Annotated in this window: 53 protein-coding genes (2 of these 53 running past the window's edge); 17 read left to right on the top strand and 36 right to left on the bottom strand. The window is 65.6% G+C overall.

Features of this window, described 5'->3' with window-relative positions; translation table 11 throughout:
* The 8 genes from AC1Z3O_RS31355 to fliL form a co-directional block, all read right to left on the bottom strand.
* Positions 1-447: the 5' end (the start) of a hypothetical protein gene (locus AC1Z3O_RS31355; protein ID WP_483520661.1), read on the bottom strand. The gene continues 1,206 nt to the left of window position 1, outside the view; only the first 447 of its 1,653 coding nucleotides appear in the window; it begins with the start codon at positions 445-447; the stop codon falls past the left edge of the window.
* Between the two features lie 109 nt (positions 448-556).
* Positions 557-1,342: a flagellar biosynthetic protein FliR gene (gene fliR / locus AC1Z3O_RS31350; RefSeq protein ID WP_483520659.1), complete on the bottom strand. Its 786-nt coding sequence runs from the start codon at positions 1,340-1,342 to the stop codon at positions 557-559.
* Between the two features lie 9 nt (positions 1,343-1,351).
* Positions 1,352-1,621, bottom strand: a complete 270-nt coding sequence (gene fliQ / locus AC1Z3O_RS31345) for a flagellar biosynthesis protein FliQ (RefSeq protein ID WP_483520657.1) — start codon at positions 1,619-1,621, stop codon at positions 1,352-1,354.
* 39 nt (positions 1,622-1,660) lie between these two features.
* Positions 1,661-2,455, bottom strand: coding sequence for a flagellar type III secretion system pore protein FliP (gene fliP, locus AC1Z3O_RS31340; RefSeq protein ID WP_483520655.1), 795 nt, complete (start codon positions 2,453-2,455; stop codon positions 1,661-1,663).
* Positions 2,452-2,922 (bottom strand): flagellar biosynthetic protein FliO, encoded by a 471-nt coding sequence (gene fliO, locus AC1Z3O_RS31335; RefSeq protein ID WP_483520653.1) that lies wholly within the window; start codon positions 2,920-2,922, stop codon positions 2,452-2,454. Before fliO ends, fliP begins: the two co-directional genes overlap by 4 nt.
* Complete coding sequence (gene fliN / locus AC1Z3O_RS31330; RefSeq protein ID WP_483520652.1) at positions 2,919-3,353, bottom strand: flagellar motor switch protein FliN; 435 nt, start codon at positions 3,351-3,353, stop codon at positions 2,919-2,921. The genes fliO and fliN overlap by 4 nt, the downstream gene beginning before the upstream one ends.
* The gene (gene fliM / locus AC1Z3O_RS31325) at positions 3,346-4,356 is read right to left on the bottom strand and encodes a flagellar motor switch protein FliM (RefSeq protein WP_483520650.1); all 1,011 of its coding nucleotides are present in this window, start codon (positions 4,354-4,356) and stop codon (positions 3,346-3,348) included. Before fliM ends, fliN begins: the two co-directional genes overlap by 8 nt.
* Before the next feature lie 146 nt (positions 4,357-4,502).
* Complete coding sequence (fliL, locus tag AC1Z3O_RS31320) at positions 4,503-4,985, bottom strand: flagellar basal body-associated protein FliL (protein WP_483520648.1); 483 nt, start codon at positions 4,983-4,985, stop codon at positions 4,503-4,505.
* A 440-nt stretch (positions 4,986-5,425) separates the two neighbouring features.
* Between fliL and acnB the strand changes: the two genes are divergently transcribed.
* Both acnB and AC1Z3O_RS31310 read left to right on the top strand, forming a co-directional pair.
* On the top strand, positions 5,426-8,017 hold the full coding sequence (acnB, locus tag AC1Z3O_RS31315) for a bifunctional aconitate hydratase 2/2-methylisocitrate dehydratase (protein ID WP_483520646.1): 2,592 nt from the start codon (positions 5,426-5,428) through the stop codon (positions 8,015-8,017).
* A gap of 234 nt (positions 8,018-8,251) precedes the next feature.
* A complete protein-coding gene (locus AC1Z3O_RS31310; protein WP_483520644.1) occupies positions 8,252-9,718 on the top strand; it encodes an amino acid permease in 1,467 nt (488 codons plus the stop codon).
* A 6-nt stretch (positions 9,719-9,724) separates the two neighbouring features.
* On the opposite strand, the gene alkB is transcribed toward AC1Z3O_RS31310, so the two are convergent.
* The 7 genes from alkB to fliF all read right to left on the bottom strand — a co-directional run bounded on the left by alkB (position 9,725) and on the right by fliF (position 17,291).
* The gene (alkB, locus tag AC1Z3O_RS31305) at positions 9,725-10,378 is read right to left on the bottom strand and encodes a DNA oxidative demethylase AlkB (protein WP_483520643.1); all 654 of its coding nucleotides are present in this window, start codon (positions 10,376-10,378) and stop codon (positions 9,725-9,727) included.
* 126 nt (positions 10,379-10,504) lie between these two features.
* Positions 10,505-11,872 (bottom strand): flagellar hook-length control protein FliK, encoded by a 1,368-nt coding sequence (locus tag AC1Z3O_RS31300; RefSeq protein ID WP_483520641.1) that lies wholly within the window; start codon positions 11,870-11,872, stop codon positions 10,505-10,507.
* A 29-nt stretch (positions 11,873-11,901) separates the two neighbouring features.
* A complete protein-coding gene (gene fliJ / locus AC1Z3O_RS31295; RefSeq protein ID WP_483520639.1) occupies positions 11,902-12,354 on the bottom strand; it encodes a flagellar export protein FliJ in 453 nt (150 codons plus the stop codon).
* Positions 12,355-12,362: 8 nt separating this feature from the next.
* Positions 12,363-13,805: a flagellar protein export ATPase FliI gene (gene fliI, locus AC1Z3O_RS31290; protein ID WP_483520637.1), complete on the bottom strand. Its 1,443-nt coding sequence runs from the start codon at positions 13,803-13,805 to the stop codon at positions 12,363-12,365.
* Complete coding sequence (gene fliH / locus AC1Z3O_RS31285; protein ID WP_483520635.1) at positions 13,798-14,640, bottom strand: flagellar assembly protein FliH; 843 nt, start codon at positions 14,638-14,640, stop codon at positions 13,798-13,800. Before fliH ends, fliI begins: the two co-directional genes overlap by 8 nt.
* Positions 14,627-15,622 carry a flagellar motor switch protein FliG gene (fliG, locus tag AC1Z3O_RS31280; RefSeq protein WP_483520634.1) on the bottom strand — a complete coding sequence of 332 codons (996 nt, stop codon included), beginning with the start codon at positions 15,620-15,622 and terminating at the stop codon, positions 14,627-14,629. The genes fliH and fliG overlap by 14 nt, the downstream gene beginning before the upstream one ends.
* The gene (gene fliF, locus AC1Z3O_RS31275; protein ID WP_483520632.1) at positions 15,609-17,291 is read right to left on the bottom strand and encodes a flagellar basal-body MS-ring/collar protein FliF; all 1,683 of its coding nucleotides are present in this window, start codon (positions 17,289-17,291) and stop codon (positions 15,609-15,611) included. Before fliF ends, fliG begins: the two co-directional genes overlap by 14 nt.
* 366 nt (positions 17,292-17,657) lie before the next feature.
* Between fliF and fliE the strand changes: the two genes are divergently transcribed.
* From fliE to AC1Z3O_RS31235, 8 genes are all read left to right on the top strand, one after another.
* Entirely contained in the window at positions 17,658-17,984 is a 327-nt protein-coding gene (gene fliE, locus AC1Z3O_RS31270; RefSeq protein ID WP_483520630.1) for a flagellar hook-basal body complex protein FliE, read from the top strand.
* A gap of 78 nt (positions 17,985-18,062) precedes the next feature.
* Entirely contained in the window at positions 18,063-20,294 is a 2,232-nt protein-coding gene (locus AC1Z3O_RS31265; RefSeq protein ID WP_483520628.1) for an O-linked N-acetylglucosamine transferase, SPINDLY family protein, read from the top strand.
* Entirely contained in the window at positions 20,291-21,061 is a 771-nt protein-coding gene (gene rfbF, locus AC1Z3O_RS31260) for a glucose-1-phosphate cytidylyltransferase (RefSeq protein WP_483520626.1), read from the top strand. Before AC1Z3O_RS31265 ends, rfbF begins: the two co-directional genes overlap by 4 nt.
* Positions 21,043-22,137, top strand: a complete 1,095-nt coding sequence (rfbG, locus tag AC1Z3O_RS31255; protein WP_483520624.1) for a CDP-glucose 4,6-dehydratase — start codon at positions 21,043-21,045, stop codon at positions 22,135-22,137. Before rfbF ends, rfbG begins: the two co-directional genes overlap by 19 nt.
* Positions 22,134-22,685, top strand: coding sequence for a dTDP-4-dehydrorhamnose 3,5-epimerase family protein (locus tag AC1Z3O_RS31250; RefSeq protein WP_483520622.1), 552 nt, complete (start codon positions 22,134-22,136; stop codon positions 22,683-22,685). Before rfbG ends, AC1Z3O_RS31250 begins: the two co-directional genes overlap by 4 nt.
* Positions 22,682-23,905, top strand: coding sequence for a class I SAM-dependent methyltransferase (locus AC1Z3O_RS31245; RefSeq protein WP_483520620.1), 1,224 nt, complete (start codon positions 22,682-22,684; stop codon positions 23,903-23,905). Before AC1Z3O_RS31250 ends, AC1Z3O_RS31245 begins: the two co-directional genes overlap by 4 nt.
* Entirely contained in the window at positions 23,902-25,041 is a 1,140-nt protein-coding gene (locus tag AC1Z3O_RS31240) for a DegT/DnrJ/EryC1/StrS family aminotransferase (protein WP_483520618.1), read from the top strand. Before AC1Z3O_RS31245 ends, AC1Z3O_RS31240 begins: the two co-directional genes overlap by 4 nt.
* Positions 25,038-25,697 carry a NeuD/PglB/VioB family sugar acetyltransferase gene (locus AC1Z3O_RS31235; RefSeq protein WP_483520616.1) on the top strand — a complete coding sequence of 220 codons (660 nt, stop codon included), beginning with the start codon at positions 25,038-25,040 and terminating at the stop codon, positions 25,695-25,697. The genes AC1Z3O_RS31240 and AC1Z3O_RS31235 overlap by 4 nt, the downstream gene beginning before the upstream one ends.
* A 25-nt stretch (positions 25,698-25,722) precedes the next feature.
* On the opposite strand, the gene AC1Z3O_RS31230 is transcribed toward AC1Z3O_RS31235, so the two are convergent.
* The 8 genes from AC1Z3O_RS31230 to AC1Z3O_RS31195 all read right to left on the bottom strand — a co-directional run bounded on the left by AC1Z3O_RS31230 (position 25,723) and on the right by AC1Z3O_RS31195 (position 32,009).
* Positions 25,723-26,028, bottom strand: coding sequence for an EscU/YscU/HrcU family type III secretion system export apparatus switch protein (locus AC1Z3O_RS31230; RefSeq protein WP_483522098.1), 306 nt, complete (start codon positions 26,026-26,028; stop codon positions 25,723-25,725).
* 23 nt (positions 26,029-26,051) lie between these two features.
* On the bottom strand, positions 26,052-27,383 hold the full coding sequence (fliK, locus tag AC1Z3O_RS31225) for a flagellar hook-length control protein FliK (RefSeq protein WP_483520615.1): 1,332 nt from the start codon (positions 27,381-27,383) through the stop codon (positions 26,052-26,054).
* A gap of 120 nt (positions 27,384-27,503) precedes the next feature.
* A complete protein-coding gene (locus AC1Z3O_RS31220) occupies positions 27,504-27,836 on the bottom strand; it encodes a flagellar protein FliT (protein WP_483520613.1) in 333 nt (110 codons plus the stop codon).
* A gap of 1 nt (position 27,837) precedes the next feature.
* On the bottom strand, positions 27,838-28,266 hold the full coding sequence (gene fliS / locus AC1Z3O_RS31215; protein ID WP_483520611.1) for a flagellar export chaperone FliS: 429 nt from the start codon (positions 28,264-28,266) through the stop codon (positions 27,838-27,840).
* 17 nt (positions 28,267-28,283) lie between these two features.
* A complete protein-coding gene (fliD, locus tag AC1Z3O_RS31210; protein ID WP_483520609.1) occupies positions 28,284-29,777 on the bottom strand; it encodes a flagellar filament capping protein FliD in 1,494 nt (497 codons plus the stop codon).
* 49 nt (positions 29,778-29,826) lie between these two features.
* A complete protein-coding gene (locus AC1Z3O_RS31205) occupies positions 29,827-30,186 on the bottom strand; it encodes a flagellar protein FlaG (RefSeq protein ID WP_483520607.1) in 360 nt (119 codons plus the stop codon).
* A gap of 111 nt (positions 30,187-30,297) precedes the next feature.
* A complete protein-coding gene (locus AC1Z3O_RS31200) occupies positions 30,298-31,530 on the bottom strand; it encodes a FliC/FljB family flagellin (protein ID WP_483520605.1) in 1,233 nt (410 codons plus the stop codon).
* Positions 31,531-31,691: 161 nt separating this feature from the next.
* Positions 31,692-32,009 (bottom strand): RNA chaperone Hfq, encoded by a 318-nt coding sequence (locus AC1Z3O_RS31195; RefSeq protein ID WP_483520603.1) that lies wholly within the window; start codon positions 32,007-32,009, stop codon positions 31,692-31,694.
* Between the two features lie 899 nt (positions 32,010-32,908).
* On the opposite strand from AC1Z3O_RS31195, the gene AC1Z3O_RS31190 reads away from it, so the two are divergent.
* Complete coding sequence (locus tag AC1Z3O_RS31190) at positions 32,909-34,885, top strand: methyl-accepting chemotaxis protein (protein ID WP_483520602.1); 1,977 nt, start codon at positions 32,909-32,911, stop codon at positions 34,883-34,885.
* 174 nt (positions 34,886-35,059) lie between these two features.
* A complete protein-coding gene (locus AC1Z3O_RS31185; RefSeq protein ID WP_483520601.1) occupies positions 35,060-36,622 on the top strand; it encodes an MDR family MFS transporter in 1,563 nt (520 codons plus the stop codon).
* A gap of 43 nt (positions 36,623-36,665) precedes the next feature.
* Here AC1Z3O_RS31185 and AC1Z3O_RS31180 read toward each other — a convergent pair whose 3' ends face one another.
* The 5 genes from AC1Z3O_RS31180 to AC1Z3O_RS31160 form a co-directional block, all read right to left on the bottom strand.
* Positions 36,666-37,616 carry an oxygenase MpaB family protein gene (locus tag AC1Z3O_RS31180; RefSeq protein ID WP_483520600.1) on the bottom strand — a complete coding sequence of 317 codons (951 nt, stop codon included), beginning with the start codon at positions 37,614-37,616 and terminating at the stop codon, positions 36,666-36,668.
* A 52-nt stretch (positions 37,617-37,668) separates the two neighbouring features.
* Complete coding sequence (locus AC1Z3O_RS31175; RefSeq protein ID WP_483520599.1) at positions 37,669-38,691, bottom strand: cytochrome d ubiquinol oxidase subunit II; 1,023 nt, start codon at positions 38,689-38,691, stop codon at positions 37,669-37,671.
* Positions 38,688-40,055, bottom strand: coding sequence for a cytochrome ubiquinol oxidase subunit I (locus tag AC1Z3O_RS31170; RefSeq protein WP_483520597.1), 1,368 nt, complete (start codon positions 40,053-40,055; stop codon positions 38,688-38,690). The genes AC1Z3O_RS31175 and AC1Z3O_RS31170 overlap by 4 nt, the downstream gene beginning before the upstream one ends.
* Positions 40,056-40,067: 12 nt before the next feature.
* Positions 40,068-40,679 (bottom strand): GbsR/MarR family transcriptional regulator, encoded by a 612-nt coding sequence (locus AC1Z3O_RS31165; protein WP_483520596.1) that lies wholly within the window; start codon positions 40,677-40,679, stop codon positions 40,068-40,070.
* A 695-nt stretch (positions 40,680-41,374) separates the two neighbouring features.
* On the bottom strand, positions 41,375-41,998 hold the full coding sequence (locus tag AC1Z3O_RS31160) for a TetR/AcrR family transcriptional regulator (protein WP_483520594.1): 624 nt from the start codon (positions 41,996-41,998) through the stop codon (positions 41,375-41,377).
* Between the two features lie 117 nt (positions 41,999-42,115).
* On the opposite strand from AC1Z3O_RS31160, the gene AC1Z3O_RS31155 reads away from it, so the two are divergent.
* A complete protein-coding gene (locus AC1Z3O_RS31155) occupies positions 42,116-42,868 on the top strand; it encodes an SDR family NAD(P)-dependent oxidoreductase (protein ID WP_483520593.1) in 753 nt (250 codons plus the stop codon).
* 157 nt (positions 42,869-43,025) lie between these two features.
* Here the strand turns inward: AC1Z3O_RS31155 and AC1Z3O_RS31150 are convergent, their stop codons facing one another.
* The 8 genes from AC1Z3O_RS31150 to AC1Z3O_RS31115 form a co-directional block, all read right to left on the bottom strand.
* On the bottom strand, positions 43,026-44,270 hold the full coding sequence (locus AC1Z3O_RS31150) for an MFS transporter (protein ID WP_483520591.1): 1,245 nt from the start codon (positions 44,268-44,270) through the stop codon (positions 43,026-43,028).
* A 123-nt stretch (positions 44,271-44,393) separates the two neighbouring features.
* Positions 44,394-45,599 carry a 3-sulfinopropanoyl-CoA desulfinase gene (gene acdA, locus AC1Z3O_RS31145; protein WP_483520589.1) on the bottom strand — a complete coding sequence of 402 codons (1,206 nt, stop codon included), beginning with the start codon at positions 45,597-45,599 and terminating at the stop codon, positions 44,394-44,396.
* 8 nt (positions 45,600-45,607) lie between these two features.
* Positions 45,608-46,807, bottom strand: a complete 1,200-nt coding sequence (locus AC1Z3O_RS31140) for a CaiB/BaiF CoA transferase family protein (RefSeq protein WP_483520587.1) — start codon at positions 46,805-46,807, stop codon at positions 45,608-45,610.
* Between the two features lie 28 nt (positions 46,808-46,835).
* Positions 46,836-47,177: a carboxymuconolactone decarboxylase family protein gene (locus AC1Z3O_RS31135; RefSeq protein ID WP_483520585.1), complete on the bottom strand. Its 342-nt coding sequence runs from the start codon at positions 47,175-47,177 to the stop codon at positions 46,836-46,838.
* Between the two features lie 63 nt (positions 47,178-47,240).
* Positions 47,241-47,582 carry a carboxymuconolactone decarboxylase family protein gene (locus AC1Z3O_RS31130; RefSeq protein ID WP_483520583.1) on the bottom strand — a complete coding sequence of 114 codons (342 nt, stop codon included), beginning with the start codon at positions 47,580-47,582 and terminating at the stop codon, positions 47,241-47,243.
* Positions 47,583-47,633: 51 nt separating this feature from the next.
* Entirely contained in the window at positions 47,634-48,860 is a 1,227-nt protein-coding gene (locus AC1Z3O_RS31125; protein ID WP_483520581.1) for a MalY/PatB family protein, read from the bottom strand.
* Positions 48,861-48,911: 51 nt separating this feature from the next.
* Positions 48,912-50,201 carry an aromatic amino acid transport family protein gene (locus AC1Z3O_RS31120; RefSeq protein ID WP_483520579.1) on the bottom strand — a complete coding sequence of 430 codons (1,290 nt, stop codon included), beginning with the start codon at positions 50,199-50,201 and terminating at the stop codon, positions 48,912-48,914.
* Between the two features lie 154 nt (positions 50,202-50,355).
* On the bottom strand, positions 50,356-50,829 hold the full coding sequence (locus AC1Z3O_RS31115; protein ID WP_483520578.1) for a PaaI family thioesterase: 474 nt from the start codon (positions 50,827-50,829) through the stop codon (positions 50,356-50,358).
* 296 nt (positions 50,830-51,125) lie between these two features.
* Here AC1Z3O_RS31115 and AC1Z3O_RS31110 point away from each other — a divergent pair, with 296 nt between their 5' ends.
* From AC1Z3O_RS31110 to AC1Z3O_RS31095, 4 genes are all read left to right on the top strand, one after another.
* Positions 51,126-52,046 (top strand): LysR family transcriptional regulator, encoded by a 921-nt coding sequence (locus tag AC1Z3O_RS31110; protein ID WP_483520576.1) that lies wholly within the window; start codon positions 51,126-51,128, stop codon positions 52,044-52,046.
* A gap of 175 nt (positions 52,047-52,221) precedes the next feature.
* The gene (locus AC1Z3O_RS31105) at positions 52,222-52,800 is read left to right on the top strand and encodes a cysteine dioxygenase family protein (protein ID WP_483520574.1); all 579 of its coding nucleotides are present in this window, start codon (positions 52,222-52,224) and stop codon (positions 52,798-52,800) included.
* A 63-nt stretch (positions 52,801-52,863) separates the two neighbouring features.
* Positions 52,864-54,063 (top strand): MFS transporter, encoded by a 1,200-nt coding sequence (locus tag AC1Z3O_RS31100; protein WP_483520572.1) that lies wholly within the window; start codon positions 52,864-52,866, stop codon positions 54,061-54,063.
* A gap of 1,036 nt (positions 54,064-55,099) precedes the next feature.
* Positions 55,100-55,804, top strand: partial view of an acetyl-CoA C-acetyltransferase gene (locus tag AC1Z3O_RS31095; protein ID WP_483520570.1) — the 5' portion only. 534 nt of this gene lie beyond the right edge of the window; only the first 705 of its 1,239 coding nucleotides appear in the window; its start codon is at positions 55,100-55,102; the stop codon falls past the right edge of the window.

The raw sequence follows: 55,804 nt of genomic DNA, 5'->3' as shown, positions 1-55,804 counted from the left end.
CTGCTCCGGCGGCGAGCCGGGGCCGGGCGCGTCCTCCTGCGGCCGGGTCGGCGCCAGCGCGAGAAAGCGCGCCAACCCAACGCGCCCGGCGCGCTTGCCGTCCAGCACGAAGGCGAGGCGGCGGGCAGCGCCCGGGGCCAGCCAGAAGGGGCCTTGGCTGCGCCGCGCCGGATCCAGCCGCTGCGGCGCCACGCCCCGTTCGATGCCCCAGCCGACCGGCACCTGCCAGCGGCGGAAATCGGCGAAGGCGCGCGAAACCAGCATGCGGATGTCGGCCGCACGCGGGAAGCGGGCCCGCACCGTAGCGGCCGTCACGCCATCCTCGCCCGCAAGCAGGGCGTAGCGCAGGCGTGCCAGCAGCCACACCGACTGGTGGCGGGCGGGCATGCCGTCCACGCGGTACGGTGGCGACAGGTCGACGATCAGCGGTGGCTGGGGTGGGGACATCGGGCGGCAGGGCGGTGTCTCGGCGCGGCACGGGCGACATGCCGCAGGTGCCGGGAGCCCCGCATATTACGGCATCGTGGCAGCCGGGCCGGCACACCGCGCAGCGGCGTCAGCGCCCCAATTGCGCCAGTACAGCATTCAGCGATGCCAACGCGGTCTCGATCAGGTGGACCATGTAGGTGCCCATCTGGGGCATGACCAGCGACATCACCAGCAAGCCGCCGGCCAGCGTGACCGGGAAGCCCACGGCGAAGATCGAGAGCTGGGGCGAGGCGCGGTTGAGGATGCCCATTGCCAGGTTCAGCGTCAGCAGCGCGGCGATCAGCGGCAGTGCCAGCAGCAGTCCGGAGGAGAAGATCGTGCCGCCGGCGCGTGCCACCGTCATCCAGCCATGGCCCGACATCGGCGTGGCGCCGATCGGCAGGCTGTTGAAGCTGTCCACCAAGGTGGCCAGCATCACCAGGTGCCCGTCCATGGTCAGGAACATCAGCATCGCGACCACGTTCAGGAAGCGGCCCAGCACCATGGTCTGTCCGCCGGCGCTGCGGTCGAAGAAGGACGCGAAGGACAGGCCCATCTGCAGGCCGATGACCTCGCCGGCTGCTTGCACCGCGGAGAAGACCATGCGCATGGTGAAGCCGGTGGCCACGCCGATGCCGACCTCGTTGAGGATGATCAGCAGGCCGTCATAGGAGTAGACCGGCACCACCGGCACTTCGCCGATGGCCGGTGCGATCACGGCGGCCAGCACGGCCGCCAGCCCGACCTTCACGCGGCGGGGGATGGCGGCCTCGCTGAACAGCGGGGCAGTGCCGAAGAGGCCCAGCAGGCGGAACAGGGGCCACAGGAAGGTCGCGATCCAGTCGTAGAGCTGGACCGTGGTAACGCTCAGCACCGGGCAGCGTCAGTGTGCCAGGGCCGGAATGCCCTGGAAGACCTGGCGCATGTAGTCGACGAAGGTATTGATCATCCAGGGGCCGGCCAGCACCATCATGCCGAACAGGGCCACCAGCTTGGGAATGAACGACAGGGTCATTTCGTTGATCTGCGTGGCAGCCTGGAACAGGCTGACCACGAGCCCTGCGGCCAGCGCGACCAGCAGCAGCGGGGCGGCCAGCAGCAGCGTCATCTTCATCGCCTGGGTGGCGATGGTCATCACGGTTTCGGGTGTCATCTCGGAAACGGGGGGCGCGCGAGGGCGGGGCCGCTCAGGTCAGTTCAGGAAGCTCTGCGCCAGCGAGCCGAGCAGCAGTTGCCAGCCATCGACCAGCACGAAGAGCATCAGCTTGAACGGCAGCGAGATCGTGGCCGGCGGGACCATCATCATGCCCATGGCCATCAGCACGCTGGCGACCACCAGGTCGATGATCAGGAAGGGGATGAAGATCGTGAAGCCGATCTGGAACGCCGTCTTCAGCTCGCTGGTGACGAAGGCCGGCACGAGGATGGAGATCGGCACCTCCTCGGGGCCCTGCATCTCGGGCGTCTTGGCCATCTGCGCGAACAGTGCCAGGTCCTTTTCGCGCGTCTGCTTGAGCATGAAGCTCTTGAGGGGGGCGGCCGCCTTGGACGCCGCGTCCTCCAGGCTCATCTTGTTTTCGGACAGCGGCTTGTAGGCATCGCTATAGATGCGGTCGAAGACCGGCGACATCACGAAGAAGGTCAGGAACAGCGCCAGGCCAACCAGGACCTGGTTGGGCGGCGAGCTGGCCGTGCCCAGCGCATTGCGCAGCAGGCCCAGCACGATGATGATGCGGGTGAAGCCCGTCATCATCAGCATGCCTGCCGGCAGGAAGGACAGCGAGGTCAGCAGGACCAGCGTCTGCACCGACAGCGACCAGATCTGGCCGCCGCCCGGCGCCGGCTTGCTGGTCAGGCCGGGCAGTGCCTGGGCGCCGGCCAGTTCGGGAACGAGCACCGCCGTGGCCGCCGCCACGCACAGCAGTGCGGGCAGCAGACGGTGGGCGGACCGGTGGCAAGGGTGGGCCGGGGCTTGTGAAAGGCTCATGACTTGAGGTTTTCCTGCATCTGTCGCAGCAGCTTCTCGGCAAAACCGCTGGCCGAGGTCGACTCGGGGCGCGCCGCGGCGGCGCGTGCTGCCGGCAGCGTATGGAGCGTGCGGATCTCGCCGGGGCTGACACCCAGCACCAGCCAGGTGTCGCCGACCTCGACCAGCACCAGCCGCTGGCGCGCGCCGAGCATCACGCTGCCGATGGTACGCATCACGCCGGGCGTGCCCTGGCGCATCAGGCCCGTGCGCCGGGCGAACCACGCCAGCGCCAGGATGAGGGCGATGACGCAGAACAGGCCGAAGCCGAGCTGGGCCAGGCTGGCCGCAGCGCCGGGGCCGGCCCCGACGCCGACTTCGGAGGCGGCCGCATGGGCGGCCGGCGACAGGCCGGCTGCGGCGGCGGCTATCGCCGGCCATGCCAGCCTCGCCGTGCCGAAGCGCCGCCGGCGCGTGCTTGCGCTCATTTGTTCAGCTTCCGGATCCGTTCGGATGGCGTGATGATGTCGGTCAGACGGATGCCGAACTTGTCATTGACCACCACCACCTCGCCCTGTGCGATCAGGTAGCCGTTGACCAGCACGTCCATCGGCTCGCCTGCCAGGCCATCCAGCTCCACCACGGAGCCCTGCGCCAGTTGCAGCAGGTTCTTGATGGGCACCTTGGTGCGGCCCAGTTCTACCGTCAGTTGCACCGGGATATCGAGGATCATCTCGATATCGTTGTGGAAGCCGGACGGCGCCTCCTTGGCCAGCGGAGGGAAGACGGTGGCCGCGGCGGGCGCAGCCACCGGCGCGCTCGCCTCGGCGGCGGCTGCGGTGGCGCTGGTCTGCTCTGCCAGGGCGCTGGCCCAGTCGTCCATCGGATCGGCCGGCTTGTCCTCTTTGCCGTCAGTCATGATCGGTGTCCTTATTGGAATCGCTTTCTTGGTGATTGAGCATCCGTTCCACGCGCAGCGCGTATTGGCCGTTCATGGTGCCGAAGCCGCATTGCATTACGGGCACGCCGTCGACCTTGCCGAACACCAGTTCGGGTAGCTCGATGGGCAGCACGTCGCCGGCGCGCAGCGCCAGCACGTCGCCCACGGTGCTCTGCACATGGGTGAACTCGGCGACCACTTCCACTTCGGCCGCGCGCAGTTGCTGGGATAGCTGGTGCAGCCAGCGCTTGTCGACCTCCACCTCGTCCTGCAGCGGGTTCATCAGCAGGTCGCGCACCGGCTCGATCATCGAGTACGGGAAGCAGATGTGCATCTGCCCGCCGACCGCGCCCAGTTCGATATGGAAGGCGGTCGTGACCACCACCTCGCTGGGGATGGCGATGTTGGCGAACTTGGTATGCATCTCCGAGCGGACGTACTCGAACTCGATCGGGTGCACGGTGCGCCAGGCGTGGCCGTAGCTTTCCAGCGTCAGGTCGAGCATGCGCCGGATGATGCGCTGCTCGGTCTGGGTGAAATCGCGGCCTTCCACGCGCGTGTGGAAACGGCCGTCGCCGCCGAACAGGTTGTCGACGACGAGGAAGACCAGGTTGGGGTCCAGCACGAACAGCGCGGTGCCGCGCAGTGGCTTCATGTGGACCAGGTTCAGGTTGGTCGGCACCGGCAGGTTGCGCACGAAATCGCCGTACTTCTCGATGCGCACCGAGCCGACGGAGATGTCCGCGCCGCGGCGGATGAAGTTGAACAGCGCGGTGCGCAGTTGCCGCGCGAAACGCTCGTTGATGATCTCGAGCGTGTGCATCCGGCCGCGGACGATGCGTTCCTGCGTGGCGAGGTTGTACGGCCGCACCCCATCCTCGGTGCCCTGCGCGCCGGTGTCTTCAGGCGTGTCCGTTTCCCCGGTCACGCCTTTCAGTAGTTCGTCTACCTCGTCCTGCGAGAGGAACTTGTCGTAGGCCATCTAGTGTCCTGCCCCATGAGCGGCTGATTGATTGAAGCGCTTCGTGTCCGGCTCAGCCCGCCCGCTGCCGGCGGGCAGGCCGGCGGACCGGCGACGAGGCGATTGGCGGCTTCATGTCGGGTTGGCTCGCGGGGCAGGGCATGGGCTTACTGCACCACGAAGGAAGTAAACAGAACATCCACGATCTTCTGCGGCGGCAGTCCCTTGGTGAAGGGCTCCGAAAGCACCTGCCCGATGTCCTGCGCCAGTTGCCGCTTGCCCTCGACCGTCGCCAGGTCTTCCGGGCGCTTGGCCGACAGCAGCAGCAGGATGCGGCTGCGCACCTCCGGCAGGTAGTCGGACAGGCGCGCACGGGAATCCGCGTCGGCGATCTTCAGCGACAAGGCCGTGTGCAGGAAGCGCTCCCCGTCCTCGCTCTTGAGGTTGACGGTGAAGGCGTCCAGGGGCATGAAGATGGGCGGCGGGATGACTGGCGCGGCCGGCGCGGCTGGCTGCCGGTTGCTGAGCAAGCTGCCGAGGAAAAAGCCTCCAGCGCCCAGGACTGCGACCAGCACGGCGCCGATCAGCAGCAGCCGGCCGCGCTTGTTCGTGTTGCTGCCGGCCTGGGAGGGGGAAAGCGTGTTCGCCATGAGAAGCCTGTCTTGGAATGCCTTGCCATTCTTGAGGGAATCGGCGGCAGGCAAAGGGTCGAAAAAAAGGGCGAAACCGGGTCAGATCGGCCGTTTGAGCCGGACGGACCGGGTCATGCGCCTGGATTGGATGCACTTAAGAGGTTAACGAATGGCGCTAGCGGAACTTGAGCAGGGCCGGGCGCCAGCCCCGCCGCCACGCGCCATACGGTCGGTTGGCGTGTCAGGCGCGGGGTCGCACCATCGCGTGTTCCGGGGCCGGTGTCCGGCGCGAATCCCTTTTGGATAAGGGGAGTACGGGTATGTGAGCGCTCTCTCTTTGGCTGGAGGGCGCTGTTTCACTCTTATATAAGATATAAGACATTTGACCGCGGGCGCACTTCGCTCTACAATCGCGTAGCACCGTGAATTTTTGCAACCCTATTACACCGCAGGTTCCCATGCTTGATACCTATCGCGCCCATGTCGCCGAACGCGCCGCGCTCGGCATTCCTCCGCTGCCGCTGACCGCAAAGCAGACCGCCGACCTGATCGAACTGCTGAAGAATCCGCCGGCTGGCGAAGAGCAGGTCCTGGTCGACCTGATCACGCACCGGGTGCCGGCGGGCGTGGACGATGCCGCCAAGGTCAAGGCGTCCTACCTGGCCGCTGTGGCCCTGGGCAAGGAAAGCTGCAAGCTGATCAGCCGCGCCAAGGCGACCGAGCTGCTGGGCACCATGCTGGGTGGCTACAACATCGCCCCGCTGATCGAACTGCTGGACGACGCCGAAGTGGGTGGGGTTGCCGCCGACGCGCTGAAGAAGACCCTGCTGATGTTCGACGCCTTCCATGACGTCAAGGAAAAGGCAGACAAGGGCAACGCCAACGCGAAGGCCGTGCTGCAGAGCTGGGCCGACGCCGAGTGGTTCACCAGCCGTCCGGAAGTGCCGCAGAGCCTGACCATGACCGTGTTCAAGGTGCCGGGCGAGACCAACACCGACGACCTGTCGCCGGCCCCGGACGCCACCACCCGCCCGGACATCCCGATGCACGCGCTGGCCATGCTGAAGAACAAGCGCGAAGGCGCTGCGTTCCAGCCTGAGGAAGACGGCAAGCGCGGTCCGGTCAAGTTCATCGAGTCGCTGAAGGACAAGGGCCACCTGGTCGCCTATGTGGGCGACGTGGTCGGCACCGGCTCCTCGCGCAAGTCGGCCACCAACTCGGTGCTGTGGTTCACCGGCGAAGACATCCCCTTCGTGCCGAACAAGCGCTTCGGCGGCGTGTGCCTGGGCGGCAAGATCGCCCCGATCTTCTACAACACCATGGAAGACGCCGGCGCGCTGCCGATCGAGCTCGACGTGTCCAACATGGAAATGGGCGACGTCGTCGAGCTGCGCCCCTATGAAGGCAAGGCACTGAAGAACGGCGCAGTGATCGCCGAGTTCAAGGTCAAGTCCGACGTGCTGTTCGACGAAGTGCGCGCCGGCGGCCGCATTCCGCTGATCGTTGGCCGTGGCCTGACCGCCAAGGCGCGTGAAGCGCTGGGCCTGGCCCCGTCGACGCTGTTCCGCCTGCCGCAGAACCCGGCCGACTCCGGCAAGGGCTTCTCGCTGGCGCAGAAGATGGTCGGCCGTGCCTGCGGCCTGGCGGAAGGCCAGGGCATCCGCCCGGGCACCTACTGCGAACCGAAGATGACCTCGGTCGGCTCGCAGGACACCACCGGCCCGATGACCCGCGACGAGCTGAAGGACCTGGCCTGCCTGGGCTTCTCGGCAGACCTGGTGATGCAGTCCTTCTGCCACACCGCGGCCTATCCGAAGCCCGTGGACGTCAAGACCCACCACACCCTGCCGCAGTTCATCAGCACCCGCGGCGGCATCTCGCTGCGCCCGGGCGACGGCGTGATTCACTCCTGGCTGAACCGCATGCTGCTGCCCGACACCGTGGGCACCGGCGGCGACTCGCACACCCGCTTCCCGATCGGCATCAGCTTCCCGGCCGGCTCGGGCCTGGTGGCTTTCGCCGCCGCCACCGGCGTGATGCCGCTGGACATGCCGGAATCGGTGCTGGTGCGCTTCAAGGGCAAGATGCAGCCCGGCGTGACCCTGCGTGACCTGGTCAACGCGATCCCGCTGTACGCGATCAAGCAAGGCCTGCTGACCGTGGCCAAGCAAGGCAAGCAGAACATCTTCTCCGGCCGCATCCTGGAAATCGAAGGCCTGCCCGACCTGAAGGTCGAGCAAGCGTTCGAACTGTCCGACGCCTCCGCCGAGCGTTCGGCCGCCGGTTGCTCGGTGCGCCTGAACAAGGAACCGATCATCGAATACATCAACAGCAACATCACGCTGCTGAAGTGGATGATCGCCGAAGGCTACCAGGACCCGCGCAGCCTGCAGCGCCGCATCAAGGCCATGGAAGCCTGGCTGGCCGATCCGAAGCTGCTGGAGCCGGACGCCGACGCCGAGTACGCCGCCGTGATCGAGATCGACCTGGCCGACGTGCATGAGCCCATCGTGGCCTGCCCGAACGACCCGGACGACGTCAAGACCCTGTCGGACGTGGCCGGCGCCAAGATCGACGAAGTCTTCATCGGCTCGTGCATGACCAACATCGGCCACTTCCGCGCGGCTTCCAAGCTGCTCGAGGGCAAGCGCGACATCCCCGTCAAGCTGTGGGTGGCGCCGCCGACCAAGATGGACCAGAAGCAGCTGACCGAAGAAGGCCACTACGGCGTGTTCGGCACGGCCGGTGCCCGCACCGAAATGCCGGGCTGCTCGCTGTGCATGGGTAACCAGGCACAGGTCCGCGAAGGTGCGACGGTGATGTCGACCAGCACGCGTAACTTCCCCAACCGTCTCGGCAAGAACACCAATGTGTACCTGGGTTCGGCCGAGCTGGCGGCGATCTGCTCGCGCCTGGGCCGCATCCCGAGCAAGGAAGAGTACATGGCCGACATCGGCGTGATCAACGCCAATGGCGACAAGATCTACAAGTACATGAACTTCGACCAGATCGAGGACTTCAAGGAAGTGGCGGATACCGTGTCGGTGTAAGACACGGCCCGCTTCAAGCCGCGCAGCAATGCAAGCGGCCCCGCGCGAAGGCGCGGGGCCGCTTTTTTTCGCGCGGAGATCGCGGCGCCTTGCCGCAGCGGATTCGTCCTAGACTGGATAAATTGGTTCGTTCCGCCAACGCAGGGGATCGGTCGCCGGAAATGCGTCGCCGCCGGCTTGCGCAGCGGGGAGGGCCATCTTGTATCCAGCCCAATCTGATCGGGATGAAACATCATGGCCGCTGCGGATCTGATGGCACGGAAGTCCGTTGCCGACATCGTGGGTGGTGCCGAAGGCGAGCACCGGCAATTGACGAGGTCGCTGGGTGCGTTGAGCATCACCGCGATGGGGGTCGGGGCCATCATCGGGGCGGGCATCTTCGTGCTGACGGGCACTGCGGCGGCGCAGTATGCGGGGCCGAGCATCATCCTGTCCTTCGTCCTGGGCGGGATCGCCTGTGCCTTCGTCGGGCTGTGCTATTCGGAGCTGGCGGCGATGCTGCCGGTCTGCGGCAGTACCTATACCTATACCTACGCCACGCTGGGTGAACTGGTCGCCTGGATCATCGGCTGGGACCTGATTCTCGAATACGCGATGGGCGCCGCCACGGTCGCGGTCGGCTGGTCGGGCTATATCGTCAGCCTGCTCAAGAACGTGGGCATCGTGGTCCCGCCGGAGCTGGCGGCGGCGCCCGGTGTCATGGTCAAGCTGGCGGACGGCAGCACGGTGCCTGGCGTCATCAACCTGCCGGCCATCGTCATCGTTGCCGCGCTGACCATCATGCTGGTGCTGGGCACGAAGGAATCGGCGCGGCTGAACAACATCATGGTCGCCATCAAGCTGTGCGTGGTGCTGGCCTTCATCGCGATCGGCGCCTTCTACGTGCACGAAGCCAACTGGCACCCCTTCATCCCGAAGAACACCGGCGAGTTCGGCAGCTTCGGCGCGAGCGGGATCCTGCGCGGCTCGGCGGTCGTCTTCTTCGCCTTCATCGGCTTCGACGCCGTATCGACGGCCGCGCAGGAGGCGAGACGGCCGCAGCGCGACATGCCGATCGGCATCCTGGGCTCGCTGATCATCTGCACCCTGCTCTACATCGCGGTGGCCGGCGTGCTGACCGGCATCGTGCCCTATGGCGAGCTCAACGTCCCGGACCCCATCGCCAAGGGCGTCGACGCGATCGGCCTGAACTGGTTCGCCGTGATCATCAAGATCGGCGCGCTGACAGGATTGACCACCGTGATCCTGGTGCTGCTCTACGGACAAAGCCGCATCTTCTTCACGATGTCGCAGGACGGCCTGATGCCGCCCATGTTCGCGCGTGTGCACCCCGTGCTGCACACCCCGTACCTGAGCCAGACGCTGATCGGCACGCTGGTGGCACTGGTCGCGGCGTTCACGCCGATCAATGTGCTGGGAGAAATGGTCAGCATCGGCACCTTGTTCGCCTTCGTCCTGGTCTGCGCAGCGGTGATCTACCTGCGCCGCAGCGATTCCGAGGCGGCCAGGCCGTTCCGCGCGCCCGGCGTGCCGGTGGTGCCGGTGCTCGGCATCCTGTCCTGTCTGCTGCTGATGCTCGGACTGCCGCTGGTGACGTGGGCGCGGCTGGTGATCTGGCTGGCCATCGGCCTGGTGGTGTATTTCACCTACGGGCGCGGGCATTCCGTGTTGCGCCATCCAGAATTGAAGCGCGTCAGTTGAAGCGCCTCAGCGCGCGCGACGAAAGGTCAGGTTGATACGCGCGTGTCCGCACAGCGCGTGGTCGCCGTCCGCCAGCGGCGCTACGCCATGGAAGGCGAGCCGCGACGGCCCGCCCCAGACCACCACATCGCCATGTGCCAGGCGCACGCGCGCCGGGCGGTCGGCGCGGCGCAGCCCGCCGAAGAGGAAGATGGCCGGCAGTCCCAGCGAGACCGACACGATCGGCGCGCGCAGGTCGCGCTCGTCGCGGTCCTGGTGCAGCGACAGGCGGGTGCCCGGCAGGTAGCGGTTGATCAGGCAGGCATCCGGAGCGAAGCCGGGGAAGCCGGCGTCTTGCGCGGCCCGCGCCGCCAGCGCCTGGAAGGTGGCGGGCATCGGCGGCCAGGGCAGGCCGCTCTGCGGGTCGGCGGCATCGTAACGATAGCCGGTTTCATCGGAAACCCAGCCGAAGCTGCCGCAGTTGCTCATGGCCACCGACATGCGCAGGCCGCCCGGCGTGATCAGGTGGCGGAAGGGCGCGCGCGCGGTGATGCGCGCCACCTCCTCCAGCAGCGCGGGCGCCTCGTCGCGCGCGAAGCCGCGCAGGATGGTGGCGCCGGCGGCTAGCGGCTCGGCGTGCGGGGTGTCCTGGGGGAGATCGTCGAAGAGGTCGAAAGTCATGGCCGGGCGCGGCGGGCCGCCAAGTAGGCCGCCAAAAAGGGGGCCGCCGCACCGTCCATGATAACGGGGTTTGCCCGGCCGGGCAGGAGGATGAGGCGCGCGCCACGGCCAGCGCGCGCCGGGCGCTCAGACGAAGGTGTCGATCTCGCCGCGCGCCGGCACACGCGGCACCGGCGCGGCGGTGGCCGTTGTCACCGTGGCCGTATCGGCGAGGCCGGCCATCTGGCTGAAGCCGCCGCCCGAGGGCTGGCGCTGCTGTTGCGGCTGGCCGTTGCCGGCCTGCCCGGCGAAGCTGTCGGCGCCGACCGAGGTGTGGCCGAGCTGGATGCCGCTTTCGGCCAGCGAGGTGCGCAGCTGTGGCAGCGCGGCTTCCACCGCCGCACGCACGGCCTGGTGCGGCGACACGAATTGCGCCTGCGCCTGGTCGTTGACCACGTTCAGCACCACCTTCAAGGGCCCGAGGTTGGGCGGGTTCAGGTCCAGTTCCGCGGTGTGGCTGCCCTGTGTGCTGAGCCGCACCATTTGCTGTCCCAGCGCCTGCGGCCATTGCGCATCGCCGACGGGCGGCGACACCGCCAGCGGCGTGGCTGCGGGCAAGCCAGCGGATTGCGGTGTCGCCAGCGGCGCCGTCGCCGGGGCGCCTGCGGCAGCGGCAAGCGCCGCGGCGGCGTCGGTACGCGGCGTGTCGGCGCCGCTGGTGGCCGCTGGCTTCGGCTGGGCGGCCGCCGTTTCCGGGGCTAGCGGCGCAGGCTGGGCCGCAAGCTTCGTGCTATCGGCCGGCGCCTGCAGGCCGGCGCCCTGGCTATTCGCGCCGGTGTCCGCGCGCGTCTTTCCAGCCTGGCTCGCGGCCAGAGCCTGCAGCGCATCGTGCTTGCCGGCCGCGGCCGTGTCGGCCGGCGTACCGGGCTTGCCTTCCAGTGCGGTCGGCAGTGGCACGGGGCCCGCGTCATCGCTGCCGTCGGTGGTGGCCGCGGCGGCGCCGCCCTGCATTGCCGCGCGTTGCGAAGCGATCAGCGCAAGCGTGCTGGCCGCTGTATCGCCGGCCGCAGCCGCCGGCAGGGTGGCTGCATCGCCGCCGGCAACCGTGCCGGCCTGGGCTTGCCCGGCGGGCAGGGGAGTTTGCGGCGTCACCGGCACCAGTTGCGCTGCGGCGAGTGCGGCCAGTGCGCTGGCGTCGGGCGCCGTTCCCGCGCTGTCCTGGGCCGCCTGGTCGGCCGCCTTGTCCTTGTCGGTGCCGGCGGGTTTGCCGGACGCCGCTGCGGCATCCTGTGCCTTGGCGCCGTCTGCCTGCGAGGCGCCGCGGTCCGCTGGTCGCGTGCCCTTGGCGTCGTTGCCGGCGGACGCCGCCGGCTTCGCATTGGCATTGCCGTCGCGTGCACGGGCAAGTGCATCGCCAAAGCCTGTGCCGCTGTTGTCGGCCTTGGAGGTGTTCGTGGCGCTGGCAGCGTTAGCGGCCTTCGTGGCGCTGGCGGTAAGTTGGCTGATGTCGATCATGGTCTGGCGGCTGGCCGCGAGGGCGGCTCTCAGTTGTGGCGGCCCGCTGCGGCGCGGGCCAGGCGGGCGGCGTACTCGTCGTTGGCGTGCTGCTCGCGGCGGGCGGCGACCACCTGCTCGCGCGCATCGGCACGTGCCAGCAGGGTATCGAAGGAATTCTGGCGACGCTTGTTCGACTGCCAGTTGGCGCGGCCCGCCAGCAGGTCGGCCTCGGCCCTGGCCAGCGCCTCGGTCTGCTGCCGGATCGCGGTATCGAGCGAAGCCAGGAATTGGGAGAAGTCTTGCCAGCGCGTGGCGCTCATGCCTTCCTGGGCAATGGCCTGCATCCGCGCCCGGTACTCCTCGCGGTACTGCGTTAGCGCGGCGAGCTGTTGCTCGGCCTGGGTGCGCAGGCCCTGCAGGCGGCCGAGTTCGCGCGTGGCGGCATCGGTGTCGTTCTGGGCCAGCTCGGCGAGCATATTGAGCGGGGATGGCTTGGCCATGTTCACTCCTATTGGAAGAGGCTGAACAGCCGTGCGATCGAGCCGTCGTAGTCGGCCCGTTCGTGGATGTCCTGCTGCAGAAAGGCTTCCATGCGCGGATGCATCTGGATGGCCAGGTCCAGTTCGGGATCGTGGCCGGGCGCGTAGGCACCCACGCTGATCAGGTCGCGATTGCGCTGGTAGCGCGACATCAACTGCTTGAAGCGCCGTACCTGGGCGAACTGCGCCGGCTCGATCAGCGCCGTCATGGCGCGGCTGATCGAAGCCTCGACGTCGATGGCCGGGTAGTGGCCGGATTCCGCCAGGCTGCGCGACAGCACGATGTGGCCGTCGAGGATGGCGCGAGCCGAGTCGGCGATCGGGTCCTGCTGGTCGTCGCCCTCGGTCAGCACTGTGTAGAAGGCGGTGATGGAGCCGCCGCCCTCCGGGCCATTGCCGGTGCGTTCCACCAGCGTGGGCAGCTTGGCGAACACGGAGGGCGGATAGCCCTTGGTGGCGGGCGGTTCGCCGATGGCCAGCGCGATCTCGCGCTGCGCCATCGCGTAGCGCGTCAGCGAATCCATGATCAGCAGCACATGGCGGCCCTGGTCGCGGAAGTACTCGGCCAGCCGCGTCGCGTAGGCCGCGCCCTGCATGCGCAGCAGCGGTGAGGTGTCGGCCGGGGCGGCCACCACCACGGAACGGGCGCGCCCCTCGGCGCCGAGGATGTTCTCGATGAAGTCCTTCACCTCGCGGCCGCGCTCGCCGATCAGGCCGACCACGATGACCTCGGCGCTGGTGTAGCGGGCCATCATGCCCAGCAGCACGCTCTTGCCCACGCCCGAGCCGGCGAACAGGCCCATGCGCTGGCCACGCCCCACCGTCAGCATGCCGTTGATGGCACGCACGCCGGTGTCTAGCACGGTCTCGATCGGGGCGCGGTCGAGCGGATTGATCTGCATGCCGGCCAGCGGCACCTCTTGCGCGGCGGTGATCGGGCCCAGCCCGTCGAGCGGGCGGCCGGCGGCATCGAGCACGCGGCCGAGCAGGCCGTCGCCCACCGGCAGCCGCTTCGAGCCGGGCTCGCGCGGCGCGGAGTCGCCGGCAGGCAGCGGGGCGGGTTCGAGGGGGTAGACGCGCGCGCCGGGCAGCAGGCCGGCCACGTCCGATTGCGGCATCAGGTAGAGACGGTCGGCGCCGAAGCCGACGACTTCGGCCTCGGCCGTGCGTCGGCCCTGGCTGCTATGCTGGCCGGCCGGCAGCTCGATCAGGCAGTCGCTTCCCACCGGCAGGCGCAGCCCGACGGCTTCGAGGACCAGGCCGGCCGCGCGCGTCAGCCTGCCGCAGCTGCGCATGCTGTCGATCTCGGCGAGCTGGGTGCGCGCACCGTTGAGCGCATCGCGCCAGCGCTGGCCGTGCAGCACCGGCGCGGCGGGCTTGGGAGGCGTGGCCTGTTCGATGGCGTCAGGCATTCGGCGGCTCCCAGCTGTCGGTGCGGCCCAGCGCCTTGACCACACGGCTCCAGCGCGTGGCCAGCGTGGCGTCGAGCTCGCCGCTGGCGGCGCTGGCGACACAGCCGCCGCGCGCGACGCCGCTGTCGGCGCGAACGGTCCAGCCGGCGGCTTCCAGCTCGCCGCCAAGATGGGTTTCCACCAGCGCGACGTCATCCGGGTGCAGCAGCAGGCAGGGCGAGCCCGACAGGGACGGTTCGGCAGCCAGCAGCTCGCGCACCGCCGGCACCACCGTGGCCGGGTCGGCCGCTACCGTGCCGCGCACGAGCTGGCGGGCCACGTCGAGTGCGAGCCCGACCAGCGTCTGCGCGACTTCTTCGTCCATCCGGGTCAGCGCGCCGCGGAAGGTATCGGCCAGTTCCTGCAGCCGTGCCGCCTCGCTGCGCGCCGTCTCCAGTCCGCGCGCGTAGCCTTCGCGATGGCCGTCGCCATAGCCCTGGGTCTGGCCCTGGGTGTACCCCTGGGCGTAGCCTTCCTTGCGGGCGCCTTCGCGCATGGCTTCGATCGCGTCGAAGTCGATGGGCGGCGGCGCGGGCTCGAGCGGCAGCTCGGGCGCCGGCGGCGGCAGGTGATCGCGCGGATCCAGCGAGCGCATCTGCCAGCGCCGCCAGTCGCTGCGGCCACCTGCCGCGGGAGCAGACTGCGGGTCGAGCGCGGAGAAGTCGGGCACGGGAGCCGGCCTGGCCGTCGCGCCGAAGGCCGGCGCGAAACTGTCGGCCTGCGCCTTGCGGCGCGCGTCGGCCGCGGCCGGCAGGTCGTGGCCGTAGGGGCGGGCCGGACGCTCAAACGTAGGCATCTTCGCCACCGCCGATCTGGACTTCGCCGGCTTCGGCCAGGCGTCTCACCACCTGCAGGATGGCCTTCTGCTCGGCCTCGACCTGCGACACGCGCACCGGGCCCAGCGCTTCCAGGTCCTCGCGCAGCATCTCGCCGGCGCGCGTGGACATGTTGCGGATGAACTTGTCGCGCAGCTCCTGCTGCGCGCCCTTGAGCGCGACGATAAGCGATTCCGTGGCGATTTCCTTGAGCACGCGCTGGATGCCGCGGTCGTCCACCTGCAGCAGGTTCTCGAACAGGAACATCTCGTCGATGATCTTCTGCGCGAGGTCGCTGTCGTGCTGGCGCACGCCGTCGATCACCGCTTCCTCGTGGGCCGTGCTCATCAGGTTGATGATCTCGGCCGCGGTGCGTACGCCGCCCATGCGGCTGCGCTTCAGGCTCTGGCCCGCCAGCAGCTTGGTCAGCACGTCGGTCAGCTCCTGCAGCGCGCCCGGCTGCACGCCGCCGAAGGTGGCGATACGCAGGATCACGTCGTTGCGCAGGCGGTCGGTGAACATGCCCAGTACTTCGGATGACTTCTGGCGGTCCAGGTGGATCAGGATGGTGGCGATGATCTGCGGGTGTTCGTCGCGGATCAGTTCGGCCACCGAGGTGGAATCCATCCAGTTCAGGGAGTCGATGCCGCTGCCCGGATCGCGCGATTCCAGGATGTCCTCGATGATCGAGCCGGCTCGCTCCTCGCCCAGCGCCTTGTTGAGCACGCTGCGGATGAAGGCGCCGGAATCCACGTTCAGCGCCAGGTACTGCTCGGTTTCCTCGCGGAAATCGCCCAGCACCTCGGCCATCTGTTCACGCGTCACCGCGCTCAGGTCCGCCATGGCAGAGCCCAGCGTCTGCACTTCGCGCGGCGACAGGTGCTTGAACACCTCGGCCGCTGCGTCCTCGCCGATCGCCATCATCAGGATGGCGCTCTTCTGCAAGCCGTTATTTGTCGTCATTGGCAATCCAGTTCTTGATCACGCTGGCTACCAGGCGCGGATCGCGTTGCGCCGCGTCGCGCACCAGGGCCAGGTCGTTCTCGTACTTGGCCGTCAGGCGCAAGGTCTCGGGATTGGCCGTTTCCTCGGGCGGCAGCAATACCGCCTCGGTGGCTGCAGGATCCTGCGGGGCTGGCAGCGGCGGCGCGGTGTACTTGCGCAGGACCGGGCGCGCCACCTTGAACCAGAGGAACACCGCCAGCAGCGCCAGCAGCAGGTAGCCGGCGAGGGACTTGGCGAGTTCGATCATGTCGGGCTGTTTCCACAGGGGCAGTTCGGGCGTCTCGTCGCGCTGCTGCGTGAACGGGCTGTTGACCACGTTGAGCGAGTCGCCGCGATCGGCCGAGAAGCCCATGGCTTCCTTGGTCAGGTTCTCGATCTGCTTGAGCTGGGTGGCGGGCAGCGCCTCGGCCACCGTCTTGCCGTTGGCGCCGGCCTTCTGCCGGTAGTTCACCACCACCGCCACCGACAGGCGGCGCACGCCGCCCGGGGCCTGCTGCACATGGCGCACGGTGCGGTCGAGCTCGTAGTTGGTGGTGGCGTCGCGGCGGCTGCTGCTCGGGCCGGTCTGCGCGCTGGTGGTCGCGGTGCTGGCCTGTGCTGGCGGCTGGCCGGGCTGGGCAGGCTGGCCCGGACGCGGCGCTTGCGCCGTGGTGATCGGCGCGGCGGCCGGTGCGGGCGGCTGGTTCGACAGTGCGCCGGGCACACCGCCGACGGGCGGGTTGCCCTGCTGCGAGGATTCGCTGGTCTGCTGGCTGCGGATGGCCGCGTGCGTCGGATCCTGGTTCGGCTTGTACGACTCGTCGGTGTGCTCGACGATGGAGAAATCGACGTCGGCGGTGACCTGTGCGTGAACGTTGCCCTGGCCGACGATGGGCGCGAGGATGGCCTCCACGCGCTGTGCGTAGCTCTGCTCCAGCGCCTGCACATACTTGAGCTGGCTGGCGTCGAGCATGCGCTGGTTGTCGCCGCTGCCCGAGAGCAGGTTGCCGTGCTGGTCGACGATGGAGATGGCCTTGGGCGTCAGCTCAGGCACGCTGGAAGACACCAGGTGGCTGATCGCCGCGACCTGGCCCTCGTCGATGGCGCGGCCGGGGTACAGCTGCAGCACCACCGAGGCGGTGGGCTTCTGCCGCTCGCGTACGAACAGCGTGGGCTTGGGAATGGCGAGATGCACGCGGGCAGTCTGCACCGCGGAGATCGATTCGATGGAGCGCGCCAGCTCGCCTTCGAGGGCGCGCTGGTAGTTGACCTGCTCGGCGAACTGGCTGATGCCGAACTTCTGCGAATCCATCAGTTCCATGCCGGTGTTGCCGCTCTTGGGCAGGCCCTGCGAGGCCAGGCGCAGCCGGGTCTCGGGCACCTTGTCGGCCGGCACCATGAGGGCGCCGCCGCCCTCGGCGAACTTGTACGGCACGTTCATCTGCTGCAGCGAGGCGATCACGGCGCCGCCGTCGCGCTCGGACAGATTGCTGTACAGCACCCGGTATTCGGGACTGCGCGACCACAACACGCCGACGGCGATCGCAGCGGCCAGCGCCGCGCCGCCCAGCATCAGGGGCAGCCGAGGGTTGGCCTTCAGGCGCTCGATCAGTTCGGAGCGGCTTGGCAGCGTGGCGGCCGCGGTCATGCGCCGGTCCCCAGGCCGATCCCGGCTCTGCTGCAGCGCTTGCCGCCGCTGGCACAGGCCAGGGCGGCGACGGCATCGATGTGGCTCAGATCACGCTGCTGAAAAAACACGCGTACTCCCCGCGGTAGTTGATCAATGTGCCGCGCTCGTCGTGGAAGGGCGCGACAGGCTCGCGCGCCATGAGCGGCACCGTAGCGATGATCGGCCACGGGGCCGGCCGACAATCGGGCGAATAGGCAGGGTTTTCCGCTTGAGTTCGCCCAATCTTGGGGCGGGACGCGCGGGTACGCTTCGGCATCAAGTCAAGGATGCCGCCTGTGTGCATGCCTGTTGTGGGTGATGCATGCGGCACAACTATCGAGAGCCATGAGCACTGTTTCCCCCATTGACGGCATGCTGCAGCAACTGCGCGGACTGGCGCAGGCGGCCAGCGGCAACGCCAACGCATCGACGCCGGGCGCGGTCGACGCCGGCAGCTTCGCCGGGGAACTGCAGCGCTCGCTCAAGCGCATCAACGGCGTGCAGGAGCGCGCCTACGGCATGGCCGAGGCCTTCGACCTGGGCAAGCCGGGCGTGGCGCTCAACGACGTGATGATCGAAATGCAGAAGGCCAACATCTCCTTCCAGACCGGCGTGCAGGTGCGCAACCGGCTGGTGGCGGCCTACCAGGAAATGATGAATATGACGGTCTGACGGGCGGCGCCCGGCTGACACGGAAGCCCGCCGCTGGCGCCCGACGCGGCCAGCCGAAACTCCTCTATCCCGCGATTCATGTACAAGAATCAACAAGCCCCGCGCTTCGTGCGGCAACTGCACCTGGCCAAGGACTGCTTCGAGAAGCAGCGCCTGCGTGACTGCATTCGGCACGCAGAACTGGCAGAGCGAGAGAATCCGAATCACCCGGATACCTACTATTGGCGCGCAGTCGCCCATATGAACCTGGGCAACAAGGAGATCGCGCGCGATATTGCGGCAGCGGCGGTGCAGAGGTTCCCAGGCAATGAGGTCCTGAAGATCGTCGCCGCCGAGGTGATGATGGACTTCGGGCAATACGAACAAGCCCGCACCGCGCTGGAAGACGTGCTTTCTCGCGAGCAAGGAAACTGGACGGCCTGGACCAACTACTCGGCTGTCCTCTATAACCTGCAGGACTACCATGGCGCCAAGCATGCGGTGCAGCGCGCGCTGGAACTGGTGCCGGGGAACGCCGGGGTACTTTCCAACTATGCGAACGCCTTGAAGGAGACCGGCGATGTCGCCGAGGCGGTTGCGGTGCTGCGCCGTGCTATCCGGATTGCGCCGCGCGCCGAGCTGGTGCGCTTCAATATGCTGTTTACGATGTTGTTCGACGAGGGTACGGGCGGGCTGGACGTCCGCCGCGAGGCGGAGGGCTGCGCGGCCCTGCTGACGCCACCAGGCGCGCGGAGCAAGGCAGCGGCCAAGCCGAGCGATGCTGGCCGCATCCGGCTGGGCCTGATGTCGAACGACTTCCACGCGCACGCCTGCTCCTATTTCATCCTTCCATTCCTTGCCAATCTCGACCACGACAAGGTCGAGGTCTTTGTCTATGCCTTGAACACGCGGCAGGACAACATCACGCAGAAGGTTCGCCACCTCACGGATCACTTTGTCGATATCTCGGCCAAGCCGGAAGCCGAAATCGTCGCCACGGTGCGAGCCGACCGACTCGATGTGCTGATCGATCTCGGCGGGTACACGCGTAATACGCCCCTGCGCTACATGGCGCACCGGCTCGCCGAGACACAGATGACCTGGATCGGGTATCCGGGCACGACGGGCATGCGGCAGATCGACTACCGGATCACGGACGCGTACTGGGACCCGCCTGGCAACGAGGCGCATCATACGGAGGCCCTGCTGCGCGCGCCGCGGGTCGGCGCAGTGCAGTACCCGATGGTGGGGCGACCGTTGCACGTCTATGCCAGCGCCTACCGCACCCAGCCGACCCCGGCGCTGGCGAACGGCCATGTCACCTTCGGTTGCTGCATCAACCTGGCCAAGATCAGCGCCCGCAGCTTGCGCCTGTGGAGTGCCGTGCTGGCACGTTGCCCGGGCAGCAAGCTGCTTGTGGAGTGTTCCGGACTGCAGCATGACGCCGTGCGGCTGCCCTTGCTGGAGCGGATGACGCAGGCGGGCATCGACGGCGAGCGTGTCATCTGCCTGCCGCGTGAAGGACGCAACCAATACCTGACGTACCACCATATCGACATCGTCCTGGACACCACCCCCATGACGGGCGGCGCCAACGCCTGTGACGCGCTATGGATGGGCGTACCCATCGTCACGCTGACAGGATCGGCCTGCCACGAGCGACTGGCGACTTCCTACCTGAACGCGGTCGGACTTGGCAGCCTGGCCTGCGCCAGCGAGGCGGCCTATGTCGACCTGGCGGTCGCGCTGGCATCCGACCTGGAACAGCTCAATGCCATGCGGATGTCGATCCGGACCATGTTCGAGCAAAGCGCACTGGCCGATGCGGCCGGATTCTGCCGCTGGTTCGAGGGCGAGATGGCGCGCTTCGCCGGCGCCTACCGGCAACCCGAGGTGCTCGAGCGCTGCCGTGGCGAGGGCATCTACTTCCATGGGGAGTGGTATGCCCTGGGCGACATCGTCGTGGCGGTGGTGGAGGCGCTGGAAGCCGGCAACGATACGCATCTGGAGAACCTGCTGGAGAACGTCTCGGCCAAATGGCTTCGCCACTGGCTGGTCGCCTATGCCCTCTCCGAGGTGAGGCATCGCGAGGGTGACAAGGAGGGCGCGCTGGAGGTGCTGATCGAAAGCGCCATGCTGCGCAAGTACTCGCTGCCCCTGTACCGGCTGCTCAGCGCCCGCATGCAGGAGTGCGGGGTGGACCGGACGCCGCTGGATACGCTCCTGCGCGAATCGTTCGGCCTGGGCCTGGACTACCTTGACCAGCAGCCGCTACCCACGCGCTGGGAAATCGCGGGCATTGCCTCGCCTGCCGTGGAGGCCGTCGCATGAAGGCAGTGATCCTGGCCGGCGGCCTCGGCACGCGCATCTCCGAAGAGTCGCATCTGCGTCCCAAGCCGATGATTGAGATCGGCGGCAAGCCGGTGCTCTGGCACATCATGAAGATCTACTCCCACCACGGGATCAATGACTTCGTGATCTGCCTCGGCTACAAGGGCTATGTCATCAAGGAGTACTTCGCCAACTACTTCCTGCACATGTCGGACGTGACCTTCGACTTGAAGCACAATCGCATGGAAGTGCACCAGAGGCACGTCGAGCCATGGCGCGTGACGTTGGTCGACACGGGCGAACTGACGATGACAGGCGGACGCCTGAAGCGCGTGCGCGAGTACCTTGGCAACGAGCCGTTCTGTTTTACCTATGGCGACGGGCTGTCGGATGTCGATATCCGAGGCCTCGTCGACTTCCATTACCGGCACGGCAAGGCGGCGACGGTCACGGCCATCCAGCTGCCCGGCCGCTATGGTGCCCTCAGGATGGACGGGGCCGATGTGCAGGGCTTCCAGGAAAAGCCGGCGGGAGACGGTGCCTGGATCAACGGCGGCTTCTTCGTGCTCGACCCGGCGGTGATCGACCTGGTGAGTGACGACAATACGAGCTGGGAGGCCGAGCCCATGACCGAACTGGCGGCTCGCGGCGCCATGCAAGCGCATATCCACCGCGGCTTCTGGCAGGCCATGGACACCCTGCGCGACAAGAACGCGCTTGAAAAGCTCTGGGCGAGCGGGAACGCACCATGGAAGGTCTGGGCGTGAACCCCTTCGGCAATATCTACGCCGGCAGGCGGGTACTGCTGACCGGACACACCGGGTTCAAGGGGAGCTGGCTGGCGCAGTGGCTGGCGGCGCTCGGCGCCGAGCTGACCGGCTTCGCCCTGGCGCCGGCCTCCGTGCCCAACCATTGGCAGATGCTGGACCTGCCGCTGGCCGACCTGCGCGGTGACATACGCGACGCGGCAGCCGTCGGCGCGGCAGTGCGCCAGAGCCGGCCGGAGATCGTCTTTCATCTTGCCGCGCAGCCGCTGGTGCGCCAGTCCTACCGCGATCCATTGGAGAGCTGGTCCTCCAATGTCATGGGGACCGCCAATGTGCTGGAGGCCTGCCGCCTGCAGGGCGGCGTGCGTGCCATCGTGGTGGTGACCACCGACAAGGTCTACGCGAACCGCGAGTGGTCGTGGGGGTATCGCGAGAGCGACCGGCTGGGCGGCATCGATCCCTATAGCGCATCCAAGGCCGGTGCTGAGCTGGTGGCGGCAAGCTACCGCCAGGCCTTCTTCGCGACGCCGGATGCGCCGCTGCTGGCTACGGCGCGCGCCGGCAACGTGATCGGTGGCGGTGACTGGTCGGAAGACCGCTTGATTCCGGACCTGGTGCGCGCGCTGGCGCGCGGCCAGTCGCTGGAGATCCGCTCGCCGCGTGCGACCCGGCCGTGGCAGCATGTGCTCGATTGCCTTGCCGGCTATCTGCTGCTGGGGCAGCGCCTGCTGTGCGGGCAGGCTGACTGTGCCAAGGCATGGAACTTCGGACCCGCCCCCGAAGACAACCGCAGCGTGGAAGCCATGCTGCGCCTGCTCCGGCAGCACTGGCCCGAGCTGGCATGGACGGTGTCTTCCGCGCTGCAGCCGCACGAGGCCACGCTGCTCTACCTCGACAGCGCACAGGCGCGTACCGCATTGGACTGGCGCCCCGTCTGGGGCCTGGAGCAGGCCCTGGCGGCAACGGCGGCTTGGTATCGCGCGTCGCCCGTCGACGGCGCGCAGGCCACGCGCTGCCAGGTGGCGGAGTATGTCCGTGCCGCGCAAGCTGCCGGCATCGCGTGGGCTGCTGCATGAACGTGCTGCCGCTGGGCATCGATGGCGCGGCCGTGGTCGAAACGGTGCCCTTCGCCGATCATCGCGGCGCATTCGCCAGGCTGTTTTGTGTCGATGCGCTGGCTCCCCTGCTGGGCGACAGGCAGGTGTTGCAGATCAACCAGTCGCGCACCCATGCGGTGGGCGCGCTGCGCGGCCTGCACTTCCAGCATCCGCCGCATGCCGAAATGAAGCTGGTGCGCTGCCTGCGGGGGCGCGTATGGGATGTGGTGGTCGACCTGCGCGCCGGCTCGCCTACCTTCCTGCGCTGGCACGGGGAGGAACTGAGCGCGGCAAACGGGCGCATGCTGGTCATTCCCGAAGGATGCGCGCATGGCTTCCAGGTCCTGGAAGCCGACAGTGAACTGCTCTACCTGCATACTGCACGCTATGCGCCCGCGGCCGAAGGGGGTGTGCGCTTCGACGACCCCGCCCTCGGCATCCGCTGGCCGTTGCAAGTGACGGAGGTGTCGGCGCGCGACGCCGCCCATGCTCCGTTGGATTGTGGATTTTCCGGTATTGTCCTATGAACTGCCGTCATTGCCATTCGGCGCTGGAACATGTCTTCCTGGACCTTGGCTACGCGCCGCCGTCCAATGCCTACCTGAGCGCCGCCGACCTGCACGCGCCGGAAACGCATTTCCCGCTCAAGCTCTTCGTCTGCACGCACTGCTGGCTCGTGCAGACCGAGGACTTTACGCGCGCCGACGAGCTGTTCCGCCACGACTACGCTTATTTCTCTTCGACGTCCCGGACCTGGCTGGCACACGCTGCCTCCTACGCACGCGACATCACGCAGCGCCTGCAACTGGATGCCGGGAATTTCGTGATCGAGGTGGCATCCAACGACGGCTACCTGCTGAAGAACTTCGTGGATGCCGGCATCCCCTGCCTGGGCATCGAGCCGACCGCCAGCACCGCGCAGGCGGCCGAGCGCGTCGGCGTGCCGACGCTGCGGGAGTTCTTCGGCACCGCGCTGGCGTCGCGGCTGGCGAGCGAAGGCCGTCAGGCTGACTTGATCATCGGCAACAACGTCTATGCGCATGTGCCGGACATCAATGACTTCACGCACGGGCTCAAGGCAGCGCTGAAGCCGGGCGGCACGATCACGCTGGAGTTTCCCCACCTGCTGCGCCTGATCGAGCAGGTCCAGTTCGACACCGTCTATCACGAGCACTTTTCCTACCTGTCGCTGCATGCGGCTCAGCGTGTGCTGGCCGCGGCGGGACTGCGCGTCATTGATGTCGAGACCCTGCCGACCCACGGGGGCAGCCTGCGTGTGTATGCCGCGCATGAGGACGACAGCCGTGCCACCGCGCCGGCGGTCGCGGCCGTGCTTGCCGCCGAGGTCGATTTTGGCCTGTGCAGCTTGTCGACCTATCTCGCGTTCCAGGCGCGTGCGGACCAGGTCAAGGATGGGCTGTGCCGGTTCCTGCTGGACCAGAAGCGAGCCGGGCGCAAGGTCGCGGCCTATGGCGCGGCGGCCAAGGGCAACACCCTGCTGAACTACGCGGGCATCCGGCCGGACCTGCTGCCGCTCGTGGCCGATGCGGCTGTGTCCAAGCAGGGCAAGTACCTGCCTGGCAGCCATGTTCCCATTGTGGCGCCGGAGGCGCTGCTGCAGCAGCGGCCGGATGTGGTGCTGATCCTGCCCTGGAACCTCAAGCAGGAAATCATGCAGCAGCTGGCCTGCATTCGTGAATGGGGTGGCCGGTTCGCGGTCGCCGTGCCGGAAGTGGAGGTCCTGTGAAACCTGACGAACTGCCGGCGCGCATCCTGTACACCAAGCCATCGATCACCGAGCTGGAGGTCGCTTACGCCACGGATGCTGCAGCCAACGGCTGGGGTGAGCGCTGCTACGAATATATCCAGCGCTTCGAGCGGGGCTTCGCCGCGTACATCGGCGCCGAACATGCCATCGCCACCTCGAGTTGCACCGGCGCCATGCACATGGGGCTGGCGGCCCTGAGCATCGGCGCGGGGGACGAGGTGATCCTGGCAGACACCAACTGGATCGCCACCGTCGCGCCGATCGTGCATCTGGGCGCGACGCCGGTCTTCGTGGACGTGCAGGCCGATTCCTGGTGCCTGGATCCGGCCTGCGTGGAAGCGGCCATCACGCCGCGCACGCGGGCCATCGTCGCCACGCACCTGTACGGTAACTTGTGCGATCTGGACGCGCTGGAGACCATCGCCGCGCGCCACGGCCTGGTGCTCATCGAGGATGCGGCCGAAGCCATCGGCTCGGTCTACCATGGCCACCGAGCGGGTGCGCGCGGTCGCTTCGGCGTCTTCTCGTTTCATGGCACCAAGACCCTGACCACCGGCGAGGGCGGGATGTTCGTCACCAGCGATCCCGAGCTGTTTGAGCGTGTGCTCACGCTGAGCAACCACGGACGCAGGCGCGGCGAGACAAGGCAGTTCTGGCCGGACTGCATCGGCTTCAAGTACAAGATGTCGAATGTCCAGGCGGCAATCGGCTGCGGACAGCTCGAACGTATCGAGGCATTGACGGCACGCAAGCGCGAGGTGTTCGCCCACTATCAGGCCGCGCTGCGTGGCTATCCGGAGATCCGCCTGAATCCGGAGCCCGCCGGCACCACCAATGGCTACTGGATGCCGACCGCGGTGTTCGATGCCGCCACCGGCGTCACGTGCGAGCGGCTACTGGCGGCCTTCGGCGGCGAGCGCATCGATGCCAGAGTCTTCTTCAGCCCACTCTCGAGCACGCCGCCGTTTCGTCCCGAGCCGGCCAACCGCAATAGTTTCGATATTCCGGGCCGCGCGATCAACCTGCCCAGCTATCACGACCTGAGCACGGCGCAGATGGACCGCGTGGTCGCATGTCTGCTCGGCGTACTGGAAGGTGCGCGGGGGGCGGAATGAAGAAGAAGCTCCTGCTCCTCGGCGCGAACAACCCGGAGACGCCGCGGATCCTGCACCGCTTGCGCCCGCATTCGGATGTGGAATACGCCGGCTATATCGACAATGATCCGGCGAAGAAGAATACCGACTTCCACGGCCTGCCGGTCTTCGGCGGCTTTGACGTGCTGCATCGCTTCGACCCGTCCGAGTATGACTTCGTCAACCTGATCTCGGGCAGTTGCCTGGTGCGCCACCAGACCAGCGCGGTCATGTTGTCGGCAGGGTTCGGTATGGCCAACCTGATCCACCCCGGCATCGATCTCTTCATGACGGAGATAGGGCGCGGCATTTATCTGCGCGAGGCGGTCGTGGTTCAGGCCGGCGTCCGCGTGGCCGACAATGCGTGCATGCATATGGGCGCGCTCATCGGCCATGAGACGCAGGTCGGCGAGTCGTCCTTCATCGGGCCGGGTGCCTCGGTATGCGGTTGCGTACGGATCGGGCGGGGCGTTTTCGTCGGCGCGGGCGCCACCATTCTGCCGCGCCTGAGCATTGGAGACTGGTCGGTGATCGGCGCCGGTGCCGTGGTGACCCGGGATGTGCCGCGCGGGGTCGTGGTAGTCGGCAATCCCGCCCGGGTCATACGCGAGCTGTCGTTGCCGCCCGACCTCGGCTGAGCGCAGCCGGGCGGCTGCCCGTGCCTCAAGCTTCGACGGGCCGGGCGGGCGCGCCGCCGGCCTTCTGTTCTTCCAGCTGATACAACCACGCCAACAGCTCCGCCACAGCGACATAGAGCTGTGGCGGGATCTGGCTGTCCAGGTCGACCTGCATCAGCAGGTTGACCAGGGCCGGCGAGTCGTGGACATAGACGCCTGCCTCGTGCGCACGGGCGATGATCGATTCGGCGGTGGCGCCGTAGCCCTTGGCCACGACCCTGGGCGCGCCGCGCTTGTCATCGTAGGACAAGGCGACTGCGCTGGCGCGTCGCGAGGCGTCGCTGTCCGGCATCGGCTCGGAGGACCTGTCTTCGCTCAAGTGCCAACTCCTGGTGCGTTGCTGTTGCCGGTGTCGATGGCGAGCTGCGCCAGGGCAATGCCGCTCGCGGCCAGCCTGGCCCGCAGGCCGGCACGCGCCTCGTCCATCCTGGCGACCGCATCCTGTTCGGTCGCACCGATCCGGGCGTCGAGGCGGCCGCCGGCAAGCGAAAGGCGGACCTCGACGGTGCCGAGTTGCGGCAGGCCGACCAGCAGGCGGGTGGTCCAGGCCTGCGTGTGTGTGTCGCGCGCGGGGCCATCTTCCTCGACCGTGGGCCGGTAGATCTCCCACGCCATGCGCGTATCCGGCCACGCCTCACCGACCCAGCGGAAGTGCTGGCTGGCCAGCAGCTCCAGCTGCTGGCGCACGAAGCCTTCCGCCGCGGGATGCACGGCGGGGCCGGCGCTGGCCGCTTCCGGCATCGGTGCCGCTGGCGCAGGCCAGCTCGAACGGTGAGTCTCCGGCTGCGGCGCCGCGGCCTGCGCCATCTCCCGGTAGGCCTGGGTGGCGGGCACGCTCGCGGATCGTGGGTGGGCCCCGGGGGCTTGCGGACTGCCTGGCGCCGTCGCCGCCTGGCCCGGCTGGGCCGCAGCGGCGTGGCTGCGCGCATCGACGGGGCCGGCGTTGCCGCCTGCACGGGCATCGCCCGGCGCCCCGGAGGCCAGGTCGGCATCTGCTTCCGGCCGGACCATCTCAGGCACGGTACTTCCGGCGGCCGCGCCGGCCCGGCCCGCCACGGCCTGCATGATGGCGGTCAGCGCACTGGCGCCCGGCGCGGGCAGCAGCGGCGTACCGGGGGCGGCGCGCCCTGGCATGCCGTCATCGCCTTGCGGCTGCCGGCCGAGGGCGGCCTGTGGTTCGGCGCGCACGCTTTCCAGCGTGCGTGCGCCCGTGACCCACTGGGCGAGGTGGGATTCGTAGAAGAGACCGCTGCGGTCGACCAGCCTGGCCAGCGCCACCGGCAACGCGGCCTGGGCGGCGTTGCCTGCCGGTGGGGCAGGCAGCAGCCGCCCGGCGGCACGCGGTGGCGGCGCGTCTGAGCGTCCCATCAGGTCGAGGATGGTGCGCGCGGCAAAGCTCAGGGTCTCGCGGGTGGAGCCCGGCGTGGCATTGGCCGTGGCCTTGCTGCTGTCCGGCAGGGGCGCGGCTACGCCGTTCAGCGCGCCGCCGCGAAGATTGGAGTCAGGCGTGCCGCGGGCACCGGTCTGGGTGACATCGGCGCTCGGCATCAGGGCGGCGAGCTTGCTGAGCGCCAGTTCGCCGCGCCGTGTCCCCTTATCGGGCAGGGGCAGGCTTGCCGGATCGGGGGTGGGGCGGATGCTCGTCATCGTGGCGGCAGGTACGCTGGGCGCGGCAGGCCACGCCTTGGATCATCCGGCGGCGTGCGGGGCGCCGCCGCTCGGGGTGGAGCGGCGAATGCCGCGGGGGGCGGAACTCGGGGCGCCCGCTCAGGCGAGCGCGCCGTAGGCGTGATTCAGCGCCCGGGTGCGCCGCGTGCTGTCGAGCAGGGCGCCCAGGCGGGCCAGCTGAGGCGAGACCAGGTTGCGGATCGCGGCATCATGCGCCAGGATCCGCTCCAGCAGATGGTGGCGGCGCGCGGTCTCCGCCTGGTCCAGCCCGGCCTCGTGATCGAGGCGGCGCAACTGGTCGACTTCCGATACGTAGACCTGCTGCAGCTCGCTCATGGCATCCCAGTTGCCGGCGCGCGCGGCTTCCAGCATCTGCTCCGACAGCAACAGGATTTCTTCATAGTGCCGCAGGATGCGGCCGGGCGCTTGCATATCAATTCTCCACGGCAAGGGCGGAATGGTGCGCGTCGGCCGGCGGCGTATCGCCGATCTGCGCCCACGCCGAGGCCAGGCCTTCGAGCAGGCCATCGACTTCGGCCAGCAGGGCGGCATCGTTGCGCAGGTTGGCCAGCAGCAGGCGGCGCGACATATAGTCGTAGAGCGCCTCCAGGTTGGCAGCGATCTCGCCGCCGGCCTTGTGGTCCAGCGAGGCGCGCAGGCCATTGTCGATGATGTCGATCGCTTTCGAGATCGCATTGCCCTTGGCCGCGATCTCGCCGTCTTCCATATGGAACTTCGCGCGTGCGATGGCCGTGCGCGCGCCGTCGAACAGCATGACGATCAGTTTGTGCGGGCTGGCGCTCATCGCGCCGGTCTGGATGCCGACCTGGCTGTAGGCATTGGCGGCATTGCGCGCGTACATGGCGGACTCCTGCTGGCTTACTTCTTGGATGACGAGGACGACGAGGACGTATTGTTCATCGCGTTGAACTGCTGCGTCAAATAGCTGCTCGTGCTCTGCATCTGCGACATCAGCACGTCGAGCTGCTGGAATTGCGCCTTGTAGATGGCGATGGTGTCGTTGACGTGGCTCTGGGTGGCCGTGTACTGGGCGCTCAGGTCCTTCAGCGTCTGGTTGACGCCCGCCGTGGCGGCCGTCAGCGTGCCGGTGCTGCTGGTCAGCGTGGTGACCAGGTTGGCGATCTGGTTGCCGTAGCCGCTCTTGCCGTCCGTGTTGCCGAACAGGGCGGCGACACCGGCGGCGTTGGTGGACAGCGCGCTGTTGAGCTTGCTGGTATCCAGGGCCAGGGTGCCGTCGGTCTGGAAGCTGATGCCGATCTGGCCCAGCGTGTTGATGGCATTGGTGCCGGAGGCGCCCTGCGGGGTATTCAGCACGCTGCGGACCTGGTTCTGGATCGAGCGCAGCGTGCCATCGCCGGTCAGCGGCGACGCCGTCTTCGTGCTGGCATTGTAGGCAGACAGGCTGGCCGCCGAATTCTGCAGGTTGTTGTACGCGGTGACGAAGGCCTGCAGGCCATTCTGGATCGAGGTCGTATCGCGCTGCACCGTCACGCTGGTGGTGCCGGTCTGGGCCAGCGACAGCGTGACGCCCTGGATCGCGCCGCTCACCTGGTTGCTGGCGCTCTTGATGGCGATATTGTTGACGGTCATCTGCGCGTCCTGCGCCGCCACGCTCTGCTGCAGGTTCTGCGTGCCGGCGGGATCGTAGCCGAGCAGGCTGGACAAGCCGGTGCCGCCATCGGTCTCGTTGACGCTGAGGCGCATGCTGTTGGTGGCGCCGGTCTTGTCCGAGGTCAGGACCAGGCGGTAGGGCGTGCCGCTGCCGTCGTTGATGATGCTCGCTGTGACGCCGGCATTGGCCTTGTTGATCGCGTCACGGATGCCTTGCAGCGAGTTGTTGCTGCTGTCGATGGTGATGTCGACGCCGGTGGAGCCGCTGTTCGCCGTGAAGGACGCGCCACTGTACTTGCCGTAGGTGGCGCTGCTGGTGTTGGTATCCAGCGTGCCGCCGCTGATGCTGCCGAAATCGATGTGGATGGTGCCGGTGCCGACCGCGGTGGTCTGGCTGGCCTGGCCGGTGCTGACCAGCGATTGCGCCTGCGCCAGCGCGGTCACATTGATGGCGTAGGTACCCGGGACGGCGCTGGTGCTGCCGGTGGCGCTCAGCACACTGCTGTTGCTTGCGCTGGCCGTGGTGGCATTGAAGAAGGACGGGGCGGACAGCGCCTTGGCCGAGCCCTGGAAGGCACCCAGCATGCTCTGCAGCGTGCCGTAGGCCGACAGCTTGGTCTGGTAGCTGGCCTGCTGCTGCTGGATCGCCGTCAGCGGCACCTGCTCCGCCTGGGTCAGCTGGTCGAGCAGGGAGCTCAGGTCGAGGCCGGAGCCGACGCCAAGGTTGGAAATGGTAGTCATGTCTTATTTCCCGGGAGACTGTTGCCGCTGTGTTGTTGTCCGTGTGTGCTCAGGCGGTCTGGCGCACGAAAAGGCCTTGTAGCTGCGCCATCGCGTCGGCGATGCGCACGACTTCCTCGGTCGGGATCTGACGGATCACTTCGCCCGTGCCTTTGTCCGTGACCTTGGTGATGACGCGGTGCGTGGCGCTGTCGATCTCGAACTGCACGCTTACCGAGGCGGAACGCAGCACGCTCGTGAGGTGCTGCAGCGCGGCCTCGACCGAGGCGCCGGCCGCGGCGGATTGCTCCTCGGCCGCGGGCTGGCCGGTGCCGCCGGTGCTCTTCTGGCCAGGGCGGCCCGGCGCGAAGGCGGGCGCCGCCGCCATGGCGGCGAGAGAAGAAGACGTCGGAAGAGCGGCGTTGGCCATGGTCGTTCAGTCTCTGCAGGTTCGAAACGCTTTCCCAGGGCCGGGACCCTGGGGAAACGCTCCGTGCCGGACCAGGCGTGGGCCCGGTCCGGCGCGCAAGGCGGCAGCCGCTTACTTCAGCAGCGACAGCACGCTTTGCGAGGTCTGGTTGGCTTGTGCCAGCACCGAGGTACCTGCTTGTTGCAGGATGTTCGCGCGGGTCATGTTGGACACTTCCGTTGCGTAGTCAGCGTCCTGGATGCGCGAGCGCGAAGCCGACAGGTTGGTGATGGTGGTGCCCAGGTTGGAGATGGTCGAATCCAGGCGGTTCTGGATTGCGCCCAGCGAGCTCTTCAGGCTGTCGACCGACTTCAGCGCGTTGTCGATGGTGGCCATCGGGTTGGCGCTGGCGTTGGACAGCAGGCTGGAGGCGGTCAGCTTGCTCGTGTCGAGCTGGAAGCTGGCGGTGCCGGCGGCGAACGTAGCCGATTGCGGGTCGAGTGCCACGTAGGTGTACATCGTGGCGCTGCTCGCGGCGTTGGTCATGCCCTGGTTCTTCAGCGCTTGCGCTTCAGCGGCGGTCGACGGGGTGATGGCGACTTCGGCGTACCAGTTGCCATTCTTGTCCACCACAGCATTGCCGGAGACGGCGACGCTGCCCGATGCGATGCCCAGGGTCGTTGCCAGCGTGCCGGCGGCCTTTTCCGTGACGGCGGTGGCCGTCACATTGGTGGTCGCGCCGTACACTGCTTGTGCGGCCGCAGCGTTGACAGCGGCGGTGCCGCTGACCGAGGTCGTGCCGTTGAAGAGCGCGGTGGCGGTGGCGGTCGGGCCGTTCACGTTGAAGCTCTGCAGGTTCAGCGTCTTGGTGCTGATTTCTTGCAGGTTGACCTGGATGGTCTGGCCGTCGTTGGCGCCGACCTGGATGTTGATCGGCTTGGCCGACGAGGACAGCACCTTCACGCCGTTGAAGTCGGTCTGGGCCGACAGGCGGTCGATTTCCGACAGGCGCTGCGAGATTTCGTCCTGGATCGACTTCAGGTCGGAAGACGAGTTCGAGCCGGTCGAAGCCTGCACCGACAGGTCACGGATACGCTGCAGGTTGTTGGTGACTTCGGTCAGCGCGCCTTCAGTGGTCTGCGCCAGCGAGATGCCGTCGTTGGCATTGCGCTGAGCCTGGGTCAGGCCGTTGATGTTGGAGGTGAAGCGGTTCGCGATCGCCATGCCGGCGGCGTCGTCCTTGGCGCTGTTGATGCGCAGGCCCGACGACAGGCGCTGAATGGCAGTGTTCAGTGCCGATTGCGAGCGGTTCAGGTTGTTCTGAGTTGTCAGAGACAACGTGTTGGTATTGATGACTTGCGCCATGTACGACTCCTATTTGCAATGTTGTCTGCATTCCGGCGGGTGCCGTAACGTTGGCTGCCTGCGGTGCAGGGCGTAGAGTGCCTCCGTTGCAAGGGTTATCGACAGGGACAACCGAACATTTAGAGTGATTTTTGCGTCGTTTGCGGTGGCGAGGCGGGGATCTACCCCCGCCGGCGGCCGCGCGGGATGAAGAGATCGACGAACTCGGGCGGGGCCGGCGTGGCGTGTGTGGTGGCCGCGGGCTCCCCGGCCGGCACCACGCAGGCGATGGCGCGCTTGTATACGAGTTGGGGCTGTTCGTCCTCCAGGCTCTTGCCCAGAAGCAGCGCATAGTTGTCCACGCGCAGCACGATCCCCTGCAGCCGGACGCCATTGAGGAGATGGACGATCACCTGAGTCTGGTCGCGGCGGTGGGCAGTAAATTGGATCGACTGCAGCTTGCGGTTGATGCGAGGTGGCGTGGATGACTTCTTTTGCACGGCTACTCCGGAAGAGCCCGAATGGGCTCTGGCGGCTGACTACGGTCCGGAGATCAGGCGCAGGCTTCGCAGCGAAAATACGCGGGGCGGAAACCGCCGCGGCCCGATCGCGGCGAGGGATGAAACATTCGCTCTCGGTGCCGGCGCAGGGGCTGACCGTCTCGGGAGATGCGGGCTGGGGTCCGGCGATCGGACTCGGGCTTGCCGCGCGACTGTGGCCGAGAGGCGTCGCCAGGAGAGGAGGGGAATACTTCAGGCGCGAGAGTAACAAAGTTTTACAAAGATTGACGCGGCGGTCGCTCTCGCTGATTAGAGGTTTACTTCTAAAAAGCGATTCCTATCTTGCCAGATGTCTGCCTTAGGTCTCGCGGCGTGTATTTGCTCGCTATCGGACCGCATGATCGGGAGCTGCAGAGGAACGAGGGGCTGTCGGCTGAGGAGTGCATCATACGACACACAAAATGCTCGCGCGCCATCCATTTTTGTATCCATAAGCCGCAGAAAATTCGCTTACTTCTATCAGTGCATTCCCTGATGGAAGCAGGATTTACACCTCATGTAAGCGCGTTTATATTCACCAGCGAGCCAATTCAATTGGCTCCTGGCAGTCCTCAAAAGCCTACGAGCACCCCGCGCGTGGGCTTCTTTTTTTGTCGAGCCCACTCTTCATCTGTCGCCGCCAAGGCCGCATGCGCCTTACCCGATGCGCACAAGATACCCGCGTCGTATTAAATGCGAGGCGCCTGGCTTCCTATCACCGGAAATGGCGGTGTTTTTCCTCTCAATTCATTTTTCTGCTCAAGTCGGCGCGGGTACCGGCCGTTAGCGCCGCATGCGTCAGACCTCAGCCAATTCCCAGGCCGACGCATTCAATAACTCTTGGAACGAGGAGTGAGCAGATGCGAAGCTTGCGCAATGTCGGCATCGGATACCGGCTGTCGGGCGCCTTCACGCTGGTGGTGCTGTTGCTGGTGGCCGTGGCGATGTACGGCGCGGTTTCGCTGCGCGCCTTGAATGCCTCTATGCACCAGACCGTCGAGGGGCGGCTGTTCAAGGTGCTGGACCTGGATCAAGTTAAAGAGTCGGCCTTGAAGATCGGCGTGATGGTGCGCGATGCGACGCTGACCGAAGATCCGCAGGTGGTCGAGCGCAACAGCCAGCAGATCGATAAGCTGCGCCAGCAGATGTCGGCCACGCTGAATGAGCTGGACAAGGTGCTCACCGCCAGCGGCAGGCCGGAGGTGCAGCAGACCATGCGCGAGCTCAATGCGGCGCGTGAGGCCTACAACGGCCAGCTCGACCTGGTGTTGCGGCAATTGCGCGCGGGCGAGTTCGCCGGCGCCAGGGCCGCGCTCGTGGTGACGCTGCCGGCGGCGCAGGCGCCATATTTTGACAAGCTCACGTCATTGGCCGCAGCCGGGCGCGAACTGGCCGTGGCCGCGCTGCAGGAGGCGGACGCGCGCTTCGCCATGGCGCGCAACGTGCTGGCCGGCCTGACTCTGGCCGCCGTGCTGCTCGCCGTGGTGCTGGGCATGTTCATCACGCGCTCCATCACCTCGGCCGCGCGCGAGGCGCTGGCCGCCGCGGAAGCACTCGCCCAGGGCCGGCTGACCCACGCGGTGGCGCAGCGCGGCCGCGACGAAATGGGCCGCATGCTGGGCGCGCTGGATCGCGCCTTCGGCCAACTGGCGGCGCTGGCGCGCGGCGTGCAGGAGGCGTCGGGTTCGATCGGCGCCGCCACCGGCGAGATCGCGCGCGGCAATACGGACCTGTCGCAGCGCACCGAAGAGCAGGCCGCCTCGCTGCAACAGACGGCGGCATCGATGGAGCAGCTGACATCGACGGTGCGGCAGAACGCCGACCACGCCAGCCAGGCCAACCAGCTTGCGGCCGGCGCCTCGGCCGTGGCCGATGCCGGCGGGCAGGCCGTACGGGCCGTGGTGCAGACCATGCAGAGCATTTCCCAATCGTCGTCGCGCGTGACCGAGATCATCGGCGTGATCGAGGGCATTGCCTTCCAGACCAATATCCTGGCGCTGAACGCGGCTGTCGAGGCCGCGCGCGCCGGCGAGCAAGGGCGCGGCTTCGCGGTGGTGGCCTCGGAGGTGCGCAACCTGGCGCAGCGCTCCGCGGCGGCGGCCAAGGAGATCGGCGAGCTGATCACCGCGTCGGCGCGGCAGGTGGACGATGGGGCGCGCCAGGTGGAGCACGCCGGGCGCACCATGGACGAAATCGTCGGCTCGGTGCGCCGCGTGACCGACATCATGGGAGAGATCTCGGCTGCCACGCAGGAACAGTCCTCCGGCATCGAGCAGGTCAATCGGGCGATCGCGCAGATGGAGAGCGTCACCCAGCAGAACGCCGCCTTGGTCGAGCAGGCCGCGGCGGCGGCAGACAGCCTGAAGCAGCAGGCCGAGCGCTTGATCGGGGAGACGGCGAAATTCGAGGTGGGGGCGGTGGCGCGCGCGCCGGCCTTGCCCGCAGCGCCTGTGGCGATGCCGGTGCCGGTTTCGCAGCCGCCGGTCCGCGCCGTTGCCGCCGCCCGGGTGAGCACCACCACCACCGTCACCCCTTCGGCAAAAGTGGCGAAGGCGGCCACGGCCGCCACCGTGCCGCGCCATCTGCGCAAGTCGCCGGCCGCATCGTCCGCGGCGTCCGCCCGCGAGCCGGCGCGGCCCAGCAAGGAACGGCCGCCGGTGACGCGCAAGCCGCAGGCGGCGGTGCTGTCCAGCCCGCGCCACGAGGCCGCCGCGCGCAAGGGCCGGGCTGAGGCGCCCCGGGCCGCGAGTACCGCGAGTCCGCGCGCGGCCGCCGCCATGGCCGCCCGCCGTGCCGCCGCCGAGGCGCCCGCCACCGGCGAATGGGAAAGCTTCTAGGCGACGGCTTCCAGGCCGGGCCGGGGCGCCTGGCGGCCCAGCAGCGCTTTCGGCTTCGTCCTACAATACGGCCTTCGCTCGCCTGACACGATAAGAAGCAGCATGGGCCGGGGCAGCGTGGCGCGCGGCGTGGTCCGCTGCGCCTTCCGCGCGGCCGGCCTTGCCGTATCCCCCATGACAGCCTCCTCCCCCAAGCCGTACCCTTCCGCGCAGTCCAATCCGCCCGATGTGCCCGTGATGCAGGTGATCTTCGGGCTGATGCTCGCCATCCTGCTGGGCGCGCTCGAACAATCGATCGTCGCCGTCGTGCTGCCCGAGATCGCGATGCAGTTGGACGGCTTCGAGGTGATGGCCTGGGTCATCTCCGCCTATCTGGTGGCGTCCACCGTGGCCACCCCGATCTACGGCAAGCTGTCCGACCTGCTGGGGCGCCGTTCGGTGCTGACCTTCGCCATCTTGCTGTTCCTGCTGGCCTCGGTGGCCTGCGCCATGGCCCAGACCATGCCGCAGCTGATCGTCGCGCGTATCCTGCAGGGCCTCGGCGGCGGCGGCCTGATCTCGGTGTCGCAGGCGACCATTGCCGATGTGGTGCCGTTGCGCGAGCGCGGCCGCTACCAAGGCTATGTCAGCGGCGTCTGGGCGGTGGCCAGCATGGCGGGTCCGGTGATCGGCGGCTATCTGGCCCACTATCTGTCCTGGCGCTGGATCTTCTGGATCAACCTGCCGCTGGCCTTGCTGGCGCTGGTGGTGGTGCGCCGCGCGCTGCGCCACCTGCCGGCCGGCGGGCGCCGCCATCGCATCGACTATCTCGGCGTCATGCTGTTCGGCGGCGGCCTGACCGGCCTGCTGGTGTTCCTGACGCGCCTGGGGCAGGGCCAGTCCGCCACGCAGCCCGCATCGCTGGCGCTGCTGCTGGCCGGCCTGCTCGGCCTGGCGCTGTTCGTCTGGCAGGAGCGCCGCGCCACCGATCCCATGATCCCGCTGGCCATGCTGCGTGTGCCGACCGTGTCGATCTGCTGCGCGACGCTGTTTCTGTGCTTCTTCCAGCTGATCGCCATGTCGGTGCTGCTGCCCCTGCGCTTCCAGGTGGTGGGCGGCGCCCATGCCGACAGCGCCGCGCTGCGGCTCGTGCCGCTGACCCTGGCGATTCCGATGGGCGCCTTCATCTCCGGGCGGCTGATGTCGTGGAGCGGCCGCTACAAGCCACTGCAACTGGCCGGCGCGCTGATAGCGCCGGTGGCCATTCTGGCCCTGGCCTTCGTCGACCCGCGCACGGTCTGGCTTTGCGCGCTGGTGATGAGCGCGCTCGGCGTCGCCATCGGCCTGCAGTTGCCAAGCGGGCTGGTGGCCACGCAGAACGCCGTACCGCCCAACCAGGTCGGGGTGGCGACGGCCCTGACGGCCTTTTCCCGCATGCTCGGCGGTGCGGTCGGGGTGGCCGTGCTGACGACCATTCTGATCGCCTTGCTGCGCCACAGTGGCATGACGGTGGCCGACCTGAAAGGGGGTGAGGACGTCCTGATGAGCATGTTCCACCGCGCCATGTCGGCCGGCGGCGCCAATGAGAGCGATGCGGCAGCCGTGCGCCAGGCTGCGGAGGATGCCTTCCGCACCCTGTTCCTGCTCAGCGCGGCGGTTTCGCTGCTGTCGCCTTTCCTGGTGGCACGCTTGCCGGAAAAGGCATTGCGCGGTTCGACGGGCACCGTGGCGCGGCCGGCGCCCAATAGTGCTGAATAGCGCCGAATAGCGCTGACCAGGGCGCCGCAGCCGGCCGTCGGTATCAGGCCGCCGGTGCGGCCGGCCCGGATGGGCGTGCCACACGGCGCCGCGCTCGCGCGGCCAGGCCAGGCCCCAGCGCCCAGCGCAGCGCCGGCGCCAGCAGGTGCATGCCCGCCAGCGACGCGGGCCGCCGCAGCGAAGCGCCGTGCAGGCCAAGCTGCGCCCGCGCCCAGTCGGGCAGCAGGGCGATGCCCGCGTCAGCCAAGATCCGTACCGCGGGCGCCAGCAGGGGATTGGCCACGGGCATCTGCATCACCAGTCGAACCACCTCGTGCGTGCGCGGGCCGGCCTCGAGCTGCGGACGCATCGCCAGAAGGTAGTCGGCGATGTCATTGCGTGTGCGTGGCACATCGGCAGCGCCGAGCAGTTCGGCAACGCGTGCCTCCTCGGCGTAGTAGCTGTCCTGCTCGGCGCCGGACAGCGGGCCGACATAGCGCAGGTAGCTGGCGAGGAAGCTAGACACCTCGGCCACGTGCACCCAGGTCAGCAGGGCGGGATCGTCGGCGGAGTAAGGGCGTCCGTCCGGCGCGGTGCCGCGCACGCCGGCATGGATGCGGCGGACTCTCTCGATCAGTGCCATGGCGTCGGCGCGGCTGCCATAGGTGGTGCCGGCGATGAATTGCGCGGTGCGTCCCAGGCGGCCCTGCATATCGGTGCGGAAGCTGGAAAAGTCCCACACGCCGGCCAGCGCCAGCGGATGCAGCGTCTGCATCAGCAGCGCGCTGACACCTCCGGCCAGCATGGCGGGGAAGTCGGAGTGCACGCGCCAGCAGACGGCTGCGGGCCCGAACAGGCCGGGATCGCCTGGAGGATTGTCGTAGTCCAGGCTCAGTCCGGAATTGCTGCGGGTGAGCGCCCGCACCTGGGCGCCCGCGCGTTCGCGCAGGCGCGCCAGCATGCGCGGGGCCAGGCCGGCGGCCCGGGAATCGGGGGGGCGGATCAAGCCTTGCATCAAGTCCGGGGCAATCAAGTGGCCGGCCGACCGGACGGCCGGCCTCGGACTTTCAATAATAATGCAGGTCGGTGGCCTTGCCCCAGAACACCCGGTAGGCGAAGGCGGTGTAGGCGAGGATGGTCGGCAGCACGACCGCCGCGCCGACCAGGATCACGCCCAGCGACTCCGGCGCGCTCGCGGCCTGCCACACGTCCATGCGGTCAACCACGAGGAAGGGGAAGAGGCTGTAGGCCAGGCCGTTGAACGCGAGCAGGAAAATCACCGCCGTGGCTGCGAAGGGCACCCAGCACCAGCGGTCGTTGCCGGCGTCCAGCAGTGCCGGCATGCGCCGCAGCAGACGGTCGACCAGCACGAACAGCGCGATCGTGACCAGCGGAACCGGCGCCAGCAGGATGATGTTCGGCAGCGAGAACCACTTGTCGAAGATGCGCTCGCTCACCAGCGGCGTCACCACCGAGATGGCGATCACGCCCAGCGCGGTGAGCCACAGGCTGCGCCGGGCCCAGTAGACCGCGCGCCGCTGCAGCTTGCCGGTGCTCTTCATGATCAGCCAGCCCGCCCCGAGCAGGCAGTAGCCCGCCACCAGGCACAGACCGACCACCACCGCGAACAGCAGGTTGGGCAGGTCGTAGCGGAAGCCCGTGATGTACAGGCCCAGCATCAGGCCCTGCGAGAAGCTCGCCAGCAGCGAACCCGCGTAAAAGGCGAAGTTCCACCATGGCTTGTGGTGGGCGCGCGCCTTGACGCGGAAGTCGAAGGCCACGCCGCGCACGATCAGGCCCGCCAGCATCAGCGCGACCGGCAGGTAGAGGTTGGTCAGGATCACGCCCTGGGCCAGCGGGAAGGCAGTCAGCAGCAGGCCCACGCCGAGCACCAGCCAGGTCTCGTTGGCATCCCAGAAGGGGCCGATCGAGGCGATCATGGCGTCTTTCTCCGCGTCGTCCGCGCGCCGCAGCAGCACCCCGATGCCGAGGTCGAAGCCGTCCAGGATCACGTAGATCAGCATGGACAGGCCCATCAGGCCGAGAAATGCCAGGGGCATCCAGCCAGAGGCTTGAGTCAGGTCGGTCATTGCGCGCTCCGGTAGTGGCGGGGCATCATGGCCCGCGGGATGTCGTGCTGCACATCGGCCTTGCCGGCCTTGCGCGCCAGGTAGAACACCACCGAAACATAGGACGCGATCAGCACCGCATACAGCGCCAGGTACATCGCCAGGGTGCTGGCAATCATCGTGGCCGGCACCTTGGAGGCGGCCTGCGCCGTGGTCAGCACGCCATAGACCAGGTAAGGCTGGCGACCGACCTCGGTGACATACCAGCCTGCCACCAGCGCCAGCCAGCCGGAGAACGTCATGGCCATTAGCAGCCGGGCCATCCACGGGCGCGGTTCGCGGCCGCGGCGGGTTTGCCAGGCGGCCAACCAGGACACCGCCAGCATCAGCAGCCCGATGCCGACCATGATGCGGAAGGCGAAGAACACCGGCGCCACCGGCGGGTGCCGATCGCCGAAGGCGTCGAGGCCCTTGATTTCGCCGTCCACGCTGTGCGTCAGGTAGATCGAGGCCAGCTTGGGAATCGAGATCTCATAGTCATTGCTGCGCGTGGCGGCGTTGGGCACGCCGAACAGCACGGCCGGCGCCCCCTTCTCGGTCTTCCAGATCCCCTCCATTGCCGCGAGCTTGGCCGGCTGGTGGTGCAGCGTGTTCAGGCCATGCATGTCGCCGGCGACGATCTGCAGCGGAATCAGCACGGCCGCCAGCACCACGCCCGTACGCAGCGAGGAACGGACTTCGGGCGCGCGGTCACCGCGCAGCCAGCGGTAGGCCGAGATGCCCGCGATCAGGAAGGCCACGGTCAGCCCGGAGGCCAGCAGCATGTGGACCAGGCGATAGGGGAAGGAGGGGTTGAAGATCACCGCCAGCCAGTCGGTGGCGTGCGCGCGGCCGTCAATCATCTCGAAGCCCGCTGGGGTCTGCATCCAGGAATTGAGCGCCAGGATCCAGAACGCCGACAGCGTGGTGCCCCCCGCCACCAGCAGCGTGGCGATGGTGTGCACGCGGTTGCTGACGCGGCGCGTGCCGAACAGCATGATGCCGAGGAAGGTCGCCTCCAGGAAGAATGCCGTCAGCACTTCGTAGGCCAGCAGTGGCCCAGCGATATTGCCCACGGTTTCCATATAGCCCGGCCAGTTGGTGCCGAACTGGAAGCTCATGGTGAGGCCGCTGACCACGCCCACCGCGAAGGTCAGCGCGAAGACCTTTACCCAGAAGCGATAGGCCGCCATCCAGCGCGCGTCACCCGTCTTGTTGAAGCGCAATTTGAAGAACAACAGCACCCACGCCAGTGAGATGCTGATGGTGGGAAACAGGATATGGAAGGTGATATTCGCGCCGAACTGCACGCGCGCCAGCATCACCGGGTCAAGCTCGGAAAACATGAGTACTACTCCTTACTCCTTGCTACGGGAACTCTTTCCGCCGCCGGCCGGTGGCGCGGCCGCGCGCGTGGACCTGCCGCCGATGGCGCCGCTCAGCTTGTCCTTGACCTCGAGCAGGCGCGTGACCCGGGAACCGAGCCGCATCAGCTTCTCCAGTGTGGCCACGTCGAGCCGCTGGATGTCGCCGAACCAGCTCGTCACCAGCAGGATCAGCTGGTACATCTCGGTCATGCGCTTCTGCGCATGGCGGTCGTCGGGATCGGATGGGGATTCGAGCTGCACCTCGCGCAGCATCGACAGGGTCGGGTCGATCTCGCGCCGGCGGCGCTCCTCGGCCAGGGTGCGGAAGATGGTCCAGACATCGTCGGGGGCGGAAAAATACTCGCGCCGGTCGCCGGGCTGGTGACTCAGCCTGACCAGTCGCCAGGACTCCAGCTCCTTCAGGCCGATGCTGACGTTGGAGCGGGAGAAGCCCAGGGCCTCGGCGATTTCGTCGGCGTTCAGCGGGCGCGAGGCCGTGAACAGCAGGGCGTAGATCTGGCCGACGGTGCGATTGATTCCCCAGCGGCTGCCCATCTCGCCGAAGTGGAGGACGAAGCGCTGGATCAGGGGCGACAACTGCATGAATTTATGTTTTGAATTTTCAGAACTTTATGAAAGTTTAGTATGGATCGGGAAGCATTGCACGGCTTGGGCGCGGGGTGGGACAAAGTGTCGCGATGCGTGTCACGTGTCACGTCTCACAGTTGTCCCGTCTCACATGTCACGTCTCACAGTTAGTGAGGTTTGTCTCACAGTTAGTGGGTTAGATTCTCAAAGTTAATGGGTACACGAAGGGCAATGCCGACTGTCACAGTTAGGGCCACTGGCCGCAGCTGTCGAGATTCACTCAACTTTGAACTCTCAGGGGCAGGTGGGCCTGCCCATGGTCAGGAATAGTTCCGTTGCCGAGGCTGCGCGCCTGGCAACGGTCAACGGATGGCACGTCGTGTCGGACACGTCGTACGAAGGGTACGAGGATATTCCGCGTGACGTGATGCAGGGTCAGCAGGTCTAGTTGTTATGAGCAGCTCACACGCGAACTGTTTTTCGTCTCGGGAACATCAAGGCATTCAAACCTATGTTGCCATGCAGCGCTCCAAGGTGTCGCTGAACGTTCCATTGGAGCTGTGAGAACTAGCCTGGATGCGCCTTACCACGGCCGGCCTGCCCGGAGCCGGCCACCGTCAGTAGCAACCGTTCAGGAAGGAATCGCTCTCGATGGCGCCAATACCCGCCTCGAGTGGTCGTGGTAAAGCCCCGGCGTTTCATGCGCAACCTTACTTCCGCACTGACTTAGAGACCTTTGGAACTGCGCAATAGCGCAATCCGTCGACAAACAACGCCACCAGCCTCCGGGCATCAGGTGGATCGGGACACTCGAGCGGAGCGCAGAGGGCCCCCACCGCGCACAAGAGTTCGTCTGGCTGGATCCCTTCGCGAATGTCGCCCGAAGCGATCGCCGCATCGAGGAGGCGCTGAACAACAGGACGCAGTCGTTCCAGGAAGTACGTTGGCAATGCCTTGAAGGCGTCGTCGCCCGAATTCATCGCGGCAGCAAGCCCGCGCCTAGCGGTCACGAATTCGACGTAGCGCTCGATCCATTCCACCAGCGCTTCGCCTCCATCATGCTTGGCGGCGAGCTCCGCCCCAGCATCCGCGCACGCATCCACTTCACTGCACAGCGCAGCCACGACCAGGTCTGAACGCTTCGGAAAGTGGCGGTAGATGGTGCCGACGCCCACGCCTGCCTTTTGCGCGATCTCGCGTACGGGAGCATCGACGCCGGATGACTCGAACACTTCCAATGCCGTCCGCAGCAGCGTCTCGATATTCCGTTGTGCGTCAGCGCGAACAGACCGCTTCGCGCTCTCGTTGGTGGACTTGTTGGTCTTACTAGGCAATGCACCCCCCCCCCCTTGCTAACCGGAACAATGTTCCGTATATTTCATAACCGGATCGACGTTCCGGTTAATTCTACCGTATGAGCTTCGGTCCCCCTCATCTCAAACGGAGCAAAAATGCATAGCACACCTGTCGCGCTGGTTACCGGTGCAAACAAAGGGATTGGCCATCAGATCGCCAAGGAACTGGCGTCGAAAGGCTTCAAAGTACTTGTTGGAGCACGCAACCTGGATTTGGGCCTTGTAGCGGCAAAAAGCGCTGGTGAAGGGGCCCAGGCCATCCACCTCGATGTGACGGATCAGACGTCGATTGCAACAGCAGCCAAGCAGATCGAAGACACGCTGGGGCGCCTTGATGTGCTGGTCAACAACGCGGGGATCTCGCGCCCAATCAAGCCGGGGACGCCCATCGAAGAAATGAGGGATGGGGATAAGGTGAGCCGCATATCAATCGACGATATGCGCGTCGTGTTTGAGACAAACGTGTTCGGGGTTACCGCCGTTACGCAGGCAATGTTGCCGCTTCTTCGCAAAGCACCGGCCGGGCGCATCGTCAATATTTCGAGTGCCGGCGGCTCCCTCACGCTGAAGGACAACCCTTCGGATTTCTCGCGGCAGTACGTCGGGGTTTATCAGACCTCGAAAGCCGCACTCAATGCAGTTACGCAAGCATTCGCCATTGAGCTGGAGGGCACCAACATCAAGGTCAACGCTGCCTGTCCGGGCTTCACTGCGACTGATCTCAGCAACTATGCACCTGGCGCGGGATCGGTTGAAGATGCGGCACGAGAACCGGTCCGCTTGGCGCTCCTTGATGCGAATGGGCCGACCGGCACGTTCTCGAACTCGGATGGCCCGCTTCCTTGGTGAGACGATCAGCGAAACTCCGCGCAGGTAGGCCGGCAGTGATCTTCTGCCTGGACGAGGCACCACGCCCTTGGTTTGTAGCGCGCCACATCAACGATGGAGCGCGCTACAAGCACCCAGCATATTGAGGCACCGATTGAATCGATATCCAACGCGCCGGCTAGCCGCGGCAGCAAGGATCGCCGGACGCTCCAGCTGCAGTGGGTCCCGGAAGGCCGACGTCGTCTGACTGGGTGATTTTTCGTAACCCCAAGGCTGCCAGGAACGCGACAAATCCCCCGGCAGCGAGCGGCATGTATGCCCATCCCCACTGGTGTGTCCAATCCAGCGTGGCGCCGAATGTCATGGGCGCAAGCGCTCCGGCACCGAACCCGAGGATCGACCGGACCCCTATCACGCGGCCCAGATAGGCTGCCGGTACCTCATCCGTCATGGCGGCGGAAAGCACTCCCGAATCGGCCAGAATAAAAAAGCTGCCGATGGCAGCAAGCGCGATAACCCAGCCTGCACCCCACTGCGCCGACCAACCGATCAGCATGGAACACAGGGCGCCCAAGGCGCCAACGTAGATCAGCACGCGTGTTCGGCCCCAGCGATCCGACAGCGCACCGACAACGCCCGTGGCGATCATGCCCGACAGATGCACCGTACCGCCAACGATGAGACTGGTAGCCATTGCGCCCAGCCCGGACGGCTGAAGCACGGCCGCCAGCAACGTTGGAGTCCACGCCCAGCTGCCCAGCAGCTCCCAGCAATGCGCAACGTAGCCGACGAGCAGACACAAAGATGTCGGGCCGAACAGGCTCTTCCACTGCACCGGCTCCGCAGATGTCTGCGCCTCATGCTCATGCGGTCGGTTCTCAACGCCTTTGAGACCGATCTGACCGATCATCGCGCCAGCCAAAGCACCGACCGCGCAGATGGCAAAACCTTCCGCTGGGCCATAAGACTTCGCCACCCACATCGAGAGCGAGACGGATAGCAGATAGCCCAACGAACCGGCCGCGAGCATCTGCCCCATTGCCCGGCCCCGCTCTGCGGGGGAGCTCAACTCCGCGACCAGGAGTAGCGCTGGCGTATACGCGCCTCCCTGCGTCAGCCCCACAAACACGATCAAGATGAGCGCGACATGCGGCGACCGGGCAAACATCGCAAAAACGATCAAGGCGGCAGCACCGGCCCAGATACAGATCTGATACATGCGCCTGGCGCCCAGACTATCGGAAAGCCACGATGCAACCAGGAGCGCAACGGCATTGGAGAGATTAAAGGCAGTCTGGATGGCACCGGCAGTCGTTGCGTCCATGTGCCATGTCGAGCGAAGTACGGGCAACGCACCCGCAAATGCCATCGTGCCCATGCAGGTACCCGCACGGCCGATGCATAAAAGCAATTGACGATTCATGTGTGCCTCGCCGGGGTCGAGCGCCCTGGTTGTAGAGAAATGCAATAGATGGAGAGAGAGGGAGGCACGGCAATTGTTGGATAGCGAAGCACGTTGCCCACGTGCTCCGCAGTTCGAATCAACTTAGGCAGGTTTGCCCTGTGCCGCTTTGAGGTAGCCGTCGCGTGTTTGCGGCAACTTCATGCCGAGCAGCGTGGCAGCAACCTGCGTGCGCAGAATCTGCGCCGTACCGCCCGCGATGGTGAACATGCGCGCATCACGCACGTGCCGCTCCATCGCGTTATGGCGCCCATAACCGGACGAACCATAGAACTGCAGGGCGTCGTTGGTGACCTTGTTGGCCGTTTCCGCAGCAAAGATCTTTGCGCGCGCCGCCTTGTCGATATGCGGAAACTCCGCACCGCTACAGGCTGCGGAACGCAGCAACAGCCGCGCCGCTTCGAGTTGCGTCGACATGTCGGCCAGCATCCACTGCAGCCCCTGGAACTCGGCGATGGGCCGGCCAAACTGATGCCGGGATTTGAGGTAGGCCATGCCCTCCTCGAAGGCGCCCTGTGCAATACCCAGCGCCACCGTGCCCGCACCAATGCGCTGCGCGTTGTACGCCGTCATCAGCGAGGCGAAGCCGCGCTTCAAGCCACCGGGGGGCATCACCAGCATCGACTTGTGAACCTTCAGATCACGGAACTCAAGATGGGTTTCGGGAATGCCGCGCACCCCCATGGCGTAAAGCCTGCGGCCCACCACAAGTTCAGCAGGTGCGTTGCCATCCCGCACGCAGATGAATGCACCGATGCCTTGCTCCACGCCGTCTTCAAACACGCGCGCGAAGATCAGGTGCAGCTTGGAAACGCCACCACCGGTGATCCAGTACTTTTCGCCATTGAGGATGTACTCATCCCCCTTCTTGTCAGCACGCGTGGTCATCTCGCTTGCAGCGCTGCCGGCATTCGGTTCCGAGATACAGATGGCCGGCTTGTCTCCCGCCAGAACCAGATCGGCGGCCAGCTTCAGTTGCTCCTCGGTTCCGTATTTGGCGATGGCGCCAATCGCGCCCATGTTCGCCTCGACTGTGATCCGGCCCATGGTGGCGCACGCCTTGGCCATCTCTTCGATAACGATTACGGTGTCCAGGTAGGAAAGGCCACGGCCACCTAGACTTTTGGGCAGTGTCATGCCCATGAACCCGGCGTCGCGCAGTGCGGCAACGTTGTCCCATGGGTACTGTTCCGTGAGATCCGTATTGGCGGCGGTGGGAGCGAATACTGATTGGGCAAGCTCGCGTGCTTGCGCCTGCAGGGTTACTTGTTCAGAGGTCAGGTCGTACATGGTGTCTCCTAGTGCGTTGCATAATTTCCAAGCCAATCCGCCAGCACTTCGGCAGCGTGCTCATTGAGCCGGGGCGGCGGTCGTCTGTAGCTCGGCGGCGTCGCTGACATCCTGAGCGGATTGGCCAGGAGACCAATCTCCCCGCCTGCCGCCCACTCGCACGGCATGCGCAGCTCGGCACCACGGGCCTTGACGTGGGGGTCGGCAAATACGTCTTCCAGGTTGTTCACGGGGCCGCACGGAACACCGACCGCCTCCAGCTCTCGCAGCCACGTAGCGCGAGGCCGCGTGCTAAGTGCTTTACCAACCAACTCACACAGCGCGACTCGATTGCGAATCCGCATCGGGTTGGTCGCATAACGCTCATCGGACGCGACTTCGTCTATCCCTGCAACTTCGCAGAACCGACGGAACTGCGTATCGTTGCCAACCGCGAGGATCATGGGCGCGTCGGCCGTGGAGAACACTTGGTATGGAACGATGTTCGGGTGGCCGTTACCCAAGCGGGTCGGCAGTTTCCTGTCCGTCAGATAGTTCGTGCCGGCGTTGACGAGCCAGGAGATCTGCGTATCGAGGAGGGAAATGTCGATGTGCTGCCCCTGGCCCGTTCGCTGCCGATGCTGCAGCGCCGCCAGGATGCCGACGGTGGCGTACATGCCTGTCATGACATCGGCAATGCCAACACCCACCTTCATTGGCTCGCCGTCAGGTACACCGGTCAGGCTCATGATGCCGCCCATGCCCTGGATCAAGAAGTCATAGCCCGGCCGTGTGGCATAGGGGCCCGTCTGACCAAAGCCGGTGACAGAGCAATAGATCAGGCCCGGATAGCGGTCCTTGATCTGCTCGTACGCCAAGCCGTATTTGGCAAGGCCGCCAACTTTGTAGTTCTCCACCAGGACATCGGCCTGCGCGATCAGTTGATGCACAAGCTCCCGCCCCTTGGCCGACCCGATATCGATAGCAATCGACCGCTTGTTGCGATTGGCCGAGAGGTAGTAGGCGCTCTCCTCCGTCTTTTCCCCAGACGTCCCGTGCACGTAGGGCGGGCCCCATTTGCGCGTGTCGTCCCCTTCGTCAGGCTTTTCCACCTTGACGACATCCGCCCCGAGATCGCCAAGAAGCTGGGCTGCGCTGGGGCCCGCCAGGATGCGGGAAAGATCCAGAACCTTGATGCCTGCCAGTGCTGCCATGTCACCAGATTTCATGCCATATCACCGAGGGAATCCTTCTGCATCAACCACCAAATTGGTCAAAAGCCTCCATCGCGCGTGCGGAGTACACGAAGGCAGCACCGGCATTGAGCGCAATGGCGGTCCCCAGTGTCTCTGCAACCTCTTGTTTGGTTGCCCCTGCTTTTTGCGCTGCTGCAGCATGGGAAGCGATACAGCCCTCACATCGCGTAGTGACGGCCACGGCCAACGCGATCAGCTCGCGCGTCTTGAGGTCAAGCGCCTTGCTCTCGCTCAAAGACTCATTCAGACCAAAGAACGCTTTGACCACTGGCGCGTTTGCCTTTGACAGGTTTGCCCCTGCGGCACGTTGATTCGAAAGAAGTTCAGCCCAGTCATGGATCATTTTCTAGTCCTCTATTTCGTTTATTAAACAGCTACAAGATTCGCAACGTCGAAATGCTCTGCATCAACTACCGAACTGATCAAACGCTTCCATCACGCGCGCTGAGTACACGAAGGCTGCGCCGGCGTTGAGCGCAATGGCGGTCCCCAGTGCCTCCGCTACTTCCTGTTTGGTTGCCCCCGCCTTCTGGGCTGCGGAAGCGTGGGAAGCGATACAGCCCTCACATCGCGTAGTGACTGCCACGGCCAGCGCGATCAGCTCGCGCGTCTTGAGGTCAAGCGCTTTGCTCTCACTCAAAGACTCGTTCAAGCCAAAGAACGCTTTGACTACTGGCGCGTTTGCCTTTGACAGGTTGGCTCCTGCAGCACGTTGATTCGAAAGAAGTTCTGCCCAGTCATTGATCACTTTGATCTCCTTTGTTTCATTCAACTTCCATAACGGTTAAGAAAGCGGCGCTCAGCGCTGCACGAGTGCCTTCGAAATCTGTTCGATCGCCAAGTCGACGGTCTGGCGTGGGCAACCAAGATTCGCTCGCATAAAGCCGTGGCCTTCAATGCCGAACTTGGGACCCTTGTCGAGCCACACGCGGCCCTTGACGAGCATGAAGTCTTCAAGCTGCTCTGGCGTCATCCCGAGTGCGCGGCAGTCGATCCAAGCCAGGTAGAGGGATTCCATCTCGATCACCTTCACGCCGGCGTCGAGCGAGTTGATGCGCTCCGCAAATTGCCGCTGGTTCTGCGCGATGTAGGCGACAAGCTCATCGACCCAGTCGGCACCGTGTGTAAAGGCGGCTTCAGTTGCCACCATGCCGAGCACATTGATGCGGGCGTTGTGATTTCTCCCGATGGTCCGAATGACCTCGTCCCGCTTGACCTTGTCGGCAATGAACATGTTGCCGCACTGCAGTCCAGCTAGATTGAACGTCTTGCTCGCCGACGTGCAGGTGATGCTGTTGTGGGCGAATCGCCGATCGAGCGAGGCAAAGGGCGTGTGCGTCTTTCCGGCACCGAACACGAAGTCGCAATGAATCTCATCGGCGATCACCAGCACACCATGATTCAGGCAGATCTCGCCCATGGTGCGCAGCTCCTCTTCTGTCCACACATTGCCCGTTGGGTTGTGCGGGTTGGAGAGGATAAAGATCTTGGTGTTATCTCGAATCGCGCTCTCAAACACCTTTGCGTCAAAGCGGTAGCGCTGCCCATCGAATTGCAACGGCGCCGTGGTCACTTGACGGCCGTTGATTTCCACGTCGTGGTGAAAATGCACATAGACCGGCGGCTGGATGAGCACTGAGTCGCCCGGCTGTGAGAACGCCTGCACGATGGTCTTGAGCGCGACAATCACGCTGGCTACCGGCACGACCCATCCGGGAGGCACATCCCACCCGAATCGATCCTGCTGCCAACCGATCACGGCTTCCAGATACCCTTTCGTCGGACCTGCTGGATAACCGAAGACTCCATGTGCAATGGCGCCGTGCAAAGCGTCGACCACAGCGGGCGGAGACTTAAAATCCATGTCCGCCACCCACATGGCCAGAGGCTTGGCCCTCGCCTGAGCCGGGGTCATAGCGCCAGCCGCTGTTCCCCATTTCAGTGAATTGCTGCTGCAGCGATCTACCACGGTATCGAAGTCGAACCGTGACGTGCTGACCAGCGGCACCCGTCGATTTTTAGTCATTGATTTCTGCCTTTTTCGATTTTGCACTGCGCAAACAGCGTCGACGTGAGGTCAGTAGCCCATCGCTTTTAGAATTGGCGACATACACAAGATGACGCCAAACGCAAACACACACCACACCTTCGGGGAGCGGTACTTCCTGAGTGCAGGCACCTTGTACACAAGCGCGCAAGGAATGATGAATGACGCGATGCCGTAGATGGGCGATGCAATTTGCTGTAGCAACAGGATCGAAAAACGCGTCTGCACCCAGAACCACAGGCCAAGGACAATGAATACGCAGGTCCCGACGGATACCAAACGCCCGTTGACGCGCTCCTGCGGAACGAAACGAGTGATGACGTTGATCGCCACACCTTTGGTCGCCTCCTCGAGCCCCAGGTAGATACCAAGGAAGGCCGTAACGATGGCGAACAAGTTAAGAGCCGTGGCCATATACAGCACACCATTTCCGGGGATGACGCTGCCAGCCAGTGCAAGAGCCGAGATATTCTGTGCCTTGGCCGACAAGGCCTGCTCATGTGAAAGAGCAAGGGCGAACGAGGTGGCAAAGAAAAGGACCGCGATCACAAGAATGGCATACGCGATTCGATTGGCACGAATGGCGCGGTACGTTGCAATGCGGGGATCCTTCTCCACCTTGCGGAACGCAATGTTCATCGGGCTCAAGATCTGCACAAACATGATCGAGAACAGCGTAAACGGCACGGTCAGAACCGTATCAACTGCGAACCGTTTGAGTTCTGGAAACGAAGGCAGATTCCCGGCCATATCCCAATGGGGAACCATTACGAAGCCCAAAAGCACTACCACGCCAAGCTTGAAGAGCACCAGCGGACTTGAGACTTTGAAAATCAGCTTCTCGCCTTGTGCTGCGATCAGTACCAGCAGGCAAAGTAGGGCCAATGAGAAGAACGGGCTATCGGAAAGTAGACCCGTCGTTACGCCGAAGCTTTGTAGGTACTTGGCCGTGTCAAAAGTCACAGCTAGTGAGTAAGTGAGCATCCCCTTGACGAGCATGAAGAAGTACACGACTGCCAGAAAAACGCCCCAATTCTTTCCGAGATACTGCGTAATGACTCCGGCATAGTTCTCACATTGAGAGCTTTCAGAGAGCGTCTGCAAGTACAGTTTCTGCATCACGTACAGCGCCGGATACGCCAGTAGCACTGACGCTGCAAATACCCACACGCCAGTAATGCCGACTTGCACCGGTAAAAAAACAATGCCGGCGCCAATCGCCATCCCAATGCACAGGACGACCCACCCCATGTCATACCGGGTGAACGGAACCCTGGCAAAAGGCTCAGCGGAAACTTCCAACTCTGCAACGGTGTTCATGTGTGTCTCCTTGTGTATGAGCGTCAAGGCGCGCGTGAACGCGACAAAGCGCTGCGACGTTCTATCGTTCTTGTGGTGGCGAGGCTAAATGCCTCAATTGGGGTGGCGACGTCTGTTGGCTCGATTTCGGGTCAAACGGGGTCACCGATTGCGATCAGTCGTGCGCGTGGTCCTGTAATCGAATGGCCAACATCTCTCCGACAGCACAGGTCAGATCTCCTGCTGTCAGAGCCAAGTCGATCCATGCCTTTCGCCCCTCCAATGAGCGAAGGCGGCCAGTGATCACCAGCTCAATGCCCAGGGGCGTGGGTTGCTTAAAGTCGACTTTCAAAGACGCTGTCACGAAGCGAGGTGGCTGTGAGCCCCCGCAGCCTCGCTGCGCATCCTTCTGAGAGGCAAAGGCAGCTGCGGAGGCTGCACCGTGGCAATCAAGAAGCGATGCAATCATCCCGCCATAGACATGGTCGGGAACACCACCGCTATAGCGGAGATCAGGCGTGAACCTGGCCACCGTGTGTTCGCCAACGAGGTAGCTCTTCAGGTGATGGCCGTGCGGGTTCCGCGCACCGCAGCCATAGCAGTGGGCGAACTCCGGCGGGTAGCTCTCTTGTATTGCGCGTGGCTGCATAGGGCTGTCTCCTCGTGGGAAACCGAGATGCTGGCGGCCAACAGGCAAACCGTTGACGTGGCGCCAACCTCGGTCCGATCTTGAACTGGTGGTTATCGTATTTGCTCATCTCCTTCATTAACAATTGAAATTTAGATCAACCTCCGAGAGCTCCAAGGCGTCACTTCGCTTAGGACCTTCCGTGACGATGTTCTTGCGCAGGAGGCCATGGTTTTCCCTAGGCGTGAAGACTTGCTGCGGCATCGGGCTGCCAATACGATGCTCATGAAACAGCACCAAACTTGAGAGTGATTTCAATGGACCATCGATCCGGCACGACGACACCGACGCTGCGGCAGCTTCAACTCCTGCTGGCACTCACCTCTTCAGATGGCATTGCGAGTGCGGGAGCCAAACTCGGCATGTCCCCTTCAGCCACAAGCCACGCATTGCGAGCACTGGAACGAGCTCTGGGAACGGAGATCATCGATCGCACTACATCGGGAGTTGCGCTGACTTATACCGGCGAACATGTGCTCCCTCATGTCCGGGACGTCTTTGCTTCTCTTCAGTTGGTGCAGGCAACAGCGCTAGCCGGCGCGGAGTTGAAGACCGGCTTGCTGCGTCTCGGCTCATTCGGCGCGAGTGCAACGATCAGGGTTCTGCCGCCGCTGATGGAGCGTTTCAAGGCCCGCTACCCTGGTGTGGATGTCGTCCTGACGGAAAAGCCGGACGAGCAAACTTCACGTGACCTAGTCGAGCGCCGATTGGAACTTGCAGCGGTCACACTGCCCAAGGCGGACTTCGACTCCCAAACGCTCGCCGTTGATGAACTCGTCGCAGTCTTGCCTACCGGCCACCCCCTGGCAAAGCTGGACACCGTTCCGCTCAAGGAGATGACGGTGGACCCGTTCATCCTGACCCGCGCCGGGTCGCAAGCTTTGGTCACCAAACTGTTCTCGAGGAATGGGCTGCGCCCGCGAGTGGCCTATGAGCTACTGCAACTGATGTCGATACTGGAGCTGGTTGCGAGCGGAAAAGGGATTTCGGTGCTGGCAAAGCTGGCACTACCGGATCGGTACCCCGGCACGGTGTTCCGACCGCTTTCCCCGGGTACATCCCGACGTATCGGCCTGGTGTGCCTGAACGAGAGCCGCCTATCCCCGGTGGCTCGTGCGTTCTGGCAGGAGGCGCGGCAATATCACGCCGAGCTCAAATCGGGAGCTCGCCAGCGCTGAGATGACTTTTGACCGCACAGGCCAGAACACGCCCGGCAGTTGAAATCAGTTTCAATTGCGTAGGAAGGGACCTGAGTCAACAATCCGTATAGCCTTAGAGTTCGCTACCTCGATTCAACCATTCGGTGCGAACCATCTGGTGACGACAACAACACCTAGCTATTGGAGACAGTTAATGCGAGTTCCGGCTACGCAGTTCGGCCACTTCGTGCGCCAATTCACGCAGCTTGTTGATGACTTTTCGGGAGACGAAGCGCAGATCCTGAGCAGGGGGCGTGCGCTTCTCACCGAGCTTGTCCGGCACGATGACTGGCTGTCACAGGAGTATTCGCAGCCGCACCCCCAGTACTACCAGCAGTACCTTCTACATGCCGACCCAGCCGATCGCTTCTCGGTTGTCAGCTTTGTTTGGGGGCCTGGCCAGAAGACCCCCATCCACAACCACACGGTTTGGGCACTAATCGGTATGTTGCGGGGTGGCGAGCGTGCTGAGGGCTTTGAAGTCGGCGAGCCCGGCCAGCCAATGCGATCGCTCGGGATCGACTATCTCACCCCAGGAACTGTCGAAAGCATTTCGCCGCGCACCGGCGACATCCACAGGGTGTCCAACGCGTACGAAGATCGCGTCTCGATCAGCGTACATATCTACGGTGGGAACATCGGGCGAATTTCGCGGCACGTGTTCGACCCGCAGACGGGCGCCCGGAAGACTTTCATTTCTGGCTATTCCAACGAGGCCGAGATCTCTGCGTAGGTCATCGAAGCTTGCTGTGGCTTGTTTTGTCCGAGGCATTCTGATTCGCGGAACCCAATCCTGATGTCCACTTCGAGAATCAACGCCGACGTCTTGCGGTTGGCCATGGCGCAAGCGCTGGCCGGAGCAAACTCGACGGTCGTCTACGCCACCGGCGCGATCATTGGCCACATGCTTGCCCCAAAGCCTGCGCTAGCCACCGTACCGGTCTCCATTTTCGTCGTGGGGATGGCCGCGGCGACACTTCCCGTCGGCGTGATGACCCGGCGCTATGGCCGGAAGGCCGCCGCGCTGCTCGGCAACGCGTGCGGCGTGGTTGTCGGGTTGCTGGCTGCACTAGCGCTGGTGATCCAGTCATTCAGCCTTTTCTGCATCGCAATGCTGTTTGGTGGCGCGTATGCGGCCGTGGTGCTGACATTCCGCTTCGCGGCAGCCGAGTGCGTGCCGGCAGAGCATCGCGCGCGGGCCATGTCGACGGTGCTTGCAGGGGGCGTGGCTGCGGGCGTGCTTGGGCCGCAATTGGTGACGGCCACCATGAATCTGTGGTCTCCGCACGCGTATGCCGTGACCTACCTCGGGTCTGCTGGCGCGGCAGTTTTCTCGGCCATCATTCTGCTAGGAGTGCGGTTCGAGCATCAGCCTCCGGTGTCAGCCCAGACACAGGGGCGGCCGAGTGCCGCCATCGTGCGGCAGCCGCGCTTTGTGGTGGCGATGCTCTGCGGCATGGTGAGCTACATGATGATGAACTTCATGATGACCTCCGCGCCGCTCGCCATGGAGTTGTGCGGCATCCCGCGCGTACATGCCAACTACGGCATCGAGATCCACGTCATCGCCATGTATGCGCCGAACTTCTTCACCGGGCGGCTGATGGCCCGCCTTGGCGCGCCGGTCGTCAGCTTGGCTGGGCTGGTGTTGATTGCACTGGCGGCCGTCACGGGCATGATGGGCCTGTCGGCGAACCACTTCTGGATTGCGCTGATGCTGCTCGGCCTGGGTTGGAACTTCGGTTTCCTTGGCGCATCGGCCATGGTGCTGGCGTGTCATACGCCAGCCGAAGGGCCCCGCGTGCAGTCCATCTACGACTTTGTGGTGTTCGGGGCCATGGTCATCGGCTCGTTCGCGTCAGGCGGTCTGCTGGCGACATACGGATGGGCCTTGGTATGCGGCCTCATTATTCCCCCGGTGCTGATCGCAGCGGCCAGCCTCCTCTGGTTGAGGCGCGAATGGACGTCAACTGTTCCATTGGCTCAACGCAATTGATGGCCCAGCATCGTTTGCAAAGATTCAATCCCGATGAGTATCCCAGCTGGCCGTGAGGTCCACCCTTGTCGAGTTCTCGGAAATGCGAGACCGTCACCGCGCGCAGAGCAATTGAGCAAAGCGCTGGTGCGAACCGGCCCGAACCGCAGCCGGCGCTGCCGGCGGCTCCGGACGATTCCGCGAAAGTTCAGGGTTACGTGAATCAGAATGCGGATAGTTCAAAGTTAAGCGAACCACGGGTTCAAAGTTGGCCGAGTAACTCCGCCGGGAAGGCCCATAAATCGCGGCCCACTGGTTCAGAGTTGAGTGAATCTCGACACCCGCCGCACGCGCCCCGCTTAGGGGGCGACTAAGACGGAGATCACCCGCAGACCGAATCCAAGGCGTTTAAGCAGATCAGCCCGAAGGTGCTCACGTTGATGGGTCCGCTCCAAGGCCAGTACCTTGGCTACAAGCGCCTATCTGATGACTCTGCACACGTTGCGGCCAGATCGTTGCAGCACCACGTCGCGCTGAACGGCGACAACACCTGGCACTACAAGTGGCCAGCCGGGACGCCTGACGAGAATGCGCTGACCTTGCATCTTGTCGTCATGGCCGCCTTGGGCACTGGATTTGGGTCACCGAGATGATCGGCGCTGACACCTGCAACGCTGCGTTTGCACCGTTGTGTGAACGCTTCAGCTTGATGCCGAAGATCCTCGATGAAGCCGAGAGGAGGGCACGCCCGCACATATCGTCGAGCGCGTCTCGACAGACATTCGCAAGCAAATGCCGGGCGCACGGGCTCGAGTGGCCGAGACCGGCTATGTCTTGACCGGCAGCACGCCAACCGAATTCAATGCCTTCTTCAAGGCGGATGACCGTTTCTGGAAGGACACCATCAGGGCATCCGGTATCCGCCTTGAATGAGTGGAAGGCGCGCCGGCGTGCAAAGCGCCGGAGAGCGGGGTCAGCCCAAACTCGTCCTTTCGGACGAGGACGGTGTCCCTCTGGTGCCGCTAGCCTGCATTTTTCACAACGCAAAGTCCACAGCATGTCCAACGCATACATCATCGACACCTGCCGCACGCCGCGCGGCATCGGTAAGGTCGGCAAGGGCGCCCTTGCCGACTTTCATCCCCAGCACCTGGCGGCTACCGTACTCAAGGCACTGGCCGAGCGCAACCAGATCGACACCGCCGAGGTGGACGACGTGATTTGGGGCACCTCGACGCAGCGCGGCAAGCAGGGCTCGGACATGGCTCGCATGGCACTGTTGGACGCCGGCTACAGCCACCTGGCCAGCGGCGTCACGCTGGACCGCTTCTGCGGATCCGGCATCACTGCTGTGAACCTGGCGGCCGCGACCGTGGCCGCGGGCTTCGAGGACCTGGTCATTGCGGGCGGCTGCGAGATGATGAGCTACACCGCTACGCTGGCCGATTCTGGCTCGCCGAACATGATGGACGCGGGCAACCTGCGGCTGCGCCGCAACGTGCCGCAGTCGCACCAGGGCGTTTGTGCTGACGCTATCGCCACGCTGGAAAGCATCCCGCGCAACGCGCTGGACGAACTGGCGCTGCTGAGCCAGCGGCGTGCCGCCGCGGCCATCGAGGGCGGCCATTTTAAGCGCAGCCTGGTGCCGGTCTACCGCGAAGACGGCAGTCTGGCGCTGGACCGCGAGGAGTTCCCTCGCCCGCAGACCACGCTAGAGGGATTGGCCGCACTCAGGCCGGCATTCGAAGCCATGGCGGAGCGG

Source organism: Cupriavidus sp. 09_S30, assembly GCF_056930435.1.
Note: the sequence above shows the minus strand (reverse complement) of the source record. Positions and strands in the feature narration are given on the sequence as shown.

Bases quoted from the DNA above. Each gene is read 5' to 3' on its own strand.
- fliS (WP_483520611.1), bottom strand. From the start codon at position 28,266: ATGTACGCGCGCAATGCCGCCAATGCCTACAGCCAGGTCGGCATCCAG.
- fliJ (WP_483520639.1), bottom strand. From the start codon at position 12,354: ATGGCCAAGCCATCCCCGCTCAATATGCTCGCCGAGCTGGCCCAGAAC.
- AC1Z3O_RS31250 (WP_483520622.1), top strand. From the start codon at position 22,134: ATGAACGTGCTGCCGCTGGGCATCGATGGCGCGGCCGTGGTCGAAACG.
- AC1Z3O_RS31155 (WP_483520593.1), top strand. From the start codon at position 42,116: ATGCATAGCACACCTGTCGCGCTGGTTACCGGTGCAAACAAAGGGATT.
- fliM (WP_483520650.1), bottom strand. From the start codon at position 4,356: ATGGCCTACGACAAGTTCCTCTCGCAGGACGAGGTAGACGAACTACTG.
- AC1Z3O_RS31265 (WP_483520628.1), top strand. From the start codon at position 18,063: ATGTACAAGAATCAACAAGCCCCGCGCTTCGTGCGGCAACTGCACCTG.
- AC1Z3O_RS31170 (WP_483520597.1), bottom strand. From the start codon at position 40,055: ATGTTTTCCGAGCTTGACCCGGTGATGCTGGCGCGCGTGCAGTTCGGC.
- fliQ (WP_483520657.1), bottom strand. From the start codon at position 1,621: ATGACACCCGAAACCGTGATGACCATCGCCACCCAGGCGATGAAGATG.
- AC1Z3O_RS31175 (WP_483520599.1), bottom strand. From the start codon at position 38,691: ATGACCGACCTGACTCAAGCCTCTGGCTGGATGCCCCTGGCATTTCTC.
- fliG (WP_483520634.1), bottom strand. From the start codon at position 15,622: ATGACGACAAATAACGGCTTGCAGAAGAGCGCCATCCTGATGATGGCG.
- AC1Z3O_RS31200 (WP_483520605.1), bottom strand. From the start codon at position 31,530: ATGGCGCAAGTCATCAATACCAACACGTTGTCTCTGACAACTCAGAAC.
- acdA (WP_483520589.1), bottom strand. From the start codon at position 45,599: ATGTACGACCTGACCTCTGAACAAGTAACCCTGCAGGCGCAAGCACGC.
- AC1Z3O_RS31120 (WP_483520579.1), bottom strand. From the start codon at position 50,201: ATGAACACCGTTGCAGAGTTGGAAGTTTCCGCTGAGCCTTTTGCCAGG.
- fliH (WP_483520635.1), bottom strand. From the start codon at position 14,640: ATGCCTACGTTTGAGCGTCCGGCCCGCCCCTACGGCCACGACCTGCCG.
- fliO (WP_483520653.1), bottom strand. From the start codon at position 2,922: ATGAGCGCAAGCACGCGCCGGCGGCGCTTCGGCACGGCGAGGCTGGCA.
- AC1Z3O_RS31100 (WP_483520572.1), top strand. From the start codon at position 52,864: ATGTCCACTTCGAGAATCAACGCCGACGTCTTGCGGTTGGCCATGGCG.
- AC1Z3O_RS31185 (WP_483520601.1), top strand. From the start codon at position 35,060: ATGACAGCCTCCTCCCCCAAGCCGTACCCTTCCGCGCAGTCCAATCCG.
- AC1Z3O_RS31245 (WP_483520620.1), top strand. From the start codon at position 22,682: ATGAACTGCCGTCATTGCCATTCGGCGCTGGAACATGTCTTCCTGGAC.
- fliI (WP_483520637.1), bottom strand. From the start codon at position 13,805: ATGCCTGACGCCATCGAACAGGCCACGCCTCCCAAGCCCGCCGCGCCG.
- AC1Z3O_RS31150 (WP_483520591.1), bottom strand. From the start codon at position 44,270: ATGAATCGTCAATTGCTTTTATGCATCGGCCGTGCGGGTACCTGCATG.
- AC1Z3O_RS31310 (WP_483520644.1), top strand. From the start codon at position 8,252: ATGGCCGCTGCGGATCTGATGGCACGGAAGTCCGTTGCCGACATCGTG.
- AC1Z3O_RS31140 (WP_483520587.1), bottom strand. From the start codon at position 46,807: ATGAAATCTGGTGACATGGCAGCACTGGCAGGCATCAAGGTTCTGGAT.
- rfbG (WP_483520624.1), top strand. From the start codon at position 21,043: ATGGAAGGTCTGGGCGTGAACCCCTTCGGCAATATCTACGCCGGCAGG.
- AC1Z3O_RS31135 (WP_483520585.1), bottom strand. From the start codon at position 47,177: ATGATCCATGACTGGGCTGAACTTCTTTCGAATCAACGTGCCGCAGGG.
- fliD (WP_483520609.1), bottom strand. From the start codon at position 29,777: ATGACTACCATTTCCAACCTTGGCGTCGGCTCCGGCCTCGACCTGAGC.
- AC1Z3O_RS31165 (WP_483520596.1), bottom strand. From the start codon at position 40,679: ATGCAGTTGTCGCCCCTGATCCAGCGCTTCGTCCTCCACTTCGGCGAG.
- fliF (WP_483520632.1), bottom strand. From the start codon at position 17,291: ATGACCGCGGCCGCCACGCTGCCAAGCCGCTCCGAACTGATCGAGCGC.
- AC1Z3O_RS31115 (WP_483520578.1), bottom strand. From the start codon at position 50,829: ATGCAGCCACGCGCAATACAAGAGAGCTACCCGCCGGAGTTCGCCCAC.
- AC1Z3O_RS31230 (WP_483522098.1), bottom strand. From the start codon at position 26,028: ATGCCGGACAGCGACGCCTCGCGACGCGCCAGCGCAGTCGCCTTGTCC.
- alkB (WP_483520643.1), bottom strand. From the start codon at position 10,378: ATGACTTTCGACCTCTTCGACGATCTCCCCCAGGACACCCCGCACGCC.
- AC1Z3O_RS31220 (WP_483520613.1), bottom strand. From the start codon at position 27,836: ATGCAAGCGCCCGGCCGCATCCTGCGGCACTATGAAGAAATCCTGTTG.
- fliN (WP_483520652.1), bottom strand. From the start codon at position 3,353: ATGACTGACGGCAAAGAGGACAAGCCGGCCGATCCGATGGACGACTGG.
- AC1Z3O_RS31205 (WP_483520607.1), bottom strand. From the start codon at position 30,186: ATGGCCAACGCCGCTCTTCCGACGTCTTCTTCTCTCGCCGCCATGGCG.
- fliK (WP_483520615.1), bottom strand. From the start codon at position 27,383: ATGACGAGCATCCGCCCCACCCCCGATCCGGCAAGCCTGCCCCTGCCC.
- AC1Z3O_RS31235 (WP_483520616.1), top strand. From the start codon at position 25,038: ATGAAGAAGAAGCTCCTGCTCCTCGGCGCGAACAACCCGGAGACGCCG.
- AC1Z3O_RS31105 (WP_483520574.1), top strand. From the start codon at position 52,222: ATGCGAGTTCCGGCTACGCAGTTCGGCCACTTCGTGCGCCAATTCACG.
- rfbF (WP_483520626.1), top strand. From the start codon at position 20,291: ATGAAGGCAGTGATCCTGGCCGGCGGCCTCGGCACGCGCATCTCCGAA.
- fliP (WP_483520655.1), bottom strand. From the start codon at position 2,455: ATGAGCCTTTCACAAGCCCCGGCCCACCCTTGCCACCGGTCCGCCCAC.
- fliL (WP_483520648.1), bottom strand. From the start codon at position 4,985: ATGGCGAACACGCTTTCCCCCTCCCAGGCCGGCAGCAACACGAACAAG.
- fliE (WP_483520630.1), top strand. From the start codon at position 17,658: ATGAGCACTGTTTCCCCCATTGACGGCATGCTGCAGCAACTGCGCGGA.
- AC1Z3O_RS31125 (WP_483520581.1), bottom strand. From the start codon at position 48,860: ATGACTAAAAATCGACGGGTGCCGCTGGTCAGCACGTCACGGTTCGAC.
- AC1Z3O_RS31300 (WP_483520641.1), bottom strand. From the start codon at position 11,872: ATGATCGACATCAGCCAACTTACCGCCAGCGCCACGAAGGCCGCTAAC.
- AC1Z3O_RS31190 (WP_483520602.1), top strand. From the start codon at position 32,909: ATGCGAAGCTTGCGCAATGTCGGCATCGGATACCGGCTGTCGGGCGCC.
- acnB (WP_483520646.1), top strand. From the start codon at position 5,426: ATGCTTGATACCTATCGCGCCCATGTCGCCGAACGCGCCGCGCTCGGC.
- AC1Z3O_RS31180 (WP_483520600.1), bottom strand. From the start codon at position 37,616: ATGCAAGGCTTGATCCGCCCCCCCGATTCCCGGGCCGCCGGCCTGGCC.
- AC1Z3O_RS31110 (WP_483520576.1), top strand. From the start codon at position 51,126: ATGGACCATCGATCCGGCACGACGACACCGACGCTGCGGCAGCTTCAA.